Source organism: Streptomyces sp. NPDC037401 (genome assembly GCF_055602345.1).
In genome coordinates this window covers 57,094-101,099 of sequence record NZ_JBVJWO010000029.1, presented here as the reverse complement: position 1 = coordinate 101,099, position 44,006 = coordinate 57,094, and the positions used below count along the sequence as shown (strand labels likewise).

Genomic DNA, 44,006 nt, shown 5'->3' with positions numbered 1-44,006 from the left:
CAACGGGTCCAAGCTCAGCCATGACAGGCAACCTACCGACTCTCCGCCGTGGCGGGAGCATCAGGCCCCGACATCACGCTTTCAACCTCGGTAACTTCGGCTCGTTGGGGTGAATCGTTGCGAAGTCCCTGATGGGTGCGGGTGGGTGCCTGCATTCGTGGTGCGCGAGGTATGCGGATGGGGCGGGCCGACCCCTGCAGGACATCGGCGTCGGGAGACAGTACGGATGCAGGCGGCCGAGCTGTTCCTGCAGCAGATCGCGGTGTCGAGCACAGGCAGGCCGGGTCAGACCACCTGGTGTTGCGTCAGCCCGTGACTCCGGGCACGACCAGGCCGGTTTCGTACGCGATCACCACCGCGTGGGTCCGGTTCTGCGCGCCGAGTTTGGTCAGCACGTTCCCGACGTGCGTCTTCACCGTCTCCAGGCTCACCCTGCACGACTCCGCGATGTCCGGGTTGGACCGGCCGGTGGCCATCAGGCGCAGCACTTCCTCCTCCCGGCCCGTCAGCGCCGCCCGCGGCAGTGCTTCGGCGGATCTCAGTGGGCGGGCGGTGACCATCTGACGCAGGGCCGCCGGGAAGAGGATCGCCTCGCCCGCCGCGACCACCCGCACCGCCTCCGCGATCTTGGGGACGGGGAGCCGCTTGAGCACGAAGCCGCTGGCCCCGGCGCTGAGTGCGGCGGTGACGTAGTCGTCGTTCTCGAAGGTGGTGATCACCACGACTTTCGGCGGGTCGGCCGGCCCGGCGAGGAGCTGCCGGGTGGCCTCTATGCCGTTGCAGCGCGGCATCCGTACGTCCATCAGGACCACGTCCGGCCGCAACTTCCGCGCCCGCTCGACTGCTTCGGTGCCGTCGACGGCCTCCCCGACGACGACGATCCCGGGCTGCCTTGCGAGCAGCATGCGCAGACCGCTGCGGGTCACCTCGTCGTCGTCCGCGATCAGGAGGGTGGTGCAGCCGGAGGCGCCGGCGGTGTCAGTGGCGACGGCTAAGCTCGCGTCGGGGCTGGTCGCGACCGCTGCGCTCGCTTGTGAGCCGATCATGCGGGCAAGCGTACCGGCAGCCGGACCGCGAGCCGCCAGTGCTCCGGTCCGTCCGGACCGGCCTCGATCTCGCCGTGCAGGAGCCGCACGCGCTCCAAGAGGCCGGGCAGGCCGTGCCCGGACGTCGGGAAGGCACCCGGGCTCATTCCACTTCCGGCTCCGGTCCGGTTGACCACCTCGAGCTCCAGCGAGTCCGGCGTGGCCGCCACCTTGACCCGGATCGGACCGCCCGCTCCGTGCCGCAGCGCGTTCGTCAGCCCTTCCTGCAGGATCCGGTACGCCGCCCGGGAGAGCGTCCCCTGCACCTGCGCATGGTCGCCCGACAGCTCCGGCTCCACCACCGCGCCCGCGTGCCGCAGCCGGTCGAGGAGCTCGGGCAGGTCGGCCAGGGCCCGGGCCGGTGCCGTCCCCGCCTTCTCCTCGCGCAGCATGCCCAGCACATAGTCCAGGTCCTCAAGGGCCGCCCGGGTCGACTCCTCGATGCTGCGCAGGGCGGCCCGCGCCGCCACCGGGTCGGCACAGAGCACCTCGCCCGCCACCGCTGCCTGGATCGTGGCGGCCGTCAGGGTGTGCCCGATCGAGTCGTGCAACTCGTGGGCCAGCCGGTTGCGTTCGGCCAGTACCCGCTCCCGCTCGGCCGCCAGCGCGAGCCGCTCGGCCGGCGACGGACCCAGCAGCCTCGGCGCCAGCCACCGCAGGGCGTACGTCACCGCCAGGCACAGAGCCGCCGCCAGCAGCAGGCAGCCGAGCGCCGCTGCCCAGCTCTGCCAGCCGCTTTCCGCCCGCAGCGACCAGCCGTTCACACTCACCCCGGCCTCGGCGCCGGCCCAACCGCCGGGAAGGAGCAGGCCCGCGATGAACAGCAGGACGCTCAGCTGCGCCCCCGCCCACCCCAGCACCACATGCGACAGCAGCCAGAGCGGGGTCCGCAGGCGGTCGGCGCCCGATGTCGTGGAGGAAGCCGCCCTGTCACCGGGCGGGCCCGCACGTCGGCGCTCGCCCACGGGGTCCGGCAACGGCACTGCCAGCATCCGTCGGGCGCAAGCGATCAGCACCCGCCGCGTGGTACGAGCCAGCCCGATCACACCGATCAGCACGGACCAGACCAGCACGGTCAGAGCGAACTGCACTCCCACGGAAGCGGATGACCACGCCACCGCCGGTAGTGCCGCGAAAGGCAGCAAGGGAAGGCTCACCAACGCGCCGCAATAGGCGAATAGCGCACCCGAATACGTGGAGCCGCGCAGCAGCGGCCGGATTCCTCTGAACATGGCCAGGCAAGTATGACCGGGCGGCCCAGCGGCGTCCTCCCCCGATCGGGGGAGCGAATTCTCCCGCCTTCCCGCGACGTGTCCGGGCGTCCGCGAAACCAGAATCGGTGTCTCACCAGTGACGGGACGGAAGGACGGGCTGATGAACGCTCAGGGGATCGAGACGCCGCTGAATCACACGGCGTCCGCTCAGGACCGGGCCGTACGGAGTCGGACGGCACCGAACGGAAGGGCACCGGGCCTGACAGCACCGAAGAACAGCCTGGCCACGGCCGCCATGACACTGGGCGTCATCGGCCTGTGCACCTCGGTCGTCTTCATCGGCGGCCTGCTCGCCGTGATCGGTCTGATCCTGGGCATCGCCGCGCTGACAACGGCCAAGCGGACTGGCACAGGCCGTGCCAAGGCGGCCACCGCCGTGGTGACGTCGTCCCTCGCAATCGTAGTGTCCGGGCTGGTCGCCGTCTTCATGGTCTGGTACGCGAACAAGACGCAGGAGTGCTACCAGCCCGACAGCTTCCACCAGTACACGCAGTGCGTCCGCGAGCACCTGAACGGAACGGCCTTCCCGTTCCCTCACCGGTGAACCGACTGCCCACTCTCCTCGACAAGGACGAGCAACATGGTGCGAAGCAGAAACACCCGCAAGGCCCCCCTACTCGCCGCCGGCCTCGCGGCGGCCGCCCTTTCGGCGCTGACGCCCGCAACGGCCTTCGTCGCGTCCACGGCTTCCGGCGCCTCCCCTGCCAAGGACCCCCTGCGGCAGTACACGCAGCAGAAGCTCCAGTGGAAACGCTGCGACGCGAAGGGCCCCGCCGCCTTCCAGTGCGCGACGCTCAAGGTGCCACTGGACTACAGCGACCCCGGCGGCAAGACGATCGGCCTCGCGATATCCCGGCTGAAGGCGGGCAGCGCAAAGGCACGTCACGGCGTTCTGCTGCTCAACCCGGGCGGCCCCGGCGCACCGGGACTGCAGCTGCCTGCCGACCCGCTCGTGAAGTTCCCCGCGGAAGTGAAGCGGCGGTACGACCTCGTCGGCTTCGACCTGAGGGGCGCCGGGCGGAGCTCTCCCCTCAGCTGCGGGCTGACCGCCGAGGAACAGGCCGACCAGCCCTACAAGGCGGAGACCTTCGCGAACGACGTGGACCGGGTCCGTACCGTCGCCGGGAAGTGCCGGGCCAGGGCCGAGGGCATGCTGCCGTACCTCACCACCCGCAACAGCGCCCGTGACATGGACGTCATCCGCGCCGCGCTGGGCGAGACGACAATCTCCTACCTGGGGTTTTCCTACGGCACCTACCTCGGCGCCGTCTACATGCAGCTGTTCCCCCAGCGGGCCGACCGGATCGTGCTGGACAGCGCGACCGACCCGACCCGGATCTACCGGGGGATGTTCCAGGACATGGCGGAGGCGGCCGAGCAGGCTTTCACGCGCTGGACCGCATGGACCGCCCGTCGGCACACGACCTACGGGCTGGGCGACACTCCGGCCCAGGTCCGCAGGACCTACTGGGACCTGATCGCGCGGGCGAACCGCAAGCCCATCTCCTTTGGGGGACAGCCCCTCACCGGCGACGGCATCCGTGCCGACAACCGCACGTTCTTCCACGTCCGGAAGGCCGCCGAACGGATCGCCGGGCTGAAGAAGGCGGCCAAGGGCAAGAACCCGGCTCCGTCCGGCACGCCCGGTCAGGTCCAGGAGCCCGACGACAACTACGCCTCCATCGCCTGGTCCTTCATGTGCGCTGACACCCGCACCTGGTCGCACGACCCTGAGGAGTACCGCCGCGAGGCGATCCGCGACAAGGCCCGATATCCGCTGTACGGCGACTTCGCGGCCACCATCACACCATGTGCCTTCTGGGAGCAGGGCAGCGAGCCGCAGACCAAGGTCGACAACAAGGTCGGTGCGCTGATCACGCAGAACGAGTGGGACTCTCAGACGCCCCTCTTCGCCGCTCGGGCCATGCACCGGGCCCTGCGCGGCTCCCGGATGCTCACCGTCGCCGGCGGCGAGGGACACGGCGTCCTCTACGCGCCGGACAGCAGTCCCTGCGCGGACAAGGCCGTCACGGTCTACCTGATCACGGGCAGGCTCCCCGCCAAGGACCTGACCTGCCAGGCTACGGCCGGGCAGAGGTAGCAACCTCGCACGTTTCCCGCCCCAACACCTCCGAGCTGCCCGGGAACGCACTACCGTCTCTGACCCTGAGCCGTCCCGGAATCTGGACCTGCGGCGGCTCGCCGATCGTCCCGGGTTACGTGGTCACCGCCTACGCCCGCTACGGATGCAACGAGGTCGGCGCCTGGATGCACAGGGTCGCGAAGGTCGGCCTGTGGACCTGCCCCAGCTCGCCCATCCCGGCCGGCTTCCGCTCGACCACCCACTATCCGAGCGGCTGCAACGGCCTCGGCTCCTGGTACCTCGCCGCCGCCTGAACCCTGCCGCGCGCCGGAGGCACCGTACCTCGTGCGGTGCCTCCGGCGCTTCGCCCCCGGCCACCCGGCTCACCGCTTGCGGACGACGGGTACTCCACGGGTCGGGAAGGCCAAGTCGAGCGAACGGGGTGTGGGAGAAGGGGGTGGCGGGGGATAATCAGCTTCATGATCGTGCACGACAGTGGTGAGCAGGGTGTGTCCGCGGAGCAGGTTCTGCGGGCCCGGTATGCGGGGCGGCTGCCCGCTTCGCTGGACAAGCTCACCGGCCCGCGCACCGGTGTGGTGGACCTTCCTGGGCATGTGGCGTGGTCGGGGCTTCGCACCTTCGATCTGGACCGGCCGCGACTGCGCATGAGCCTGTACCGGACGGTGCTGGCGGAAGGTCTTCATGAAGATCTTCTGCATTACCTCGACCGCGATCTGCTCATCGAGCAGTGGCCCGTGCTGCGGACCCTGATCAGCCGGCACATCCGCGCCGTGTGGGAGGACGCCTTCCCCGAGCTCGCCGCCGTGGCCGGCGCGGGCGGGGCGGGTCCCGCGGCTGCGTGAACCTCACCGACCTGCACCGCCGGCTGCTCGCCGCCGTCATCGAGATCGGCTCCCGCTACCCGCTCGTCCTGGCCGGCGGCTACGCCGTCCAGGCCCACGGGCTGGTCGACCGGCTCAGCCAGGACCTCGACGTCGCCACCCAGGACCCGGCCCCCATGCCCGACATCGCGGAGCGGCTGCGCACCGGACTCGCCGCACGCGGCTGGCAGGTCCGGGTGATCGACGTCGACCCCCTCGCGGCGCGCCTGATGGTCACCGACGCGGTCACCGGCGAGGACTGCGAGGTCGACATCCTCAAAGAGCACTTCTGGACCACTCCCGTCGACACCGCCTACGGGCCTGTCCTCGCCCTCGACACCGTCATCGGTACCAAGGTGCGTGCCCTGGCCGACCGCGGAACCGCCCGCGACCTCATCGACGTCCACGCCGCCCACCGCCTCCACGGCCTGCGCGACCTCGAGCGCCTGGGCGCCCGGCACGCCCGCGACGACGGCTTCCTCCTCGAAGACCTCCGCGACCGGCTGACCGGCTCCGACTGGATCGACGACAGCGAGTTCACCAAATACGGCCTGGACGAGGCGGCGATCACCCAGCTGCGCGCCTGGGCGCTGGACTGGGCAGCCGGCATCGACCAACGCCTCCAACACGACACACACGACGACTGACTCGTCGCGCCAGCCCGGCCTCGACCTCGACGAGGGCGAGGACCGGCTGATCTTGACACACACCGGTGCCGGCTCCTGCCGTGAGTACTAGACAGCTCCACCACACCGGAGGTCTTCGCCGTGATCAAGACCCGCGACTGTCAACAACGCTCGTGACCAATACACCTGGCGCCGTGTGAAGCAGGTCAGCGGTACGGGGCGTCAGCTGCCATCCGCACTCCTCACAGTCCTCGTCTTCGCCCTTGCAGGGGCAGGCCTGAGTGTCGAAGAGCGCGGCAAAGTTCGGAGTCTTGCTCTCGCTCGCCGGCCTGGTTCGCTGCTCTCGCAGGCGCCAGCCGTGAGTGAACCGAGCGACAACCGATCGCCTGCTCCAATCGGCCAGCTCGTCCCCGTCTTCGGGGCTGAGCACCTCCGCGGAACTCTGGTCTTCGGGCGTCTCGGTTCCGGCAACACCGGATCCTCGGTGAGGGTCATCACGGCCCGGATGAGGTCTCGCGGATCGTCATCGCCGAGTTCGGACGGCGGTCAGCACGTCGGCGATGGCCAGGAGGGGACGGACGGAGACTGCGGCGGTCTGCGCGGGGTCCAGGCATCGCGGGGCCGACACGGCATCCGGTGAGGTCAACGCCGACCAGCCGCATGCCAACGGCCCCACCTGAGATGGTGGGGCCGCAGCATGTGGGGTGGGGCTCAGACCAGCGCTGTGACCGGCTTCGCGCCGGTCACTTCAGGGGTGTTCCCGTCGGTGCGCCCTCCTGGCCCTGCCAGCCCGATCCGCGTTGCACCTTGAGGCTCTGACAGACGACGAACCCGTCGTGGAGTCCGTCCGTAACGCGGAGCTTCATGAATTTACTGGCGTGCCGATCCGGGATTTTCAGGAATCGTTCGATCTCGTCGTCGAAATCTATCTCCGAAACCTGGAGCGATGGATAGACAGAGAGGGTCTTCATCGCGAGCACATTGCCGAATACGAGGTCCACAAAGTCCGTGAATTCTTCACCGGGGCGGCCGCGCAGCGTCAGCTTTCCGTGAGATTTATGATAGCCCCAGAGATGGAAGGCGTGACTGAAATGAAGAGGAAGACGGGAATTGGTGAAACTCATTCGTCAACCACCTCCTCTGCGAAGGGATTCTTGCCTGGCTTACTGCCGTCGAACCACTGGACTCGATCCTGCACGCTCTTGGGAGCGTCTCTGATCATAGCAAGTTCCCAGGCTGTGAGGTCGGAGGCATACGGATTATTAACGTCCGCAGTGTTTGCCCACGCCTTTGGGTCCCTGATTCCCTGCAGGTTGAAGTAAATCTTGGTGCTGCTCGAAGGGTCGAGCGCCGCACGAACCACCTGCTCAAAGTTCTTGCCGTGCGCATCCCACTGCTCCCAGTACGACGCGTTGTGACGGTCCGCGAAATCCAGGAGACCATAGGGGTCGTCATCAGGCTTCGTGAGACCGAGCGCGATTTTGTCGCAGTCGCTGTTGTGCACCAGGACGGCAGCCGACCCGACCATCACGTAATACGTGTGCAGGTCGGCCACGGTGAGATTGTACGTCCGCGCGTGGCTCTCGTAGGAGCGGTTCTTCGTTACGTGAACCGTTTTCCCGGAGCTGGTCTGGAGTTCGTCGCCCGGCCTGAGTTCACGCGCTTGCAGCCACTGCTTGATCGAGGGACTCCAGAACGGGTGCTCGAAGGTCGCCGCGAGCTTTCGCAACCCCTGGTCGGTCCGGATCGTCAGTTCACTGAAATGTTTGTCAGCTTCGGTGACGATATGCCTGGTGACCGTTTTTCCTGCCGACTCACCAGTCAGCGGGTCGGTGGCGCGCACCTTTTCGCCGACCTTGATGTCCTCAATCTTGCGGCTGCTCCCATCAGCCATAAGGACCCTGGTGCCCGGAAGGAAGCATTGGCACCCGGCGAGACTCCGGGCCAGTATCGAGGTACCGACCTTGAGGGCCCGGAGTTTGGAGTTCATGACGACGTCTTGGGTTAGCTCGGCGCAGGACCAAAGGCCGTCGAGACCGCTGCCGTTGAAGCAGTTGTAGAACTCGCTGAGCCCGAGGAGTTCGTCCTTGATGAACTTCACATCGTCGTCGTACGGCTCCAGCGCCTCGCCGAACTCCGTCGCGAGCATGCACACCGGCTTCCTGATGCACCAGTACGCGTACTCCTTGTCGGTCATGCAGTCGGTGCCGGCGAAGCCGCACCGGTACTGGCGCCGTGCCTGCTCCCCGGGGTCGTTGCGGCGTCGTTCCTCGGCCTCCCAGTACTTCTGGGTGTAGGTGTCGAAGGCCTCCTTGGAGGCAACCATCGCGGCGTCGAAATGCTTGCCCGCTGCGAGGGCGGAGTCCTTGGCCCGTGCGGCCGCCGCCCAGGCCAGGGAAGCGGAGGTGCGGGCGGACTGCGCCGACAGTTCGGCGTCGGCCGCGGATGCCTCCGCTTCCTTCGCGGCCTTCTGGGCCCGCGCGGACGCCTCGCGGGCGGCCTTGGCGGACTGGGCCGCCCGGTTCGCGGCCTCCCTCGCCTTCTCCGCCGATGCCGCGGCCTGGTCGGCGTAGCCCTTCGCCTCCTTGGCGGACGCGGCGGCCTGGAGGGCGTAGCCGTTGGCCTCCTCCGACTTGTCGCGTGCCAGCGCGGCGACCTTGCCCGCTTCGGCGGCGTCCTGATGGGCGGTGGCGGCGATCTCGGCCGATTCGGACAGGAGGGCCAGCATCCGCTCCTGGTGGTTGGCCGCGAGCAGGTCCTTGCGCTGGGCCCTGTACTGGCCGTTCTGGATGAACTGGTGGACTTCGGTGTCGGAGCTGTGGACGGCGATCTGTGCCGCGGCCTTCAGCTCCGGGCCTCCGGTGGAGGCGAGCTTCGCGGCGAGTACCCGTTCGTCCTCGCTGCGCGCGGCGTGCTGCCCGGTGTCGATGAACGCGCGGTACTTGGCCGGGTCGTTGGACCTGAGGACCTCCCTGCCCTTCTCCTGGAGGATCTCGCCGCCTCCGGCGATGATCTGCGCGACGTGGACGCCGAACTCGTCGACACTGACCTGGTTCTGGCCGGTGGTGAGGAAGGTGCTCACGGCCCGGGCGTCGCCCTTGAGGGCCTGTTCGGCGGCGGCGCGCATGCCGGCGGATCCGGTGTCCTCGGCCATGCGGGCGACGAGGGCTCGCTCGTCCTGCTGGTCGGCCTCGACCCAGCCGGTGCGGGCGTAGGCGCCGATGTCGGCGTCGGAGCCGGCCAGTGCGACCTGCGCGGAGATCTCGCTCCAGCCGCCCTGGGTCTGTGCCGTCTCCAGGGCCACCTCGCGTGCCTCGGCGGCGATGGCCTTGACGTCGGCCCCGGGCTTGGATGCCTCGACGGAGAGGGCCTTCGCCCGGTCCTCGAGCTCCTTGGTCTGCTGTGCGGCCGTGGCTTTGGCCTTGCGGCGCTGCTCTTCCTCGGCGCGCAGGTCGCTGGCGTGCTCCAGGCCGGCGTTGGTCCGGGCGAGGAGGCGTTCGGCTTCGATTTCGCGGGCGATCGTGTACACCCGCTTGGCCTGCTCGACCGCTTCGCTGGCATCCTTGGCAGCCGTGGCGGCCGCTTCCGCGTGTGCGGTGGATTTCACCGCGGCGGTGGCGGCTTCGCCTGCGTGGTCGGCGGCCTCGTCGGCGGCGTTCGCCGCCTTCTCCGCGTGATCGGCCGCGGAGTTGGCGGCGATGCGGGAGTCCCGGGCGGCTCCGGCGGCCTTACGGGCGAGGGAGGCCGCCATCTCGGCGGCGCGCTTGGCCTCGTTGGCGTACCGGCGGGCGGTGGCGGCGGCGGCACGGGCCTGGGCGGAGCTGGCTCCGGCCTTGTCCTGGGCGTCTCCCGCGTCGCTGGCGGCCTGTCCGGCCGCCAGGGAGTTCAGCGCCGCGCCGACTGCGGCGAGCGCGGCGTCGGCGGCTCCGTGGGCGGATGCCTCGGCCTGGGCCGATGCCTCGGCGATGCCGCGTACGGCCTTGACGATGTCGCGGGCGTCTTCTGCCGCCTCGCGGGCCTTCTTGGCTCCGAACTCGTTGGTTGCCGCGTCGGCGGCGGCGTTGTTGGCGCGGGTGGCGGCCTTCGCCGCGGCGGCGGCGGCGCTGGCCGCCTGGGCTGCCGCGTTGGAGGCGACGCGGGCGGCGTTGGTGGCCGCGCGGGCGGCGGAGATGGCCTGCTGGGAGGCGGCGGCAGCCTGGCGGGCGAACTCGGCGGCGCGGGATGCCGCTGCGCCGGCCTTCAGCGCATCTCCCTTGGCGGCCTCGGTCTCCCGTGCGGCCGTCTGGGCGGCGAGCTTGGCGCGCTCGGCGGCCTTGACCGCGCGGTCCGACTCGGACTTGGCGGCGACGTACTCTTCCTTCGCCTGCCGGCCCGCTTCGCGGACCTGCTGGGCGAGCTGGGCGATCGTGGCGTGTTCTTCGTCCGCGGCGCGCGCCGTGTGCTGCTCGACCTCCAGGAAGTCCCGGATCTCCTCGGCCGAGCCGCGCAGGGCGATCCGGCCGGCCGTGCGAACGTTCTCTCCGCCGACACTGAGGATCTGCGCCACCTGCACGCGTTGGTCTTCCTCGCGCCAGACGAGGCGGTCTTGGCGCAGGAACTTCTCGATGTCCCTCTGCGAGCCCAGGAGCGCGGCACGGCCCTTGGCCTGTTCCATGGGGCCCGCGGTGTTGACGATCTGGGCGACCTTGAGCCGCTGGTCCTCGTCGTAGGGCGCCTTCCACCCCCCGGCCAGGAACGCCTTGGCGTCGGCAGGAGTACCGGTGAACGCCTTGTGCGCGGCTTCCTGGACGTTCGGACCGCCGACACTGCCCATCTGGGCGGCGGCGACGCGGTCGTCCTCGACCGCAATCCCGGCGGCCTGATCGAGGAACCTCGTGACCTCGGCATCACTGCCGGTCAGGGCCACCTCTGCGGCGGCCCGGATGCCCGGCCCGCCGTCTTTCCACAGCTGCACCACGCGGCCGCGGTCGGTGGGCGGAATGACGTAACCGGCCGTCGGTGCCGGATCCGCAACCGGCGGGATTTCCGCGGCGATCGCCGGGGCGGCCAGGAGGCCGGAGACCAGGGCGACGGGCAGCACGGTGCCCAGAAGCACCCGCATCGTGTGGTGGAGAGCGCCCGGTGGCCCGGTGCGCGACAGTCTTCGTCTGTTCGTCATCTCAACTCATCGGTGAGCGGCTGGGTGGAAGGCTGTGCCGCCCTGCCGGGCGGCGCCGGGCGTCAGCCCGTGATGCGGAGCTCGACCAACACGCTGCGGGCGCCGCCGACAACGCCTTCGCCGACGCTCGCGTAGCCGTCCTTGACGATGTTCACGGTCTCGGTCGCCCCGTTGGCGGTGAGCTGTGCCCTCATGGGGTGGTCCGCGGCGTCGATGGCGTAGACGCGGTCGACCTGGAGGGCGAGGTGGCCGGTGGCGGAGTGGACCGTGAAGCAGTAGAAGCGCTGCCTGTTGACGGTCGGGTCCGCGACCGTGATGACGCGGATCTGCTTCTTGGTGTCGTCGCAGTCGGTCAGGGTGATGTTGCCGTCGCCCCGGACGAGCTTGATGCCCTTCTCCGCCAGGATTTCGGCGGCGTTCGGGTAGTTGCCGTCTTCGTAGGCGTACGGCATGGCCGGCGCCTCGGCAGGCGGGGTGTCGGCAGCCGAGGCGTAAGCACCGAACGCACCGAGCGAGGAGAGAGCCACGGCGGCAACGAGGAAGCGGCGGGCGCGAGAAGTCACCAGAAGTCCTTCAGGTGGTCGAAATGGGTGGTGCGAGAACGTTGAGCGGACTGCCGTGCGCGTGTGGAGGGGCAAAACGGCATGGCAGGGGCCCGCCCGGTGGTGCCTGGTACCGACGAGGGCCGGGGCCGGGGGCAGGAGGTCGAACAGACGATGATCAGCGTCGATGCGGAGGCCGACAGTCAGGGGGCTCCGGGTCGAGGACCGTACGCCGGAACCTCCCACTAGTCAACTGTCATTGATTTGCTATCAGCGCTAGTTGACAGAGGGGCCTGGTGAGGCGCTACCGTCGACTCGAACGAGGGCATCCGCACCCAAGAGACCCCCTGGACATCCAGCGACGGCGCCCGGGTTCCGTAAACGGAATGGGCACCCCGCCGATTATCACGTCGGCCTCACACGCGTTCGCACCTGACATCACCAATAGGTCAGAACGCCGACAGGGTTCAACCAGGCCTCAGCCGCCAATTCAGTTCCCGGATGGACGGATACCGATCCCGTCCAGACGAGTTCAAGCCGCACGATCGTACAACCAAATCGCCACCTTTCGAACCAGGCCATCCATCCACCCGATGTGCACGCAACGTGACATGACAGCTGTTCAGGAACTCGCTGCTCTGAACCACGGCGCGGATCACCAATTGGGCGAATATTCCACTTTGAAAGACTTGACGGTTCGTCAAGAACCAAAGGGTTGCACGGGGAAATCGACGAGACTTGAGACCTGCATCACAAGCCGGCAGGCGTGGTCGCGGAGTCTTCTGTGGTTCAATTTGCCTGCTCGGAATGGGAAGTTTATGGTCCGTCACTGTCCGGGAAGTCCCTGAGGTTTCCGGCAGGCAACCGGAACCGGTTGCCTGCTGCCCCTGGCCGTCGAAGGGCGGTCCCTGCACCCACCGTCAGGGCCGTCATCGGGACCGCTTCACGAGCCCCCAGTCCACCTGCTCTCCCCCTGCCTGTGACAAGACCTGCCGGGCCGGTGCGCCACTAGACGTTCCGGTCATCGCTTCGTCGGCTGGAGCCCTGCCCCGGCCCTTTCCTGCCCATAGCTTCATCGTCTCCAAGGAAGTTCCATGCCCCGCATCAACCGTCGGTCGCCCTGGATAGCCGTCAGCCTGACCGCCGTGGTCGGCACCGGCCTGCTGTCGTCCACGACGGCCCAGGCCGCCATCGGTGTCCCGGACACCGGGTCCCTCGCCTACACCGCCCGGGTCACGGTGGGCGACGAGGCCACCGCGCGTGGCTGCTCGGCGACCCTGATCGCCGGTGACTGGCTGCTCAGCGCCAAGAGCTGCTTCGGCAGCGACGTCGTCACCGGCGCGCCGAAGGTACCCGTGAGGGCGTTCGTGGGAACGAAGACCTTCGGGGTGACCGAAGTCGTGGCGCGCACCGACCGGGACGTCGTGCTGCTCCACCTGGACGGGGTCGCGACCGGCACCGCCCCGGCCAAGCTCGGCTCCGCTGCCCCGGCCGTCGACGCCGCCGTGACCGCCGCGGGCCACGGCCGCACCAAGACCGAGTGGGTTCCCGGTAAGGTCCACACGGCCTCGTTCAAGGCCTCCGCAAGCGACGCCACTACCCTCACTCTGGACGCCGAGGGAGCGGGCAGCACCATTTGCCAGGGCGACGCGGGCGGTCCCGTGCTCAACGCCGCCGGAGAATTGGTCGCGCTCAACAGCCGTTCCTGGCAGGGCGGGTGCCTGGGGACCGATCCGGCCGAGACCCGCACCGGCGCCATCGCAGTCCGCACCGACGACCTGGCCTCCTGGATCATGCAGACCCGGATCACGGCCGCCGGCTGGAAGACGGGGACCGTGATCCAGAGCGGCTCCACCCTGTACCAGGGCATCCGCCTGGCCGACGGCACCTGGACCCAGTTCGCGGACGTCCAGACCAAGGCGAGCAACATCGGCGGCATCCGCACCGCCACCGCCGCCGGCATCGGCAGCGACACGCACGTCCTGGCCATCGCCACAAACGGCACCCTCCAGCACACGATCCGCAAGGCCGACGGAACCTGGGGCCACTTCGGCAACGTCGGCGACGTCGCCGGTCACCTGGGCGGCCTCACGCAGGTCACGGCCGTCTCCATCGGCAACGACCTCCACGTGGTTGCCGTCGCCAACGGCAAGGTCTTCCACTCCCTGCGCAACGCCACCGGACACTGGTCTCAGTTCGTCGACCTCGCCGGCGTCGTCGGGCCCATCGGCACCGTCACCCACGCCGCGGCCGCGAGCGCCGGGGGCCAGCTCCAGCTCCTCACCGTGAGTGGCGGCAAGGCCCTCCACACCCTCCGCTCCACCACCGGCCACTGGTCCAACTGGGGCGACATCACCCAGGCGGCCGCAGGCCCCACCAGCCCGGTCACCGGAGTCGCCATCGCCGGCATCGAGGGCGACGCCCACGTCATCGTGACCACCGACAACGGCACCCGCCAGTACCACGCCATCCGCAAGGCCAACGCAAGCTGGGACTCCTTCGGTGAACTGACCGGCTACCTCGGCAACGTCACCGCCAAGTCCCTCTCCGCCGCCCACGTCGGCGGCGAGCTCCAGCTCACCGCCGTCACCGCGGACAACAAGGTCGTCCACACCATCCGCCACGCGGACCGCACCTGGACCACCACCCCGGTCACCCTCCCCGGCGTCACCGGCACCCTGGGTCCGATCTCCATCACCGGCACCCTCTGACACAACGGCTCCGGGGCCCGCGTCGCAGAATCGGCCGCGGGCCCCGGAGGCCGTGAAGCCGGCCCCCGGCAGGGATCTTGGCCGCGGAGGCCGGCAGTCCACGGCCGTCCCGCTGCACACCGACGACACCTTCGCATGCCCCCCGCAAAGGAACCTCGTGAGACCTCGCAACCACCGTTCCGTCCGCGCGGCCGTCACCGCCGCAGCCGTTCTCGCTCTGGCCTCAGCAGGAGCGGCGGCCGCAGCGGGCGACCTCCCGTCCTCCGCGGCCTCGGCTGCCGCTGAGGGGGCGGAGGGCATGCCGTACGCCGTGGAGGACTTCCCGCGCACCCTGCAGGTGATGTCGTGGAACATGTGCGGCCCGCAGCGCGCGAGCTGGGGTTGCGACGGGACCGGAACCCCCGAGGACAAGATCGGCGTCGTCACCGGCAACGTCGCCGTGAACCGCGTCGAGGCCGCGCTCCTGCAGGAGGTCTGCGAGGACGACCTGACCCTCCTCATGACCCGCCTCGGCACGGGCTGGAACTCCGCCTTCCAGCCCTACCAGTGGTCCCAGGATGGCAAGAAGTCACCCAGCCGCTGCGGGGAGGACGGCACCGGCCGCGCCGACCGCATCGGCACCGCGATCCTCGCCAAGGGCCAGCTCGGCGACCCCCGCCCCTACCCCACCACCCAGCCGGTGACGGGCCTCAACACCCCCTTCCACTGCGCGACCGCCACCGCATGGGACGTACGCCTGTGCACCGTCCACGCCGCACGCGTCGGCGCCGAACAGGCACACCCCACCTGGGACTACCGCGACGACCAGTTCGCCGAGATCAAAGCCGTGGTGAACACCTTCCCCCGCACCGTCTTCGGCGGCGACTTCAACGCACAGTCCCCCGACACCCCGAACAACACCGCCGCCTGGATCTGGCCCGCCGGCCTCTACTCCACCGGCCCCGGCACCCCCGGCTACCAGGAATGCGACCAGACCGGCACCTCACGCACCGGACGGCCCACCCACAACTTCGGCGGGAAGATCGACTACATCTTCGGCACCGAGCCCCGGAACTGGTGCACCGTCGCCCAGACGCCTTACTCGGACCACCGCGTACTCATCGAAAGCTTCACCGCGGCCTGACCGCAGGCCCGGTCACCGTCACCCTCTGGCTCGCCACCGCCGGCGGAGAACCGGCCGCGGCGAGCCAGAGGGTGACGGGATGTCGGGGGCCGGGTGCGGCCCCCGGCCGGCCGTAGCGGGGATCGTGACCGCCGGCTGGTCGGTGTGAATACGGGAAGCAGCATCCGGTAGGTCGGCCTCGCCGACGGCACGGTCTACGACCGCGACGCCGAGACCGCCGCCGAGCTCTACGCCAACGACACCTCCGACACCAACCTGGCGGGCGCAGAGAAGCTGCCGAAGTCGTCGATCGACGCCGAGTTCTACGAGCTGGAGGCCAGCCGCCACAGCCCGGCGGACCGCGTCCGGTGGGCGTGGCTGTGCGGCGACCACCTCGTCACCGAGCGACGCGAAGTCCTGCGCCAGTTCGCCAGCGGCATCGACGCCACCGGCCACCGCGTACTCCGGCTGGGCCCACGCCGACATCCTCGCCGTCGGCGACGTCGACGGCGACGGACAGCCCGACCTCGTGGGCCGCAGCGTCAACGGCCTCTACCTGCACCGCGGCAGCGTCGGAACCAACCCGACCCTGCCGCGCAACGCCGTGGTCCTGGGCGGTTCGGAGTGGAAGCCCGCCGACCTGCCCGAGATCCTCGCCCCCGACGACGTGAACGCGGACGGCCGCGCCGACCTGTGGGCTCGCGCCGCCGACGGGCAGCTCCGCCAGTACGTGTCCGCCGGAGCGCAGCCGCTCCCCGCGCCCACCGTCATCGGTTCCGCACCGAGGACCGCCCACCCGCCGGCGGGAACGGCCGGTGACAGCGACGGTGACGGCCGCGCCGACCTGCTCCTCACCACCGCACCACAGGGCACCTCCACGGGCGACCTGCTGTTCCTCCCGGGCGATACGGCCGGCACCGGTTTCACCCCGTCCGTCACCATCGGCGAAGGCGGCTGGCGCTGGATCCAGTCCCTGGGCTGACCTGCGGCGTACGCCCCTCCCCCGGCGATGGCGGTCCGCGCTCGGGCGTGGCGAGGGGTGGGGGCGGGACACGGGGCGCGGGGGTCGCAAGGCGGTCACGCGGTGCACCCCCGCGCCCGGCCCTGCTCGTCCCGAGGGCTACAGCGTCTGGTCGGCGGCCCGACGGAACCGCTCGAACTCCGAGTCCCCTGACGGCAGCAGGCCAGCCCTCACCATCGCCGCACCGAGCTCCAGCTCGCGCTCCTCGTCGGGGCACTCCAGGCCGCACTGGATGATCTGCGCGACCATCTCGGTGGTCCCGGCCAGGAAAACCGACCCGCTGTCCGCCTGGTAGAACCAGGCCTCGTAGACCGGTGACCGGTCGGCCACCACGTCCCAGAGCTCGCAGGAGTTCAGCCTCGATTCGTCCTCGGGGTCCGAGGAGAGGCGCCGGTCGGCCGGGAGATCCTCATCGTCGTAGGCGGCACCGCAGAGCGCGACCTGCTCGGTCTGGACGGGATTGAGCTGCGCCACCGAAGTGATCTGTCGCCTGTTGGTGAAGTCTGCCATGCGCGGAAGCTAGCAGAGCTCACCGACTTCCGCCGCCAATCCCCCTGGTGGCGGGCCCTCGGGCTGCTGGGCGCGGCGGGCTGCCCAGGGGGAGCCGACCGGTCACCGGCATACAAACCACCGGCAGGAAGGCCGGAACGGTTCCGCGTGGCCAGGGGGTGGGTCGGGGCGGCTACTTCAGGTCGGCGACCTCGTAGGTGGCTTTCGCGTCGGGCGAGGTGTCGGGGATGGCGGCCCAGGCGATGTGTTCGCCCTTGGCGTGGACGACGCTGTAGCCCTCTTCGGATCCGAGGCGCCAGAGCTTGCCTGAGGCGAGCTCGTAGACGTACTGCCCGGCGTCTCCCGAGGCACTGCCGTTGCCCCACACGATATGGGTGTCGGTGGAGCGCAGGTACATGGTGGATGGTCCGGGGTGGTGGAGCTTGACGGTCAGGGCCTTGTTCGTCGCCAGGTCCAGGGAGTAGAGGGTGGAGGTCTCGCCTTCGGCGTTGGCGATCACCCACGTTGCCCGTGTGGCCGTGGCCGAGAAGGCGGAGACCGCCTGGTCGCCGGCGAGGCGTCCGGACACGACCGCGCCGTCGCCCTGCGCGGTGTGCTTCCGTATCTCGAAGCGGTGGGGGTCGAAGCCGGGTGAGATGTCGGCCGAGCGGACGTAGAAGAGGGTGTCGCCGACGGCTTGGGGCAACTTGCCCTGGTCGACGGCGGTTTCGAGCCGTCCGTCGCCGCTGGTCTCGCGTGCGACGATCTTGACGCCGAATTCCGGCTTCTTGCCCGGGGTCGGGTAGGCGGTGGCCCAGAACGCCTTGGAGCTGCCGACGGTGACGGCCGATGTGCCGGGAGGTTCCGGCATGCCTTCCTTGGGCCCGAGGGTGGCCGAGTCGCCCAGCAGGGCGGTGGTCCTGGTCTTCGGGTCGTAGCCGAACACGCACCAGTCGACGACGTAGAGGTTGGTGCTGGCCGACTCCGTCCACACCACCGTGCCCTGATGTTCGTCGGCGTAGATGGCCTGGCGCCGCGCATTCTCGCACCGGCCGTTGCGTGCGGCGGGGAAGGGTGTGAAGGACGTGGCGTTCTGGAGGCCTACGCGGGCCTGCCCGATCTGGACCACTCCGTCCACGGACTTCGCTTCGGGGCTGCCGGACACGACGAGACGTCCGTCGCCGGTGACGTCCAGGACGCTGGCGGTCAGGCCAGGAGCAACGGTCGGCGGAGGGGTGTAGCGGCTGGTGTACTGCGCGCCGGCGTGGGCCTGGGCAGCGTTGTCGGTGTCGGCAGTCGCCGAAATCGCGAACGACATGCCGCCGGCCGGTCGTGGTGCCGAGGGGGCCGATGCGCTGGGCCGAGCGGGCGGGGTGGCCCCCGCAGTGGAGGGGGGGCCACCTTCCGTGCCGGTACAGGCGGTCAGCCCGACGAGCAGAATGGCGATGGGCAGTGCCGGGCTGATGCGCATGTTAGTAGGCGTATCCGTTCGTACGCAGGAAGTAGTTGGCGAAGTTCCCGGTGTTGTAGGAGAACGTCTTGTTCACCCCGCGCCACACGGTCGTGGACGGGTCGGCCCACTTGCTGGTCTTGCCGCTGGACGAGTACCCGTACGCCGTGATCCAGTGGCCGATGGTCTTGTTCACCGGGTGGCCGTTGTAGTGCCGGCCCCGGGCGAACTCGACCGTGTCCGCGGCGACCGGCTTTCCGTTGGAGCCGATGCTGTGGAGCATCGTCTTTACCGCGTTGCCGGCTGTGGGTGCGGGGACCTGGACGTACCAGTTCTCCCCGCGCCACCGGTTGAGGCCGAAGACGAACTTCTTGGTGCCCCAGTCGGTCATGCCCTGCCGTGCGGTGTCCATGTGGGCGCGGTTGGCAAGGCTCTCCTGGCTGAAGCGGTTGCCGTTGTACCTGCTCTTGATGGACCCGTCTATGGTCTTGATCATCATCGCGCCCGTGGCCGGGCCGCAGAAGTAGCCGGTCGCCTGCCCGTAGTGCGTGAGGCGCAGCGTGCGGCTGCTGGGCGCCAACGCCGCGTTGGCAGAAAACGCCCCGCTCTTCTGCAGCTTGTACTTCTGCAGGAAGGTCTTCTCGAGCGAGGTGTAGTCAGCCTGACTCATGCGGCCTTCGTAGGCGCGGAACCATGCGTCGGTGAGTGCGAGCTTCTCCCTGGCCTGCGCCGAGAGCGGCTCCTTTCCAGGCCCGGAGACGTTGGCACCGGTGTAGTTGCCCACGATCCCGCCTCGGGGTCCTTCCTCCGCGTGAGCGGCCGAGGCGAGGCCCGTGGTCATTCCCCCCACGGTCACGGTGCACACGCCGGCAATCGCTCCGGCTCGCAGTCGATTGGTCATCTTCATTCGGAGCTCCCCCTCGTTGTTTTTCAGTCACTCCAGCCCCTCTGATGCGCTCGAGAACAATTGGGGATCAATGGACATCCCACCCCTCATGCGCCCCAGCAGGCTTCGATGAAGCAAACACATCCCGACCGCAGACCGTCAACTGGCTTGCTGCGCTGCGTCATGACGTAGCGAGCCACCCATTCAGCAAATTTGCTGGAAATGATCGCCGGAACGGAGCGCACCGTTCAGGGGGGATCCGCAGGACGATAGGGGTAAACCATGCGCGGAGCATCCGAGTCCGATTTCGGTCGGTGGACCCGTTCCAACCGATGGGCCGTGGGGCCGGTATAGGTCTGATATCGGCCACGGCTTGTCTCAAAGTTCGGCCATCGAGGCGTGTTCGGACAGGTTGGACGGCCCAGCACGGGCGGTCAGCTTGTCCTGCTCGCGCCAGAGAGCGAGGGAGGAACCGTCGGCCAGCGCGGTCAGCTCCGCGGCCTGACGGTCCTACCCGCCGCCGGCTACCCGGACGGGGAAGTTCCAGAGCGGAAGGACGGAGGCGTGCACGGAGCCGGAGGTGAGCAGCGGGGCCGTGAAGCCCCCGGAAACGATCGTTGCGGCCGTGGCGACCGCGGCGGCCAGTCGGCCGTGCGTGTACGTGCGCCCATCAGGCGAAAATCCCTTTCGCCGTGACTCGTTCGTCGATCCGTCGATCCGTCGATCAAACGCGGATCTGAGTGCTGCATCAACCGGTTGGACGGCCGGGCGGGGCGGATGGTTGTACGGGCGTCCGGGAAACAGCAGCGGCCCATCAGACCGGCCCGGAAGGCGCTCCCGGGCCGCCGCGCTCCGCTCACGGCGCACGCGGAAGCAGGTCCCCCGTCTGACCGGGCCGTGTCGGGCAGGCCTCGCCCCCGGAGGGGAGTGCACCGTGTGGCTGTGGGGTCACTGGGGGCGGGCGAAGCGGGTTTTGCCCCAGGGTTTGTAGACGGACAGGGTGGTCGCCGTCAGGAGCAGCGTGAAGCCGATGACCGACCCGATCAGCAGCCTCGTGCTCACGGGGTCGGAGGCGATCCCCAAGTCGGCCTGGTGTTGCAGCCAGTGCCGGAACAGGGAGTGGCCCGCCACCATGAGGCCGACGTTGATGACCAGCTTGGCCGTGATCCAGTAGTGCTTGAGCAGGCCCCACGGTGTCGCGAGCGACAGGAGCAGGCCGGTGATCAGGGACGACCAGGCGGCCACGGCGACCACCTCGATGCCGAGCAGCTCCATCACGACGCGGGTCGCCCCGACCAGCTCGGGGTCGCCGGAGGTGACGCCGACGGTGCCGAGGATGAGCTGGGCGATCTCGAGGCCCAGCCAGCCGACCGCGACGACCACGTGGCAGGTGAGGACGAACTTGCGCAGCCGGGGCGGCATCCGGCGGGATCCGCGGGCCTTGGCAGGGGGTCGGGCGGCTCGGGTCAGGGTCTCGGTCATGGCTGCTCCGTATGTCTCGGTGCGTGGTGGATGTCGTGGTATGGCTCGGTGCCTCTCGACGTGGCCAGCATCGGCGACGGGCGGCCCCGGGGGCGTCGGCGACGATGTTGATTCGCGCGTACGCACAGCCGCGTACGTTTCCCGGCGTGATCGGCCCGCCCGGTATCCCGCCCGGTATGCTCACGGCGTGGTGACGGGAGGCAAGTTACGAGGTCGGGCCCCGGTCCTGCCCGGGCGGCGCGACGGCCTGGTGGCCGCCGTACTCGTCCTGGTGGTCGTGGCGAGTTCGGGTTTCTCGGCATCGGTGATGGACGGGGCACGGGCACCGGACGTCTGGGCCTGGCTCTGGGCCGTGATCGCCGTCGGCGCGCTGGCCTGGTGGCGGGTGGCGCCGGTGGCCATGCTGGCGGCGGTCGCCGTCGGGACCGCCGGGTACGTGCTCGCGGGTTACGCGCCCGGCCCGGTGTTGCTGTGCCCGGTGTTCGCGACGTTCCAGATCGCCCGCGTCCGCACGCTCCGGGTGTCGCTGGCGGCGTGCTCCGCGGCCGCCGCCGTCGTGGTGACGGCTCTGCTCGTCAGGATCGTCGACGAGGACCAGCTCTCGGTGATTTTCGCTCTCGCGTGGCTCAACTGGCTGATCGTTCCCTGGTCGCTGGGAACGCTCGTCCAGGCGCGCACGGTGGCCGCGCGCCGGGTGCGAGCGGAGCTGGTGGAGCGGGGTGCGCTCGAGGAGCGGATGCGGGTCGCCCGCGAGGTGCACGACGTCGCGGGGCACGGCTTCTCGGTGATCGCGATGCAGGCTGGGGTGGCGCTGCTCGTCCTCGACGACAATCCGGCACAGGCCCGTGCGTCCCTCGAGGCCATCCGTACCACCAGCACCGGGGCCCTGGGCGAACTCCGGCTCACCCTCGGGATGCTGGAGGCGGGCCCCGGGGAGAAGAAGGGCCTCGACGCGCTGCCCGAGCTGGCCGACCGGGTGCGCGGGGCCGGGCTGCCGGTGGAACTTCAGCTGGAGCACCGTCAGCCGGCGGGGCAGGGCGCGCGGGGGCGGACAGCCGGCCTGCCCGGCGACGCCGACGCCGTCGCCTACCGCGTCGTACAGGAGTCGCTGACCAATGTGCTGCGGCACGCCGGGGCTGCGCGGGCCCGGGTCCGCGTGGCGCGTCAGGAGGATGACCTCCTCGTCGAGGTCACCGATGACGGTACGGGAACGGAACCCGGGCCGACGGGTCGTTCCGGCGGGCGGGGTCTGGTGGGAATGCGGAACCGCATCGAGGCCCTGGGTGGCAGGCTCGCCGCCGGTCCGCGCGACGGCGGCGGCTTCCAGGTGCTCGCACGTATCCCCGTAACGACGAAGGGAACGGACACATGATCCGGGTGGCGCTGGCCGACGACCAGATGCTGATACGGATGGGCCTGCGGGCGCTCATCGAGCGCGAGGACGACCTCGAACTCGTGGGAGAGGCCGAGGACGGCGCCGCCGCGGTCGAACTGGTCCGGCGCTCCCGGCCGGACGTCCTGCTCCTCGACGTCAAGATGCCGGGCATGGACGGCCTCGAGGCACTGCGGACCATCACCGCCGACCCTGCCCTGGAGAACACCCGGGTGGTGATCGTGACGACCTTCGAGATCGATGAGTACGTCTTCGCCGCCCTGCAGGCCGGTGCCAGCGGCTTCGTCCTCAAGGACGCCGACCCGCTCGAACTCGTTCAGGCCGTGCGCGTGGCCGCGGCTGGTGAGGCGCTGCTCTCGCCGTCCGTCACGCGGCGGGTCGTCTCGCAGTTCGCCCGGCACATCGCGGGCGGCATCGCCTCGCCCGTGAGGCTCGACGAACTGACCGAGCGGGAGCGGGAGATCGTGGCATGGGTGGCGACCGGGCGTTCCAACGACGAGATCGCCCAAGCGCTGTATCTGAGTTCCGCCACGGTGCGCACGCACGTCGGCCGCGCCACCATGAAGCTGGGCGCGAGGGACCGCGCCCAGCTCGTGGTGTTCGCGGTGCGTGCCGGTCTCACACTGCCCGGTGACTCCTGACGTCTCACTCATCAAGCCGCTCCAGGTCGCCTTCACCGGCTTCCGCGGTGCTGGTGTCCCTCCCGGCAGGGCGGGGGTCGCAGGGTCAGAACCGATCGGACGTCAGGTCGCCGGCCCGGCCCAGCCGTCGTGCCTGATCGCGGGCGACGGCGGCCCGGGCGGCGTCACCCAGCGAGTCCGCCAGGCGGGCCCTGCTCAGCCAGTTGTACGGACTGTCCGGACGCAGCGCGGTCCGCTCGCTGATCAGGACACGCGCCATGTCGTGCCGCCCGGACCTCAGGGCCGCCTCGAGGAGCGTCTTCTGGAGCGCGTCGCGTTGGGCGTGGCTGCCCCCGAACTCGTTCAGCCGCCGGCGGAGCGGCCACAGCAGTTCCATGACGGTGTCGTGGTCCCCTCCGGCCTGTGCGACGAGCGCCTCGCACACGGGCAGGCCCACGTCCGCGGTCATCTCGTGGTTGGTGACCGTCTTCGCGCCCGGCTCCGCCAGCCAGCGCCGCCGGTCGGCGATCAGCAGGTGCGCCTGCTCGATTCGGCCGGCGCCTGCATAGGCCATGACGGCGTGCACGTCGTTGAAGGCGTAGAACGGAGGATCGGCCCGTGCCGACCAGGCGTTCGCGAGCGCGTCCCATCGATCGGTCTGGTCGGAGCCCGCGAGGTGGAATCGCCACAGCATGGCCGATGCGTCGAGGAGTTCCATGGCCAGCCCGCGGGACTGCCCGTTGTGCAGTGCCGCGTCGTAGACGGCGAGCGCCGTGTCGGCGCGCCCCGCCTCCAGGGCGTAGAGCGCGTGGTGCCACCAGTTGTGGACCGTGAGGAAGTTGCCGTCGGACCAGTCATCGGTGCGTGCGTCGAGATAGGCGATGCCCTCGGCGAACCGGCCCTGCATCTCGTAGGTGTGCACGACGGCGTGGATGGCCCACACGTCACGGCTGTTGCGCTCGACCGCGGCCGCCCCCGTCTCCCGGGCCTGGGTGTAGTGCCCGGATTCCTCCAGCCCGAAGGCGTACATACCGAGGAGCGGGCCCAGGTGAGGGTCGTCCTCGTCCCAGGCGGAAAGGGCGCCACCGATCCTGTCACGCAGGCGCAGGGCGTCGCCGGTGAGGAAGTCGAGCTGATGCCCGACGAAGAGCGCGAGCGCGTCTCGCGGGTAGGCCGTGGTCAGCTCCTCCAGGAGCGCGCTGCCCCGTCGCAGATCGCCCGCGAGCAGGCTTTCGGCGGCGGCCGCGTGCAGTCGCTCCCGCAGGGGCGCCTTGGTCAGGTCCAGCCCGGCGGCCGAATCGTCGAATCGCCGACGCGCCGCTGCGGCGTCGGCCGACTCGGTGCCCAGCACGCCCAGATAGGCCGCGAACGCCTGCGCGACCGGTGAGGCGGGGGCGGCCTCGAGGAGGTCGTCCACCGCTCTGGTCACTTCGGGACGGAAGAAGAGCAGGTGCTCCACGGCACGGTCCAGGTACCCGGCCGCCTCTGATGTCCCGTTGTACAAGTCGTGGCCGTACCGGTCGGTCGCCAACGCTGATCACCTCGTCACGAGAGCCCTGCCCGGATCGGCGCCGCGACGGCGGACGCCCCCTGCCCTGGAGCCAGTTAGCCAGGTACGGGCGCCGGAGCAAAGTCCCCTGATCAGGTGACATCCTCCCCTCCCTGGAGGGGGAGGGTTGCCGACTCACTCAGGCACAGACGACGTCGACGCACCGCCGTCGTGCCTCGTCGTGCCCCGTCGCGCCCGTCGCTCCCGTCCGTGCCGGATCCTTGCCTGCGCCTGGCGCCCTTCGCGGGCATGGACGCCGACGCCGACTTCGCCGCGGCGGTGGCGGGCGCGCCGACGACCTCGACTCCGTGCGCATCCAGCGGCAGTCCCAGCTCACCATCGACGTCTTCCCCAAGCGCCCCCGCCCCGGCCACCCGCACGGCGTGGTCGGGGCGGCTGACCCCCGCCGACTGGGACAACGGCGGCTACGTCGGCGCCCCCGCCGGGCTCGCGGTCGGGCTGGACTACGTCCAGTACGGCACCTGGCACTGGCAGACCGTCGCCGGCCGACGACCGGCCGGGGCGGCGTGGTCCTGACCTCCACCCCGCCCCGCGCGCCCGGCCAGTGGTTCCTGATCCACGAAGGCACGGAGACCACCTCGTACGGCGCCTCCCCGGCCTTCGACGTACCCTGATCCGCGCACGACGGAGGGCGGCACACCCCGCGCGTCCCGCCCTCCGGGGTTCCGCGGTACTACTCGAATCCCTTCGAGCGCGTCGATCTCGGCGACGAGCCGCCGGACCTGTCCCAGCTGCTCCTGAAGAACGTCGACGGCACCTGGCCCGTGACCGAACTGCGCTGGCGCACCGGGAAATCCCGTGCCGGGAAATCCGTGGTCGTTCCGAGGCCGGGGGCACCTATGCTGCGGCAGTGACCACTCCCGCCAAGCCCTCGCGGCGCGACCTCGCCGCCGCGATCGCGCTGCTCGTCATACCCCTTGCCGCCTTCGGAGCATGGCGGTGGTGGGACAGCAGGCCGGACGGCGAGTTCAGCGCCGACCCGCAGTTCTGTCGGCTCGTCACGCCCGAGACGATCCACCGGCTCGTGCCCGAGGCGTACGGCGGACGCGAGGACATCGCGTCCTGCACCTGGGCCGCCCCGCGCGAAAAGGGCAAGTACCGGGCCAACGTCCACCTCTTCGCGAGCCGCCTCAACGTCGAGCTGGCCCGCGAGGACTTCCGTGAGCAGCGCGCCGACGGCGCACTGCTCTGGGAGAAGGACACCCAGGAAGACCTGCTCGGCCTCGGCGAGGAAGCCTTCCTCCGCTACCGGCCGCCCGTTCCCGGCAAGAACATCACCGCACAGGTCGTCTTCCGCCGCAGCAACATGGTGGTCTCCCTCACCTACGCCCGCAGCGACGACAACCGGCAGGCCGCCCGCGCCGGGGCCATCGACGCCGCCCGCGAAGCCACCGCCCTCCTCAAGCCCTGACCGGTCTCCTGCCCACCTGGAGCCGACGGATCCACCGGATTCCGGAACGACTTCAGGGACCCGGGTCGGACGTTCCTGCGGGGGGGGGCGGCGTCAGCCGCTGATGGCGGCCACCAGGAAGACCGGATAGACCAGCCCGAGGCCTCCGGTGACGAGGCCGACGGTGCACTGAACCCGATTCAGCCTGCCGGCCAGGCCGAGCAGGGCGAAGGTGATCGCGAGGCTTCCGGCCAGCAGCGGGAACGCGATCCCGACAAAGCCGGCGAACACTGCAGTGATCAGGGCAACAGCACCGAAGAACATGGAAACCGGCCCATACAGAGTGGCCGGGCTGTCGGTGGTGGATCCGGAGGTCATGTCAGCTCCCTGGCTGTCGCACACCGGCGTCCTGCGCCGTGCAGGGGAACAACTCCTGCGCCACCAGGCTACCCAGGGCGCGATGGCGGACCATGAGGCGGGTACCAGCCCGTTGGCCGGTGCCCCGCCTGCCGAGGGCTCTGTCCCGCGTGTCGGTGCCGTCGGTCCTTGATCCCGGCACGGAGGACCGGTGGTGCGCATCGGCGCACCGGGCACCGCGCTGCCCGCGAGCCTGCGCCCGCCGACGGCGGGCCGAGTCGGGATGCGGTGCACCTCGACTTGATAGGCAAGTGAGCACTTGCCTATCCTGTGGTTGTGGCCGACGACCTCTTCAAAGCCTTGGCCGACCCCACCCGGCGGACCATCCTCGACGTGCTCGCGGAGAAGTCGGGGCAGACACTGTTCGAGATCTGCTCGCGGCTGAGCATGAAGCGCGAGTTCGGCATCTCGCGTCAGGCGGTTTCCCAGCACCTCGCCGTGCTGGAGGACGCCGGGCTCGTCGAGACCAGGCGGGAGGGCCGCTACAAGTTCCACGACCTGAACACAGCTCCGCTGCGGCAGATCACCGAACGATGGCCCGTACCCGACACATCCGGACCAGAAAAGAGCAGCAGCCCATGAAGATCCACCTGACCAGCATCTTCGTCGACGACCAGGCCAAGGCCGAGCACTTCTACACCGAGATCCTCGGCTTCGTGAAGAAGCACGACGTCCCGCTGGGCGAGCAGGCCCGGTGGCTGACCGTCGTCTCGCCCGACGAGCCCGGCGGCACCGAACTCCTCCTGGAACCCGCCGGCCACCCGGCCGTCAAGCCCTACCGCGACGCGCTCGTCAACGACGGCATCCCGCTCGCCCAGTTCGCCGTCGACGACGTGGAGGCCGAGTACGAGCGCCTGCGCGGCCTCGGCGTTCGCTTTACCCAGGAGCCCCTGGAGATGGGGCCCGTCACCACCGCCGTCTTCGACGACACCTGCGGCAACCTGATCCAGATCGCAACAGAGCCGCGATAGACGGCGTCCGTGGTCGGCGACGCCGCTGCACGCAGCAGCGGTCCCCCTGTACGAGCGCACCCTGCAAGACCGGGAGCGGATACTCGGCACCGACCACCCCGACACGCCGGCCACCCGCAACAACCTCGCCTCCGCGTACTGGTCGGCGGGCGATCCGGGCCAGGCGATACCGCTGTACGAGCGCACCCTGGAAGCCTGCGAGCGGGTGCTGAGTCCGGGCCATCCGATGGCGGCGGCGGTGCGGGCGAGCCCGGAACGTGCACGGTCCGCGTAGCGTTTCGACGGGCCAGGTGGCGGCCGACGCCAGATTGCAGCCGGGCAACCCCTTTTCGTCCCCTTGACGATATGATCTTCTCCCCGTTATCGTCGCATCGACGAAATGAAGGGGGTTCGCCATGGCCGACATCACCCGGCGCCTTGGCTGGCGTCATCTGCGCTCCGCGCCCACCGCTCACATCCGCCACCACAAGCGCGGCCGGCTCGTCCATGACGGCCGGGGGCTCAGCTTCTGGTACCGGTCGCTGTCGGCGGCACTGTCCGAAGTGCCGGTCGACGACCGGGAGCTGGCCATGGCCTTCCACGCCCGTACGGCCGACTTCCAGGACGTCACCGTGCAGGCCACCGTCACCTACCGGATCAGCGACCCGGCCGTGGCGGCGGACCGGCTCGACTTCTCCGTCGACCCGGACACCGGGAGCTGGCGCGGCGCTCCTTTGGAGCAGATCGCCACTCTCCTCACCGAGACCGCACAGCAGCACACGCTGGACGTACTGGCCCGGACCCCGCTGGCCGTCGCCCTGGTGGACGGTGTCGCCTCCGTGCGGCAGCGGGTGGCCGACGGGCTCGCTGCCGAGCCCAGGCTCCCGGCCACCGGCATCGACGTGGTGGCCGTGCGGGTCGTGGCGATCCGCCCCGAGGCCGAGGTGGAGCGCGCCCTGCGCACCCCGGCCCGCGAGCAGATCCAGCAGGAGGCGGACCGGGCCACCTACGAACGGCGGGCCGTAGCCGTCGAGCGCGAGCGTGCCATCGCCGAGAACGAGCTGGCCAGTCAGATCGAACTGGCCCGGCGCGAGGAGCAGTTGGTGAACCAGCGCGGCATCAACGCCCGCCGTGAGGCAGAGGAGAAGGCGGCGGCGGACGGCGTACGGACCGAGGCCGAGGCGGCCCGCAAGGTCTCCCTGGCCCGCGCGGACGCCGAGGCGGCACGCGAGACGGGCGCAGCGCGCGCCGAGGCCCAGGCCGCCTGGCTGCGGGTGCACGGCGAAGCCGACCCGGGTACGTTGCACGCCATGGCGGCGACCCGGCTGGCGGAGAACCTGCCGCGGATCGAGAGCATCACGCTCTCCCCGGACGTCCTCACCGGGCTCCTCACCCGGCTCGGGCGTCCGGAAGGCGGAGCGGGCGCGTGAGTCTGGCCCCGCGGGCGGTGCTCGTGCACCGCAGGACCGAGTACGAGGAACTGCTCGCCCGGCACGGGACGCACGGGCAGGCCGCGTTCTTCCTTTCCAGCCGGGGCCGCTCGATCGACGAGGTGGTCCGACGCCACACCCGCGTACAACAGGCGCTGCGGGAGGTGGCCGCGGCGGTGCCGCTCACCTGGCGCAGCTCCCGGGTGGAGCGGGCGGACCTGGACCGCTTCCTGTTCGCCCCGCAGGACGTAGTGGTCGTGGTCGGCCAGGACGGCTTGGTCGCCAACACCGCGAAGTACCTGTGCGGGCAGCCGGTGGTGGGCATCGATGCCGACCCGGGGCGCAACCCTGGGATCCTGGTCCGTCACCGCTGCGCCGATACGGCCGCCCTGTTGCGTGCCGCGACCGCCGCCGGCGGCCGGGCGGAGGAGCTGACCATGGTCGAGGCCGTCGCCGACGACACCCAGCGCCTCCTCGCGCTGAACGAGATCTACCTGGGCCCGCCCGGCCACCAGACGGCCCGCTACCGCCTGGGCCCCGACGGAGAGGACGGCCCGGGCGAGGCCCAGGCATCCTCCGGGGTCCTGGTGGGCACCGGCACCGGCGCCACCGGCTGGCTGCGGTCCCTGTGGCTGGAGCGCGGCAGCACCGCGGAGCTGCCCGCACCGTGCGACCGGCGGCTCCTGTGGTTCGTACGCGAGGCCTGGCCCTCGCCCGCGACCGGAACGACGAGGGTCGCCGGCGAGCTCGGGCGGGGGCAGGGTCTGCGCCTGACCGTGGAGTCGGACCGGATCGTGGTCTTCGGGGACGGGATGGAGGCCGACGCCCTGGAACTGACCTGGGGCCAGAGCGTTCGGCTGGGCATCGCGGGAACGTCGCTCCGCCTGGTGACGTGAGCAGCGCCCTGACCGCCCCGACCGCCCGGGCTCGCCGCGAAGAACACCCCGCAGCGGCTGTGACGGACTTCGCGCTGCGCCCGGTCCGGGAGGCGGTGCGGCTCCGGTTCCCGCCCAGCGGGTGACGGGTCGCCGCCCGCCTCGTCGCATACGGCCGGCGGTGCAGCGCATACGCCGGCAGCCGTCCACGGCCAGAGCATGGGCAAGGCCCACCGCCCGGCCTTCAGGTAAGGCCTGCGGGTTAGAATCCGGACCGGCGGCGAGCCGGCCCCGCCGACCATGGACCGGCCGGCCTCGCACATCGCATCGGTACCGGGGGAATTCCATGCTCGCACCTGCACGCACGCCGCGGCGTGTTCCACGTCCGGCACAGCGCCTGCGCCGCGTGATGGGGACCGCGGTCGCCACTGCGGCGGCGTTCGCGACGCTCGTCGCGACCGCTCCGGCAGCCCCCGCGGCCACCTCCGGTCCGCAGCGCTGCCCGGCGGGCAAGCTGTGCGTCTTCCAGTACCCGGACTTCGCGGGCGAGATGGCGGTCATCTCGGGCAGCAAGGCATCCCTGGGCCGGTGGAACGACCGGATCTCGTCCTACGTGAACCGCAGCCCCATGCACGTCGCCTGGTACGACAAGCCCGGCTACGACTGCTCGGGGGACCAGTGCCTGCTGACCGGCCCGCACGGCGGGGAGCGGGCCTTCATGTACGAGCTCGACAACAAGGTCAGCTCGATCCGCGCCTCGACCAGCGAGTACGAGATGATCTACGGCACCTTCCACATGCCGTGGGCGAGCGGGCCCGAGCGGCGGCGGCCGGCAGGGCTGCCGCCGGTGGCGCGGTTCGGCGACCTGAACAACGACCGGCGGCCCGACCTGCTGGAGCGTACCGCCGACGGCCGACTGTGGTTCCTGCCGGGCGACGGGAAGGGCCGGGTGATCGGCGGCGGCTGGAACGCCATGACGCAGCTCGTGCGGCACGGTGACTACAACAGCGACGGCATGGAGGACCTGTTCGCCCGGGACACGGCAGGTGTGCTGTGGTTCTACCCGGGCAACGGCCAGGGTGCGTTCGGGAACCGCGTCAAGGCCGGCACCAGCTGGAACGTCATGAAGGAGATCTCCGCCGTCGGCGATGTGACCGGCGACGGGAAGAACGACGTGCTCGCCCGGGACACGGCCGGAATCCTGTGGCGGTACGCGGGCAACGGCCGAGGCGGGCTCGCTGCCCGCGTCCGAGTGGGCGCGGGCTGGAACACGTACAACACGCTTGTCTCGCCCGGAGACGTGACCGGCGACGGCAAGGCCGACCTGCTGGCCCGTGACACGGTCCGCGGGCTGTGGCTGTACGCCGGAAACGGCAAGGGCGGCTTTGCGGCCCGCACGAGGGTGCCGGTCTCGCTGTCCACTGCCAAGGTCCTGTTCTCGACCGGCGACGTGACCGGTGACGGGCTCAGCGACCTGGCCCAGGACTACGGCGATTCGCTGAACCTGCACCCGGGCGACGGCGCAGGAAGGTTCACGAGCCCGTGGGTCGACGTCCCGTTCGACTCGGTCCCGAAGGTCCGGGTGTTCTGACGCTTCCCGGCGCCCGGTGGGAACGAACGCCGGGCCGCGCGGCAGACTCGCCGACCGGTGACGCGGCGTCGTGCTCACGCACGAACCCGTGCCTGCCCACGAGCTGCCTGCGACCATGGGCTACCAGCGCAGGCTCCCTGAGGAGGCACGGGTGGACCAGATCACCGGATGGCACAAGAGCTCGTACAGCCTCAACGAGGATTCCTTCTGTGTGGAGACAGCCTGCTTCACTCACGACCAGGTGGCCGTCAGAGACTCCAAGGTGACCGGCGGGCCGGTGGTGTTCGTGCAGACTGCGAGCTGGACCGAGTTCATCGAGCACGTCAAGAACTCCGGCACCGACTGAGGCGCCGGCATCACCTCCCCTCCGCAAGCCCGGCGATGGCGGTGCTACGGCGGTGGCGGTGCTACGACGGTGGTTCGGGCAGCCAGTCGCGGGTCGGGTCGTACTCCAGCCACCGGCTTCGCCCTGCTTCCTCGGCACAGGCGGCGGCGAGGCCGTTCAGCGCCGGGTGTCCGTTTCCGGCGCGCCACAGCAGCGACCAGGCGTAGAGGGGCGTGGGATCGATCAGGGGGACGGAGCGCACTCCGGGGACCTGCGGCAGTGGCACGTCGGCCGGCACCAGCGAGAAGCGCCGCGGCTCCTGCGCCACCTCGGCGAGGAAGTGGGCGAGCCCCAGGTTGACGCCCGTGGCCCTGGTCTTGATGCCGAATCGGTCGGCGAACCGTTGGAGGAAGTCGAGCCGCTCCAGTGCACCGGGTGCCCACAGCACGCTGTCGCGCAACCGGTCCGGTCGCAGGACCGGTTCGGCTGCGAGCGGGTGGTCCGCGCTCAGTACGGCGTCCACCGGTTCGAGACGGATGAGGCGGTGTGCCAGCCCGGCGGGCAGCGGTGGGTGGACGCGGCCGAACGCCGCGTCGATGTCGCCGCGCAGGAGTGCCGTCGCCGCCGAGGGCAGATCGCGCCCGTGCCCCAGCGCCAGTTCCCCGGCTCGTCCGGCAACCCGGGCCAGCGTCCGCATCGGCGCGTAGAGGTGCCCCCAGACGTCCACGCGCAGTGGATGTTCCTTGCCCGACACCGCAGCGACCGCGGCGTCGGCTGCGGCCAGGGTCTGCCGGGCCGGCGGGAGAAAGCGCTGTCCGGCCTCGGTGAGGAGTACTCCGTTGCCACCGCGCCGGAACAGCTCGGTGCCGAGCAGGAATTCCAGCCGCGCGATCCTCTTGGACAACGCCTGCTGGGAGATCGCGAGCGTCCCGGCCGCCCGGCCGAAGTGCAGTTCCTCGGCGGCGCGCACGAAGGCACGTACCTGCGCCACGTCGAGATCCATGGCTCCCACCATAGGTGACAACCAAAAGTTGTCGACCGTGCTTGTCCGTTGTTGGATCGCAGGGCGGTCGTGGGGGTTGCATCCTCTCCATGCAAAGACTGATTCCCACGGGAGAAGCGGCGCGCCCGGTCGCCTTCGCCGAGGTCTCCCAGCCCGTGCCGGAGCCCGGTGAGGCACTCGTCAAGGTCGAGGCTTTCGCCCCGAACCGGGGCGAGACCTTCCTTCTCGAACGCCCCCGGCCGGAGCTGCTGCCCGGCAAGGACATCGCAGGGCTCGTCGTACAGGCGGCAGCCGACGGCTCCGGCCCCGGCATCGGCACCCGCGTGGTCGGCCACCCGGCGCAGGGCGGCTGGGCCGAGTACGCCGCCGTGCCCACGCACTCGCTCGCGGTTCTCCCCGACGGCATCGACAGCGCGCGGGCCGCGGCTCTGCCCCTGGCCGGCATCACTGCCCTGCGGCTGCTGCGCACGGCCGGTTCCCTGGCCGGCCGACGGGTGCTGCTGACCGGCGCCTCGGGTGGTGTCGGCCACTACGTCACCGAGCTCGCCGTGGGTGCCGGAGCCGAGGTGACCGCAGTGACGGCCACGCCCGTACGCGGCGAGCGGCTCGCGGAACTGGGCGCGAAGGTAGTGCACGAGGTCGCGGCGGCTCGAGGACCGTTCGATGTCGTGCTGGAGTCCACGGGCGGACCGGATCTGGCACTCGCCCTGTCGAAGGTGCGCCCCGGCGGCCTGCTCGTCTGGTTCGGCCAGGCGAGCCGCACCCCGGTGTCCCTCGACTTCTTCCAACTCCTCGGCGGGCCCGAGCGCGTCACCATCCAGCACTTCCACTACGCCGGCGCCCCGTACGGCTCCGATCTCTCGGCGCTGGTGAGCCTCGTGGAACACGGCCGGTTGCATCCGGAGATCGGCCGCATCGCCGACTGGGCGCAGACGGCCGAAACCCTGGTCGACCTGCGCGAGCGCCGGATACGTGGCAAGGCCGTCCTGTTGACCGGAGCAGCACGATGAGCCCCGTCGAGTTCGCCGCCGCCCAGTGGACGCGTGCCACCGGCGCGGGTGTGGACCCGCACGAGTACCGGCGCGTCACCGATGGCCTGACTTCCGTCGCCGACTGGGGGCCGGCCTTCGTCCGCGCCGGATACGGCTACCTCCGGCGCGCGGAGCACACCGGATCGTCCCGCTCTGCGGGTGAGTACCTGCTGATGGCGGCCCGGTGGTTCCACCTGGCCACCCTGGCGCCGTACGCGGGAGCACATCATGCTGCCGCCGAGGCAGATCACGCCTTGAGCAGGGCTCTCACCGTGCTGGAGCCCGGGGCGCGGCGGGTGAGCGGCGAGGGGTTCACCGGCTGGCTGCGTGGCCCGTCCCGCGCTCCGGGGACCGTGGTCGTCGTCCCCGGCCTGGACTCGGCCAAGGAGGAGTTCCTCGATCTCGTGTCGGCGCTGCTGGCCAGAGGACTGGCGGTGTTCGCGATGGACGGCCCCGGACAAGGCGTGCTCGCGGCCACCACGACCTTCGTGCCGGATTACGAGCGTGTCGTGGGGCGGGTCATCGACGCCCTCGGCGCCGCACGCATCGGGCTCGTCGGCCTGAGCCTGGGCGGCTACTTCGCCGCCCGGGCCGCGGCGCTGGAACCGCGCGTGGCGGCCGTCGCCACCGTCAGCGGTCCCTTCCGCCTCGACTGGGAGGAACTACCCCCGCCGGTACGGGACCTCATGGCCCGGCGCGCCGGAGGAAGCGACGCCGCTCGCGAGTTCGCACGCCACGTGGACCTCGCCGCCCTGGCACCTCGCATCGCGGCCCCACTGCTCGTCGTGGACGGCGACCAGGACGTCATCCCCGGCGTGACGAACGGCGAGCCCCTGGCCCGTCTGGCTCCGCACGGCACCTACCTGTCCGTCCCGCACGGCGACCACCTCCTCGGCAACGCGCGGCCGGACTGGCTGCCGCACCTCTGCGACCACATCACGCAAACCCTGCCGGAAGCGCCGGCATGAACCTCCTCCCTCGACGGCACCGCGGTCGTCGGCGTTCTCGGACCCGCGACCGCCGCACCCTTACGCGGCGACGTGAATGATGCGTGGCCCGGAGCCTGACGGCTCCCGGGCCACGCGCCGTCGGCGGACGATCACCGAGAAGGCAGTCGGCCCGAGCGGGCGGTGCCGCCGCTCGGACACCGGGCCGAGGACGTGGCCACGCCCGGTCGGGTACCGCCGGCTCATGCCGTTGGAGGTGCCGCGGCTCAAGCCTCCGGCGCGGCCGAGGGCCGGGGCCGGCCGCTGCCGGTGAGCTCCTGGTAGGCGTCCATGACGTCACCCACGTGCAGCGTGGTGACCTCGTCCTGCGACGGGACTCCGGAGCTGCCGTGCCGGTCGAAGATCCGCAGATCCCGGGCTGCGGCGGCCTTCCGGGCGAGTTCGCGCGCGAAGCGGCCGTTTCCGAGCCGGTCGATCATGCCCTGGGTGACGGCCAGGTCGCATGACGTGCGCAGCGCGACCGCCGCGTCCTCGGTGAGCGAATCCCCCTGGCCCGCCAGAAACGACTCCGCGATCAGCACTAGCTCGTTGGTCGCGTAGGCAGGGAAGTCCACGCGGGTGTTGAAGCGGGAAGAGAGGCCGGGGTTGGTGGACAGGAGCTCGGCGATCTCGTCCGGATACCCGGCCAGAACCACGACCAGGCGGTGCCTGTCGTCCTCTGCCCGCTTGAGCAGTACCTGCAGCGCTTCCTTCCCGAAGGCGTCACCACCCGAGTAGCCGGTGTTGGACAGGGCGTACGCCTCGTCGATGAAGAGAACGCCGTCCAGTGCCCGGTCGATGGCCCCGGACGTCTTGATCGCCGTCTCTCCGAGGTGCTGCCCCACGAGGTCGGCACGCTGCACCTCGACGACATGGCCCCGCTCCAGCAGGCCGAGCCCGGCGAAGACCCTGCCGACGACGCGGGCGACCGTGGTCTTGCCCGTACCGGGCGGCCCTGCGAACACCAGGTGCTGGGGAGCCGGTGCCGCAGTCAGGCCCTGGCTTCTGCGCACGGCCGCCATCCTCAGTTGTGCCGACAGGCTCCGCACTTGGCGCTTCACCGGCGCCAGACCGACCATCGCGTCGAGTTCGGCCATCGCCTCGTCCAGCAACGCCGAACGCTCCTCGTCGCTCAAGGTGCCGCTCGGGGAGTCCTCACGCTGTTCTCGCGCTGCCCCGGCGGCCTGGGCGGGCACCGGTGCGGCGGGCGGGGTCGACGCCTGCGCGCGCTGGGCCACATCGCCCAGACCCGGGCTGTACCGGAACGCCGTCTGGAAGTGCTTCAGCGCTTCCTCGGCCCGGCCCAGCTGCTCGTAGGCGCGGCCGCGTAGATAGGCGACCTCGCCGAGGAAGGCGGCGTTGTCGCCGAGCGCCTGCGGGAGGGGGTTCAGCACGTTGAGCGCCTCGTGGGAAACCCCCTGGGCGATGAGGCCGGCCGCGACGCAGAGCTGCGACTCGTCCCGGAGGAAGGAGTCCCGGATCCCCTCGGCGAACGTCAGCAGGAGTGGCCAGTCCTTCTTCTGAGCGGCGTATCGTGCACAGACGAATCGGGTCTCGTCGCAGTCGAGCACGGCGTGGGAGAGCATGGCCCAGGCCTGGTCGAGCAGTCCGTCGTCCAGAAGTTTCGCCGCCCGCGCGAGCCACAGATCGCGGGGCGTCTCCAGGCGGAAGTTCACGTAGCCCCCGATCTGGAACCGGGACGACAAGGGCGTCTGGAGCTTCGTTCGCATGGCACCGAAGTCCTGGGCCTGACCGTGCATGGCCTCGATCGCCCGGCCCTGGAGCTGTCCGACGGCATGGAGCCCTAACCAGGCATCGGCGGCAAGCGGGTTGTGCTCGACGGCCGCGCGGAAGGACTCGGCCGCGGCCGCCTGGTTGCCCAGCCTCAGCTGCGCGACCCCTTGCAGCCACGCTTGCTCGCACTTCTTCATCGAACGCCGTGATACGGACGGCCCTTGCACCGAGGTCTCCCCTGCTGTCGTCGGTGATCCAGGATCCGCCCGCGCAGCATGCGCGAGCTGATCCCACGGTCAAGTGATACCCGAGGGCCGGCGTCCGCGAGGAGCGGACACCGGTCAGGACGCCATCCCCGCATCACCCCGGACGGCACGTTGGCACAGGCCGCCCGAGGATTACGCGCTCTCCGTCGGTCGGCATTCCGAGTCGTGGGCGGTCTGGGCGGTGTCCGGACGGGATGGGTTCCAGAGCCGGTCCGCCTCGCCGCGGACGAGGTGTTCCTCGTAGATCCGCACCTTGTACCGCATCACGTCCAAGGTCTCGCGCAGTTCACGGACCTGCGCCTCCACGTGTCGCTCGTGCCGGCGCAGCAGCTCCAGCCGCTCGTGCTCGTTGCCCGGGCCCTGCCGGACCAGCTCGATGTACTGCCGGATCGTCGCCAGCGACATCCCCGAGGAGCGCAGCTTCGTGCAGATCGCCAGCCATTCCAGGTCTTCCTCGTAGTAGATCCGCCGGCCGTTGGACAGACGGCGTACCGGGTTGGCGAACAAACCCTCCCGCTCGTAGAACCGCAGTGCGTGCACGCTCAGTCCGCTGCGCTCCGCCACCTGCCCGATGCTCAGGTCCATGAGCGACCCCCGTCTCACGGTCATTGATCTAGACCCGACTCTAGCTTCTAGTGTCGGGCGTGCGTCCATCGGGCGATGGGCCATCGGAACAGGGGGAGAACATGAGCGTGTGGTTTGTCACCGGTGCGTCGCGTGGGCTGGGCGCGCAGATCACCCGTGAAGCGCTGGAGCGCGGGCACAGCGTCATCGCGACGGCCAGGGACGTGTCGGCGGTGCTGGAGGCGTACCCGGCGAAGCCGGACGGACTGCTGGCGGTGCAGGCGGACGTCACCGAGCCGGAGCAGTTGACGGCTGCGGTGGAGGCCGGTCTGGCGCGGTTCGGCCGGATCGACATCGTGGTCAACAACGCCGGATACGGGCTCGTGGGCGCGATCGAGGAGACCTCCGACAAGGCTGTCCGGGCGCTGTTCGACGTCAATGTGTTCGGCGTGCTCAACACCTTGCGGGCGACCCTGCCGACGCTGCGCGCCCAGCGATCCGGACACGTCGTGAACATCGGCTCCGTAGGCGGCTTCGCCACCGCACCGGCCGTGGGCGTGTACGGCGCGTCGAAATTCGCCCTCGAAGGCATCACCGAGGCACTTCACGGCGAGCTGGCACCACTCGGCGTGAACGTCACGATCGTGGAGCCGGGCGGGTTTCGCACCGACTTCCTCAGCGGCTCCAGCATGCAGGTCGAACCGGCCTCCATCGCCGACTACACGGCCGGCGCCGGACCGGTACGCGACGCTCTGGCCCACAACGACGGCCGTCAGCCAGGCGATCCGGGGAAGGCGGCCAAGGCCATCGTCGACGTCACCGAGACCGCCGAGCCCCCGCTGCGCCTGCAGTTGGGCGAAGACGCGGTGGCACGCGTCGAGGCCAAGCTGGAGCTGGTACGACGTGAACTCGACGCATGGCGGCACGTAGCGCTCTCCACCGCCGTCTGAGTCTCAAGGCGAAGGGGGGCCGTCACCGGTCATCGCCCGCCGACGGCCATCTGGCGGGCGGCGAGTTGAACCCCTCTCCTCTCCTCCCCGGGCCTCCCGATCCGTCCACGGGAGCCCTGCGTACGTCAAGCCGGGGCGGCCGCCGGGCCGGATCCGCCCGCCCCTGCCGTGCCGCGCTCCTGCCGTAGCGCGTCCCGGGCGGCCAGGGCGGCGCGCAGGGTCAGTGCGTCGGAGCCGCGCGCCGCGTCCAGCCCGGTGAACTCCGCGGCCTTGCGCAGGCGGTAGTCCACCGTGTTGGGGTGGACCTGGAGCCGGGCGGCGGCCCGGCGCCGGTCGAGGCTGCAGCCGAGGAAGGCGCGCAGGGTGTCGATCAGCTCCGGGCGGCCGTCGAGCGGGGCGAGCAGTACGGCGAGGCCTTCCCGGGCCGGGCTCGGGCGGCTCAGCTGGTATTCGAGCAGGACGTCCTCCAGCAGATACGCGCCGGGTCCGCGGCCCGAGGCCTGTGCCACCGCCCGTACCTCGGCGGCCAGCCGGGCGGCCTCCGCAACGCCCTCTGGTGGCGCGGCCGCCGCCGCAGCCAGCACGTCGGCGCCGCAGGTCCGGCCCAGCTCCTCGACCAGCCGGGAGAGCCGGTCCCGGTCCGCCGGGCCGAACTCGGCGGCCGGCGTCTCGTACGGGAGGAGGACCAGCCCGCCGTCGCCGGACAGGACCGACAGCGGGACGCCGGCCGTCCGGCGCTGGAGTTCGTTGCACAGGCGGCGAAGTTTGCGGCGGGCCGCGACCTCGTGGTTCAGGCCGGGCACCAGCTCGTCCGGGTGGCGTCCCACCGCGATGCTCAGCACCAGGTAGCAGGGCGGCAGGCGGATGCCCGCGCGGTCGGCGGCTGCCTGCGGGCTGCCGCCCTCCAGCAGCCGGGAGAGCAGCGACTGCAGGGCGACCTGCTCGTCGCTCAGCGCGGTCTGCCGCTCCTCCACGTACCCGGCAGCGACCTCGCAGCTCACCAGCCGCAGGTACGCGAGGAGGCGGCGCTGGACGAGCAGTACGTCGCCCAGGTCGCCCGGCCCGGCGGTCGGGAACACCTGGGCGGCACACTCTTCCGCGCCGAGGTGGTAGGCGCTCACCACGGCCTCCAGCGGCACGCCCTCGTCGGCGCGCCGGGCCGACGACTCGCGGATCGCCGCCTGTTCGGCCTTCCCTGGCGGCTCGCCGGTGCGCAGCACCTCGGCGAAGCTGCGGATGCCGCGGACCACTTGCTTGGCGATGTCGCCGCCCAGGTGCTCGGAGGGGAGCGTTCCGTATACAGGCAGGCGTTCGACGAGACGGGCCATCACAGCCCGCTCCAGCGCGCCGGTGGCGGCCTGGAGCCGCTTGTGGACCGGAACGCCGCCGAAATGCGGCACCGAGTCGGGTGCGTCGGCATTGGATGCGGTCACAATCCACCTCGCAAATCTCTGTTCCCCGCCCCGGAGACGTGGCAGCCCGCTGCGTCCATGATGTTTCCGGGAGTTCTCCTACTGGTTGGTAACACGACCGGCTGGTGGATGACCAGAACGGTGACAGACCTGGTCACCTTGCCCGCCGGAAAGTTGCGTGACCGTAGCCCCGAGGCCGCAGTTGCGGCCGTTGCCGCCCCCCGCCCGCTTCCCCGTCTCCGTACGGCTCCGCCGCACGGCCGCACCGCCGTACCGCCGTACCGCCGTGCACCGCCGATCTGTCCCCGGATCCGCTCCCCGCCCCCCACGAATCGAGGACCCCATGTCCAAGGCAGCCGTTCGCCTGCTCGCTCTCGCCGTCGCCACCGCCGCGGTCGTGACCGCCGCGCCGACGGCCGCCGCCGCCGACTCCGCACCGGCCGCGGGGGCGGCCAGCGGGGCGGGCGACGCGTTCTACGCCTACAGCGGCAGCGAACCGCTGTCCTCGTACGCGCCGGGCACCGTGCTGAAGACGCGGACGCTCCAGTACCACCTCGTCGGCATTGCCACGCCCCTGAAGGCGGTCCAGCTCCTCTACCGCACCACCGACGCGCAGGGCCGTCCGGCCGCCAACGTGACCACCGTGGTCCGGAGCCTGACCGGCGACGGCAGCAAGGCCGTGTCCTACCAGTCGTTCTACGACTCGCTCAACCCGGAGGACGGTCCGTCCCGCGCGATCGCCGGCGACGTCACCCTCGGCGGCCTCATCCCGAACGCCGAGTCGCTCCTCCTGGTGCCGCTGCTCGCCCAGGGCTACGACGTCGTCATCCCGGACACCGAGGGCCAGCAGGCGAACTTCGCCGCCGGACCGGAGTACGGGACCAACACCCTGGACTCGATCCGCGCCGCCACCAGGTCCTCCGCGACCCGGCTCAACGCCGGGACCTCCTTCGGCCTCATCGGCTACTCGGGCGGCGCCATCGCCACCAACTGGGCGGCCGCGCTGGCCCCGGGCTACGCACCGGACGTCAACCGCAAGCTGGTCGGCTACGCCGAGGGCGGCCTGCTCGTGAACCCGGCGCACAACCTGAAGTACGTCGACGGCTCGCTGGCATGGTCCGGGGTCATCCCGATGGCCGTCATCGGCGTCTCCCGCTCGTACGGCATCGACCTCGGGTCCTACCTCAACGACTACGGCCTGAAGGTGTACAAGAAGCTGGAGCGCGGCTCCATCATCAACGCCATCGGCCAGTACCCCGGCCTGACCTGGAAGAAGATGGCGAAGCCGGAGTACGCCAACCCGAACTCGATCCCGGCGTTCGTCGAGGCCATGAACAAGCTCAACCTGGGCTCGGCCGCCACCCCGACCGTCCCCGGTTTCATCGCCCAGGGCGACGCGGGCGTCCTGGAAGGGACTTTCGGCAACCACCGGGGCATCGGCACGGGCGACGGCGTCATGGTCTCCGGCGACGTGCGCACGCTGGCCCGGCAGTACTGCGCCACCGGCGACGCGGCCGTCAAGTACCGCCAGCACGAGCTGCTCAGCCACACCACCGCGGCCGTCGCCTGGGCCCCCGCCGCCCTCGGTTGGCTGAACGACCGCTTCGCGGGCAGGCAGGCCCCGTCCGACTGCGGCCGCATCCCGGCCGGCAACTCCCTGGCCCCGGAGGAGCCGGCTCCGCTGTCCTGACGCCCCTCACCGGGCGGTCAGTCGGCCACGGCCTCGATCAGGGAATACGGGGCGGCCTCCGCGAGCGGGGTGACCGACGTGACGCGCAGGGCCGCCCGGCGGCACACCTCCTCGAAGTCTTCCCGGGTGCGTTCCCTGCCGCCGACGTTCACCATCATGTTGAGGTCGCTCAGGTAGGTGCCCTCGTCCTCGGCGCCGACGACCTCCGGAAGCACCGGCTCCACGATCAGAACGACGCCGCCGGGCGGCAGCACCTGGCGGCAGTGGCTCAGGATCGTGACCGCCCGGGCGTCCGTCCAGTCGTGCAGGATGCTCTTCACGAGGTACACGTCCGAGCCCTGCGGGACCGAATGGAAGAAGTCCCCGGCAATGAGGGAGCAGCGCTCCTCCAGCCCGTGCCGCGCCAGTGTCTTCGCAGCCTCTGCCAGGCCGTCGGACGTATCGAAGACCACGCCGGCGAGACCCGGGTGCGCTTCGAGGACAGCGGCCAGGAGGGTGCCGCTGCCTCCGCCGACGTCCGTGACCGAGGCGAACCGGCTGAAGTCGAAGGCCCGCGGCAGCACGGCGGCGGTCTCGGAGGCGACCTGGCTCATGGCCGCGTTGAAGTCCGTCGAGAGCTCGGGGTGCCGGGCGAGGTGACTGAAGAAGTCCGTGCCGAAGACGGAATCGAAAGCCGTCTCCCCCGTACGGACACTGCCGTCCAGGTGCTCCCAGGCGCGCACGATCGCCGGATCGGTGAACATGCGGACGAACGACCCGAGGGAGTCGGGGTGGCCGGGGCCGAGGAGCGCCCCCGCCGGGGTCAACGAGAACGTGTCCGGGACGTGTTCCGTGAGCAGGCCGAGGGCGGCCAGGGCACGCAGCAGGCGTGTCATGGGCTGGTGCGCGGTCCCGGCTCCGACGGCCACCTCGGCAGCTGTGCGCGGCCCGTCGCCGATCAGTTCCACGACCCCCAGGCGGACCGCCGCGCGCAGGGTGTGGGCGGCCATGCTCCCGAACGCGAGCCGGACGACGAGCTCCCGGCCTGCCGCCGTCTGTGCTGCTCGGACCTCGGTGTTCATCACAGGTCTTGCTTCCTTCCTTCGAGTCGACCGATCACCGACCGGTCTGGGTACGGGCAGTCAGGGCCCGGTGGACGCGCTCAAGCCGGCCAGTGCGCCGGGCGTGCACCCGGCGAGGGCCTGGACGTCGCGGTGGAGATGGGGCTGGTCTGCGTATCCACACGCCACGGCGACGTCGCCGGCGCGCTCGCCTGCGAGGAGCGCCCGGGCTGCGTGGTCGAAGCGGACCAGCATGGCGGCGCGCTTGGGGGTCAGGCCGACCTGGGAACTGAACCTGGTCCAGAGCCGCTTGCGGCTCCATCCGCAGGACGCGGCGAGGTCGCCGACCCGCACGCGGCCCCGGTCGGCCACGATGGCGTCCCAGGCGGCGGCGACCTCGGGCGCCATGGGCGGGGCCCCTGCGGCCCTCCGTCTGAGGAACCCGTCCGTGAGCGCAAGGCGTTCCGGCCAGGACGCGGTGTCGGCCAACTGCTCGCGCAGCAGCCGAGCGTGCCGCCCCCAGAGGTCCTCGAGTCCGGTGATGGAGCCGTCCAGTTCGAGCGGGGAGACGCCCAGCAGGGCATAGGCGGCCGGGGGTGACAACGCGACCTCGACGCATTCGACGCCCTCGCCGCGGATACGGGCCGGACCTGGCGACAGGGAGGCGACGAGACCCCTCAGCGGCCGGTGTCCGGAGGCGCTCTCCACGGTGACCGGGCCGGCTCCGAGCCCGATGACGACGATCACGGCGGGCTGCGGCAGCACCCGCATGTCCAGCCCGCCGGCCGCACGGTCCCGGAACCCGGCCATCCGTACGCCGTCGAGAGAGGTGCCGCCCAGGGGCCGGGCGACCTCCCAACGGTCGTATGCAATGCGCTCCGGGGGCGCGTCCCCCGCGTCGTCTCTGGGCATGCATCCAGGCTCGCTGAATTCGCGGGCCTTGTCTTGGACGAAAGTTCCGCGACCGTTCCGCGGCCGATTCGGCGGTCCCGCCGCGTACGGGGCTGCTCGGGCTCAGGGCGTGCCGCGCATGTATCCCAGGCGGCTCTTCAACAGCTACTGACCCGCTGGGCAGCCTGCGGTGTCAACGCCCAGATCCGCGACGCACTCTTCCAGCGGATCCGCCGTAACGTTGCCAAGGTCCCCGCGCGGTCGCCACCGTCATCGATTCCCAAAACCTGACGATCAAGACCGTCAGTCGGCCCGGGCACTCCTCAGGCTTCAGCATCCTGCCGCGCCGCCGGGTCGTGGAACGGACCTGGGCCCGGATGTCCCGTCCCCGCCTGGACAGTGTCACCGCACCTCACCACCAGGCACCTGTCTCTGACCAGGCGGCGGCTACCGCTCTCCGACCGATTCCGGCCCGCCCCAGCGCTGAGCGCCAGACCTGGGGAGGGCATCGACGCAGTCAGCTGGCGACGTTTGCGCAGACGATGTAGAAGGTCACGGTCTCCTCCTGGTCCCCCTGGTTGTCTACATTGACTTCCCAGCGAGTTCCGTCAGCGTTCGGACCAGACCAACTCACTTCCAAGCCGGAGGTACCGGTCGTAGTGGGGACGACACCGCCGCTCAGGGCGCGCTTTCCCGCGGGGCAGAACGCCCCCCGACCCGCCGACTGGTTCGGCCCCAGCGTGACCGTGTCGATGGGGATCACCTCGTACCCGGTGATCCCGCCACCGTTGGGGGGTGTTGGCGTTGCGGTTTGTTCGCAGGTCCCACCTTGAGCGACCTGGTTGTTGTTGCCATTCACGTTGGTCTGGAGGCCACACACCACAGGCGACAGGATGCCGGACAGCAGTCCCCCGTCGGCGTGCGTGGTGCTGACGCTCACGCTGCCGATCGCAACCGATTGCCGCCAGTGCCGCCATGAACCGCAAAGTTCTCCGCATGACATCTCCCACATTCACGCCAAATCGACCAATTTGTTGCGAATGTAGAGGTCGGGGGTGGCGGGAGGTGAGACCGCCACCGCATGGTCA

Annotated in this window: 41 protein-coding genes and 1 pseudogene; 24 read left to right on the top strand and 18 right to left on the bottom strand. The window is 70.5% G+C overall.

Translation table 11 applies throughout. From position 1 onward, the window contains the following. Positions 1–305 precede the first annotated feature (305 nt). Both ACZ7H1_RS27265 and ACZ7H1_RS27260 read right to left on the bottom strand, forming a co-directional pair. Complete coding sequence (locus ACZ7H1_RS27265; protein ID WP_470790411.1) at positions 306–1,046, bottom strand: response regulator transcription factor; 741 nt, start codon at positions 1,044–1,046, stop codon at positions 306–308. Continuing rightward, positions 1,043–2,176, bottom strand: a complete 1,134-nt coding sequence (locus ACZ7H1_RS27260) for a sensor histidine kinase (RefSeq protein WP_470790410.1) — start codon at positions 2,174–2,176, stop codon at positions 1,043–1,045. The genes ACZ7H1_RS27265 and ACZ7H1_RS27260 overlap by 4 nt, the downstream gene beginning before the upstream one ends. Positions 2,177–2,594: 418 nt before the next feature. Here ACZ7H1_RS27260 and ACZ7H1_RS27255 point away from each other — a divergent pair, with 418 nt between their 5' ends. From ACZ7H1_RS27255 to ACZ7H1_RS27235, 5 genes are all read left to right on the top strand, one after another. Beyond that, positions 2,595–2,903 carry a DUF4190 domain-containing protein gene (locus tag ACZ7H1_RS27255; protein ID WP_470790409.1) on the top strand — a complete coding sequence of 103 codons (309 nt, stop codon included), beginning with the start codon at positions 2,595–2,597 and terminating at the stop codon, positions 2,901–2,903. A gap of 36 nt (positions 2,904–2,939) precedes the next feature. Beyond that, positions 2,940–4,460 carry an alpha/beta hydrolase gene (locus ACZ7H1_RS27250; RefSeq protein WP_470790408.1) on the top strand — a complete coding sequence of 507 codons (1,521 nt, stop codon included), beginning with the start codon at positions 2,940–2,942 and terminating at the stop codon, positions 4,458–4,460. A 119-nt stretch (positions 4,461–4,579) separates the two neighbouring features. Beyond that, on the top strand, positions 4,580–4,756 hold the full coding sequence (locus ACZ7H1_RS27245; protein WP_470790407.1) for a hypothetical protein: 177 nt from the start codon (positions 4,580–4,582) through the stop codon (positions 4,754–4,756). Positions 4,757–4,921: 165 nt separating this feature from the next. Next, positions 4,922–5,305 carry a hypothetical protein gene (locus ACZ7H1_RS27240; protein ID WP_470790406.1) on the top strand — a complete coding sequence of 128 codons (384 nt, stop codon included), beginning with the start codon at positions 4,922–4,924 and terminating at the stop codon, positions 5,303–5,305. Beyond that, positions 5,302–5,970 carry a nucleotidyl transferase AbiEii/AbiGii toxin family protein gene (locus ACZ7H1_RS27235; RefSeq protein WP_470790405.1) on the top strand — a complete coding sequence of 223 codons (669 nt, stop codon included), beginning with the start codon at positions 5,302–5,304 and terminating at the stop codon, positions 5,968–5,970. The genes ACZ7H1_RS27240 and ACZ7H1_RS27235 overlap by 4 nt, the downstream gene beginning before the upstream one ends. 722 nt (positions 5,971–6,692) lie before the next feature. Here ACZ7H1_RS27235 and ACZ7H1_RS27230 read toward each other — a convergent pair. The 3 genes from ACZ7H1_RS27230 to ACZ7H1_RS27220 form a co-directional block, all read right to left on the bottom strand. Continuing rightward, positions 6,693–7,073, bottom strand: coding sequence for a hypothetical protein (locus ACZ7H1_RS27230; protein ID WP_470790404.1), 381 nt, complete (start codon positions 7,071–7,073; stop codon positions 6,693–6,695). Next, positions 7,070–11,050 (bottom strand): polymorphic toxin-type HINT domain-containing protein, encoded by a 3,981-nt coding sequence (locus ACZ7H1_RS27225; RefSeq protein WP_470790403.1) that lies wholly within the window; start codon positions 11,048–11,050, stop codon positions 7,070–7,072. The genes ACZ7H1_RS27230 and ACZ7H1_RS27225 overlap by 4 nt, the downstream gene beginning before the upstream one ends. A 119-nt stretch (positions 11,051–11,169) precedes the next feature. Next, positions 11,170–11,670 (bottom strand): hypothetical protein, encoded by a 501-nt coding sequence (locus ACZ7H1_RS27220; RefSeq protein ID WP_470790402.1) that lies wholly within the window; start codon positions 11,668–11,670, stop codon positions 11,170–11,172. A 1,073-nt stretch (positions 11,671–12,743) separates the two neighbouring features. Here ACZ7H1_RS27220 and ACZ7H1_RS27215 point away from each other — a divergent pair. The 4 genes and pseudogenes from ACZ7H1_RS27215 to ACZ7H1_RS27200 all read left to right on the top strand — a co-directional run bounded on the left by ACZ7H1_RS27215 (position 12,744) and on the right by ACZ7H1_RS27200 (position 16,444). Then, a complete protein-coding gene (locus tag ACZ7H1_RS27215; RefSeq protein ID WP_470790401.1) occupies positions 12,744–14,360 on the top strand; it encodes a trypsin-like serine protease in 1,617 nt (538 codons plus the stop codon). Positions 14,361–14,517: 157 nt separating this feature from the next. Then, positions 14,518–15,483: an endonuclease/exonuclease/phosphatase family protein gene (locus ACZ7H1_RS27210; RefSeq protein ID WP_470790400.1), complete on the top strand. Its 966-nt coding sequence runs from the start codon at positions 14,518–14,520 to the stop codon at positions 15,481–15,483. Between the two features lie 210 nt (positions 15,484–15,693). Beyond that, positions 15,694–15,930 (top strand): annotated as a pseudogene (locus ACZ7H1_RS27205) (hypothetical protein); the annotation flags it as partial. 61 nt (positions 15,931–15,991) lie between these two features. Continuing rightward, entirely contained in the window at positions 15,992–16,444 is a 453-nt protein-coding gene (locus ACZ7H1_RS27200; RefSeq protein ID WP_470790399.1) for an FG-GAP repeat domain-containing protein, read from the top strand. 138 nt (positions 16,445–16,582) lie between these two features. On the opposite strand, the gene ACZ7H1_RS27195 is transcribed toward ACZ7H1_RS27200, so the two are convergent. From ACZ7H1_RS27195 to ACZ7H1_RS27180, 4 genes are all read right to left on the bottom strand, one after another. After that, entirely contained in the window at positions 16,583–16,993 is a 411-nt protein-coding gene (locus tag ACZ7H1_RS27195; RefSeq protein WP_470790398.1) for a hypothetical protein, read from the bottom strand. Between the two features lie 172 nt (positions 16,994–17,165). After that, on the bottom strand, positions 17,166–18,290 hold the full coding sequence (locus tag ACZ7H1_RS27190) for a hypothetical protein (protein WP_470790397.1): 1,125 nt from the start codon (positions 18,288–18,290) through the stop codon (positions 17,166–17,168). A 154-nt stretch (positions 18,291–18,444) separates the two neighbouring features. After that, positions 18,445–19,263 (bottom strand): C39 family peptidase, encoded by an 819-nt coding sequence (locus tag ACZ7H1_RS27185; protein WP_470790396.1) that lies wholly within the window; start codon positions 19,261–19,263, stop codon positions 18,445–18,447. A 993-nt stretch (positions 19,264–20,256) separates the two neighbouring features. After that, entirely contained in the window at positions 20,257–20,790 is a 534-nt protein-coding gene (locus tag ACZ7H1_RS27180; protein WP_470790395.1) for a hypothetical protein, read from the bottom strand. Between the two features lie 187 nt (positions 20,791–20,977). Here ACZ7H1_RS27180 and ACZ7H1_RS27175 point away from each other — a divergent pair, with 187 nt between their 5' ends. Further along, positions 20,978–22,162 (top strand): sensor histidine kinase, encoded by a 1,185-nt coding sequence (locus ACZ7H1_RS27175; RefSeq protein ID WP_470790394.1) that lies wholly within the window; start codon positions 20,978–20,980, stop codon positions 22,160–22,162. Beyond that, positions 22,159–22,824 (top strand): response regulator, encoded by a 666-nt coding sequence (locus ACZ7H1_RS27170; protein WP_470790393.1) that lies wholly within the window; start codon positions 22,159–22,161, stop codon positions 22,822–22,824. Before ACZ7H1_RS27175 ends, ACZ7H1_RS27170 begins: the two co-directional genes overlap by 4 nt. Positions 22,825–22,909: 85 nt before the next feature. On the opposite strand, the gene ACZ7H1_RS27165 is transcribed toward ACZ7H1_RS27170, so the two are convergent. After that, entirely contained in the window at positions 22,910–24,334 is a 1,425-nt protein-coding gene (locus ACZ7H1_RS27165) for a tetratricopeptide repeat protein (protein ID WP_470790392.1), read from the bottom strand. 228 nt (positions 24,335–24,562) lie between these two features. Between ACZ7H1_RS27165 and ACZ7H1_RS27160 the strand changes: the two genes are divergently transcribed. Together ACZ7H1_RS27160 and ACZ7H1_RS27155 are read left to right on the top strand one after the other, a co-directional pair. After that, a complete protein-coding gene (locus ACZ7H1_RS27160; protein ID WP_470790391.1) occupies positions 24,563–24,889 on the top strand; it encodes a hypothetical protein in 327 nt (108 codons plus the stop codon). Positions 24,890–25,223: 334 nt separating this feature from the next. Then, positions 25,224–25,784 (top strand): hypothetical protein, encoded by a 561-nt coding sequence (locus ACZ7H1_RS27155; protein ID WP_470790390.1) that lies wholly within the window; start codon positions 25,224–25,226, stop codon positions 25,782–25,784. A 93-nt stretch (positions 25,785–25,877) separates the two neighbouring features. Here ACZ7H1_RS27155 and ACZ7H1_RS27150 read toward each other — a convergent pair whose 3' ends face one another. Next, positions 25,878–26,141, bottom strand: coding sequence for a hypothetical protein (locus tag ACZ7H1_RS27150; protein WP_470790389.1), 264 nt, complete (start codon positions 26,139–26,141; stop codon positions 25,878–25,880). Between the two features lie 315 nt (positions 26,142–26,456). Between ACZ7H1_RS27150 and ACZ7H1_RS27145 the strand changes: the two genes are divergently transcribed. The 7 genes from ACZ7H1_RS27145 to ACZ7H1_RS27115 all read left to right on the top strand — a co-directional run bounded on the left by ACZ7H1_RS27145 (position 26,457) and on the right by ACZ7H1_RS27115 (position 31,372). Then, positions 26,457–26,762 (top strand): ArsR/SmtB family transcription factor, encoded by a 306-nt coding sequence (locus ACZ7H1_RS27145; RefSeq protein WP_470790388.1) that lies wholly within the window; start codon positions 26,457–26,459, stop codon positions 26,760–26,762. Next, on the top strand, positions 26,759–27,151 hold the full coding sequence (locus tag ACZ7H1_RS27140) for a VOC family protein (RefSeq protein ID WP_470790387.1): 393 nt from the start codon (positions 26,759–26,761) through the stop codon (positions 27,149–27,151). The genes ACZ7H1_RS27145 and ACZ7H1_RS27140 overlap by 4 nt, the downstream gene beginning before the upstream one ends. 25 nt (positions 27,152–27,176) lie before the next feature. Then, positions 27,177–27,425 (top strand): tetratricopeptide repeat protein, encoded by a 249-nt coding sequence (locus ACZ7H1_RS27135; RefSeq protein ID WP_470790418.1) that lies wholly within the window; start codon positions 27,177–27,179, stop codon positions 27,423–27,425. Between the two features lie 121 nt (positions 27,426–27,546). Further along, positions 27,547–28,560 (top strand): SPFH domain-containing protein, encoded by a 1,014-nt coding sequence (locus ACZ7H1_RS27130; RefSeq protein WP_470790386.1) that lies wholly within the window; start codon positions 27,547–27,549, stop codon positions 28,558–28,560. After that, the gene (locus ACZ7H1_RS27125) at positions 28,557–29,456 is read left to right on the top strand and encodes a hypothetical protein (RefSeq protein WP_470790385.1); all 900 of its coding nucleotides are present in this window, start codon (positions 28,557–28,559) and stop codon (positions 29,454–29,456) included. Before ACZ7H1_RS27130 ends, ACZ7H1_RS27125 begins: the two co-directional genes overlap by 4 nt. Positions 29,457–29,844: 388 nt before the next feature. After that, positions 29,845–31,026, top strand: coding sequence for an FG-GAP-like repeat-containing protein (locus ACZ7H1_RS27120; RefSeq protein WP_470790417.1), 1,182 nt, complete (start codon positions 29,845–29,847; stop codon positions 31,024–31,026). 88 nt (positions 31,027–31,114) lie between these two features. Continuing rightward, positions 31,115–31,372 carry a DUF397 domain-containing protein gene (locus ACZ7H1_RS27115; RefSeq protein WP_470790384.1) on the top strand — a complete coding sequence of 86 codons (258 nt, stop codon included), beginning with the start codon at positions 31,115–31,117 and terminating at the stop codon, positions 31,370–31,372. Positions 31,373–31,433: 61 nt separating this feature from the next. Here ACZ7H1_RS27115 and ACZ7H1_RS27110 read toward each other — a convergent pair whose 3' ends face one another. Continuing rightward, positions 31,434–32,354: a LysR family transcriptional regulator gene (locus tag ACZ7H1_RS27110; protein WP_470790383.1), complete on the bottom strand. Its 921-nt coding sequence runs from the start codon at positions 32,352–32,354 to the stop codon at positions 31,434–31,436. Positions 32,355–32,443: 89 nt separating this feature from the next. Between ACZ7H1_RS27110 and ACZ7H1_RS27105 the strand changes: the two genes are divergently transcribed. Further along, positions 32,444–33,364: a zinc-binding dehydrogenase gene (locus ACZ7H1_RS27105; RefSeq protein ID WP_470790382.1), complete on the top strand. Its 921-nt coding sequence runs from the start codon at positions 32,444–32,446 to the stop codon at positions 33,362–33,364. Further along, a complete protein-coding gene (locus tag ACZ7H1_RS27100; protein WP_470790381.1) occupies positions 33,361–34,353 on the top strand; it encodes an alpha/beta hydrolase family protein in 993 nt (330 codons plus the stop codon). The genes ACZ7H1_RS27105 and ACZ7H1_RS27100 overlap by 4 nt, the downstream gene beginning before the upstream one ends. 245 nt (positions 34,354–34,598) lie before the next feature. On the opposite strand, the gene ACZ7H1_RS27095 is transcribed toward ACZ7H1_RS27100, so the two are convergent. Beyond that, positions 34,599–36,302, bottom strand: a complete 1,704-nt coding sequence (locus ACZ7H1_RS27095; RefSeq protein ID WP_470790380.1) for an AAA family ATPase — start codon at positions 36,300–36,302, stop codon at positions 34,599–34,601. A gap of 201 nt (positions 36,303–36,503) precedes the next feature. Next, positions 36,504–36,956, bottom strand: coding sequence for a MerR family transcriptional regulator (locus ACZ7H1_RS27090; RefSeq protein WP_470790379.1), 453 nt, complete (start codon positions 36,954–36,956; stop codon positions 36,504–36,506). 101 nt (positions 36,957–37,057) lie between these two features. Between ACZ7H1_RS27090 and ACZ7H1_RS27085 the strand changes: the two genes are divergently transcribed. Beyond that, a complete protein-coding gene (locus ACZ7H1_RS27085; protein WP_470790378.1) occupies positions 37,058–37,885 on the top strand; it encodes an oxidoreductase in 828 nt (275 codons plus the stop codon). Positions 37,886–38,010: 125 nt separating this feature from the next. Here ACZ7H1_RS27085 and ACZ7H1_RS27080 read toward each other — a convergent pair whose 3' ends face one another. Further along, positions 38,011–39,318 carry a PucR family transcriptional regulator gene (locus tag ACZ7H1_RS27080; RefSeq protein ID WP_470790377.1) on the bottom strand — a complete coding sequence of 436 codons (1,308 nt, stop codon included), beginning with the start codon at positions 39,316–39,318 and terminating at the stop codon, positions 38,011–38,013. 322 nt (positions 39,319–39,640) lie between these two features. On the opposite strand from ACZ7H1_RS27080, the gene ACZ7H1_RS27075 reads away from it, so the two are divergent. Then, positions 39,641–40,987 (top strand): lipase family protein, encoded by a 1,347-nt coding sequence (locus ACZ7H1_RS27075; RefSeq protein ID WP_470790376.1) that lies wholly within the window; start codon positions 39,641–39,643, stop codon positions 40,985–40,987. Between the two features lie 17 nt (positions 40,988–41,004). On the opposite strand, the gene ACZ7H1_RS27070 is transcribed toward ACZ7H1_RS27075, so the two are convergent. From ACZ7H1_RS27070 to ACZ7H1_RS27060, 3 genes are all read right to left on the bottom strand, one after another. Further along, on the bottom strand, positions 41,005–42,048 hold the full coding sequence (locus tag ACZ7H1_RS27070; protein ID WP_470790375.1) for a methyltransferase: 1,044 nt from the start codon (positions 42,046–42,048) through the stop codon (positions 41,005–41,007). Between the two features lie 60 nt (positions 42,049–42,108). Then, complete coding sequence (locus tag ACZ7H1_RS27065) at positions 42,109–42,939, bottom strand: helix-turn-helix domain-containing protein (protein WP_470790374.1); 831 nt, start codon at positions 42,937–42,939, stop codon at positions 42,109–42,111. 496 nt (positions 42,940–43,435) lie between these two features. Continuing rightward, positions 43,436–43,858 carry a hypothetical protein gene (locus ACZ7H1_RS27060; protein ID WP_470790373.1) on the bottom strand — a complete coding sequence of 141 codons (423 nt, stop codon included), beginning with the start codon at positions 43,856–43,858 and terminating at the stop codon, positions 43,436–43,438. Positions 43,859–44,006: the final 148 nt, after the last annotated feature.

What these genes read in the sequence shown, in the direction of transcription:
- ACZ7H1_RS27265 (WP_470790411.1), bottom strand. Translation starts at nt 1,046, where the DNA reads ATGATCGGCTCACAAGCGAGCGCAGCGGTCGCGACCAGCCCCGACGCG.
- ACZ7H1_RS27070 (WP_470790375.1), bottom strand. Translation starts at nt 42,048, where the DNA reads ATGAACACCGAGGTCCGAGCAGCACAGACGGCGGCAGGCCGGGAGCTC.
- ACZ7H1_RS27150 (WP_470790389.1), bottom strand. Translation starts at nt 26,141, where the DNA reads ATGACCTCCGGATCCACCACCGACAGCCCGGCCACTCTGTATGGGCCG.
- ACZ7H1_RS27085 (WP_470790378.1), top strand. Translation starts at nt 37,058, where the DNA reads ATGAGCGTGTGGTTTGTCACCGGTGCGTCGCGTGGGCTGGGCGCGCAG.
- ACZ7H1_RS27250 (WP_470790408.1), top strand. Translation starts at nt 2,940, where the DNA reads ATGGTGCGAAGCAGAAACACCCGCAAGGCCCCCCTACTCGCCGCCGGC.
- ACZ7H1_RS27105 (WP_470790382.1), top strand. Translation starts at nt 32,444, where the DNA reads ATGCAAAGACTGATTCCCACGGGAGAAGCGGCGCGCCCGGTCGCCTTC.
- ACZ7H1_RS27065 (WP_470790374.1), bottom strand. Translation starts at nt 42,939, where the DNA reads ATGCCCAGAGACGACGCGGGGGACGCGCCCCCGGAGCGCATTGCATAC.
- ACZ7H1_RS27190 (WP_470790397.1), bottom strand. Translation starts at nt 18,290, where the DNA reads ATGTCGTTCGCGATTTCGGCGACTGCCGACACCGACAACGCTGCCCAG.
- ACZ7H1_RS27090 (WP_470790379.1), bottom strand. Translation starts at nt 36,956, where the DNA reads ATGGACCTGAGCATCGGGCAGGTGGCGGAGCGCAGCGGACTGAGCGTG.
- ACZ7H1_RS27095 (WP_470790380.1), bottom strand. Translation starts at nt 36,302, where the DNA reads ATGAAGAAGTGCGAGCAAGCGTGGCTGCAAGGGGTCGCGCAGCTGAGG.
- ACZ7H1_RS27130 (WP_470790386.1), top strand. Translation starts at nt 27,547, where the DNA reads ATGGCCGACATCACCCGGCGCCTTGGCTGGCGTCATCTGCGCTCCGCG.
- ACZ7H1_RS27195 (WP_470790398.1), bottom strand. Translation starts at nt 16,993, where the DNA reads ATGGCAGACTTCACCAACAGGCGACAGATCACTTCGGTGGCGCAGCTC.
- ACZ7H1_RS27185 (WP_470790396.1), bottom strand. Translation starts at nt 19,263, where the DNA reads ATGACCACGGGCCTCGCCTCGGCCGCTCACGCGGAGGAAGGACCCCGA.
- ACZ7H1_RS27120 (WP_470790417.1), top strand. Translation starts at nt 29,845, where the DNA reads ATGGGGACCGCGGTCGCCACTGCGGCGGCGTTCGCGACGCTCGTCGCG.
- ACZ7H1_RS27100 (WP_470790381.1), top strand. Translation starts at nt 33,361, where the DNA reads ATGAGCCCCGTCGAGTTCGCCGCCGCCCAGTGGACGCGTGCCACCGGC.
- ACZ7H1_RS27215 (WP_470790401.1), top strand. Translation starts at nt 12,744, where the DNA reads ATGCCCCGCATCAACCGTCGGTCGCCCTGGATAGCCGTCAGCCTGACC.
- ACZ7H1_RS27110 (WP_470790383.1), bottom strand. Translation starts at nt 32,354, where the DNA reads ATGGATCTCGACGTGGCGCAGGTACGTGCCTTCGTGCGCGCCGCCGAG.
- ACZ7H1_RS27170 (WP_470790393.1), top strand. Translation starts at nt 22,159, where the DNA reads ATGATCCGGGTGGCGCTGGCCGACGACCAGATGCTGATACGGATGGGC.
- ACZ7H1_RS27225 (WP_470790403.1), bottom strand. Translation starts at nt 11,050, where the DNA reads ATGCGGGTGCTTCTGGGCACCGTGCTGCCCGTCGCCCTGGTCTCCGGC.
- ACZ7H1_RS27240 (WP_470790406.1), top strand. Translation starts at nt 4,922, where the DNA reads ATGATCGTGCACGACAGTGGTGAGCAGGGTGTGTCCGCGGAGCAGGTT.
- ACZ7H1_RS27230 (WP_470790404.1), bottom strand. Translation starts at nt 7,073, where the DNA reads ATGAGTTTCACCAATTCCCGTCTTCCTCTTCATTTCAGTCACGCCTTC.
- ACZ7H1_RS27140 (WP_470790387.1), top strand. Translation starts at nt 26,759, where the DNA reads ATGAAGATCCACCTGACCAGCATCTTCGTCGACGACCAGGCCAAGGCC.
- ACZ7H1_RS27180 (WP_470790395.1), bottom strand. Translation starts at nt 20,790, where the DNA reads ATGACCGAGACCCTGACCCGAGCCGCCCGACCCCCTGCCAAGGCCCGC.
- ACZ7H1_RS27075 (WP_470790376.1), top strand. Translation starts at nt 39,641, where the DNA reads ATGTCCAAGGCAGCCGTTCGCCTGCTCGCTCTCGCCGTCGCCACCGCC.
- ACZ7H1_RS27255 (WP_470790409.1), top strand. Translation starts at nt 2,595, where the DNA reads ATGACACTGGGCGTCATCGGCCTGTGCACCTCGGTCGTCTTCATCGGC.